General features: G+C 71.6%; 47 protein-coding genes and 1 tRNA gene. 28 read left to right on the top strand and 20 right to left on the bottom strand.

Annotated features, from left to right (window positions below):
• The first annotated feature begins 202 nt into the window (after window positions 1–202).
• From J2W20_RS17670 to J2W20_RS17660, 3 genes are all read left to right on the top strand, one after another.
• Window positions 203–781 (top strand): VanZ family protein, encoded by a 579-nt coding sequence (locus J2W20_RS17670; protein ID WP_307008252.1) that lies wholly within the window; start codon window positions 203–205, stop codon window positions 779–781.
• Window positions 782–950: 169 nt separating this feature from the next.
• Entirely contained in the window at window positions 951–1,565 is a 615-nt protein-coding gene (locus tag J2W20_RS17665; protein WP_307008251.1) for a hypothetical protein, read from the top strand.
• Between the two features lie 110 nt (window positions 1,566–1,675).
• The gene (locus J2W20_RS17660; protein ID WP_307008250.1) at window positions 1,676–2,146 is read left to right on the top strand and encodes an NUDIX domain-containing protein; all 471 of its coding nucleotides are present in this window, start codon (window positions 1,676–1,678) and stop codon (window positions 2,144–2,146) included.
• Between the two features lie 31 nt (window positions 2,147–2,177).
• Here the strand turns inward: J2W20_RS17660 and J2W20_RS17655 are convergent, their stop codons facing one another.
• A complete protein-coding gene (locus tag J2W20_RS17655; RefSeq protein ID WP_307008248.1) occupies window positions 2,178–2,975 on the bottom strand; it encodes an alpha/beta fold hydrolase in 798 nt (265 codons plus the stop codon).
• Window positions 2,976–3,132: 157 nt separating this feature from the next.
• Entirely contained in the window at window positions 3,133–3,888 is a 756-nt protein-coding gene (locus J2W20_RS17650; protein WP_307008246.1) for a LysR family substrate-binding domain-containing protein, read from the bottom strand.
• Window positions 3,889–3,946: 58 nt separating this feature from the next.
• Between J2W20_RS17650 and J2W20_RS17645 the strand changes: the two genes are divergently transcribed.
• On the top strand, window positions 3,947–4,366 hold the full coding sequence (locus J2W20_RS17645; protein WP_307008257.1) for a DUF5997 family protein: 420 nt from the start codon (window positions 3,947–3,949) through the stop codon (window positions 4,364–4,366).
• Between the two features lie 51 nt (window positions 4,367–4,417).
• On the opposite strand, the gene J2W20_RS17640 is transcribed toward J2W20_RS17645, so the two are convergent.
• Window positions 4,418–4,669, bottom strand: a complete 252-nt coding sequence (locus J2W20_RS17640) for a hypothetical protein (protein ID WP_307008244.1) — start codon at window positions 4,667–4,669, stop codon at window positions 4,418–4,420.
• Window positions 4,670–4,752: 83 nt separating this feature from the next.
• Window positions 4,753–5,127, bottom strand: coding sequence for a VOC family protein (locus J2W20_RS17635; RefSeq protein ID WP_307008242.1), 375 nt, complete (start codon window positions 5,125–5,127; stop codon window positions 4,753–4,755).
• Between the two features lie 131 nt (window positions 5,128–5,258).
• Between J2W20_RS17635 and J2W20_RS17630 the strand changes: the two genes are divergently transcribed.
• Window positions 5,259–6,353: an alanine racemase gene (locus J2W20_RS17630; protein ID WP_307008240.1), complete on the top strand. Its 1,095-nt coding sequence runs from the start codon at window positions 5,259–5,261 to the stop codon at window positions 6,351–6,353.
• A gap of 201 nt (window positions 6,354–6,554) precedes the next feature.
• On the top strand, window positions 6,555–6,800 hold the full coding sequence (locus J2W20_RS17625) for a hypothetical protein (RefSeq protein ID WP_307008238.1): 246 nt from the start codon (window positions 6,555–6,557) through the stop codon (window positions 6,798–6,800).
• Between the two features lie 43 nt (window positions 6,801–6,843).
• On the opposite strand, the gene J2W20_RS17620 is transcribed toward J2W20_RS17625, so the two are convergent.
• The gene (locus J2W20_RS17620) at window positions 6,844–7,599 is read right to left on the bottom strand and encodes a MerR family transcriptional regulator (protein ID WP_307008236.1); all 756 of its coding nucleotides are present in this window, start codon (window positions 7,597–7,599) and stop codon (window positions 6,844–6,846) included.
• A 201-nt stretch (window positions 7,600–7,800) separates the two neighbouring features.
• Complete coding sequence (locus J2W20_RS17615; protein WP_307008234.1) at window positions 7,801–8,361, bottom strand: TetR/AcrR family transcriptional regulator; 561 nt, start codon at window positions 8,359–8,361, stop codon at window positions 7,801–7,803.
• Between the two features lie 79 nt (window positions 8,362–8,440).
• Here J2W20_RS17615 and J2W20_RS17610 point away from each other — a divergent pair, with 79 nt between their 5' ends.
• Window positions 8,441–9,994 (top strand): MFS transporter, encoded by a 1,554-nt coding sequence (locus J2W20_RS17610; protein ID WP_307008232.1) that lies wholly within the window; start codon window positions 8,441–8,443, stop codon window positions 9,992–9,994.
• Window positions 9,995–10,103: 109 nt separating this feature from the next.
• A complete protein-coding gene (locus J2W20_RS17605; protein WP_307008230.1) occupies window positions 10,104–10,640 on the top strand; it encodes a YbhB/YbcL family Raf kinase inhibitor-like protein in 537 nt (178 codons plus the stop codon).
• Between the two features lie 84 nt (window positions 10,641–10,724).
• On the opposite strand, the gene J2W20_RS17600 is transcribed toward J2W20_RS17605, so the two are convergent.
• Both J2W20_RS17600 and J2W20_RS17595 read right to left on the bottom strand, forming a co-directional pair.
• Window positions 10,725–11,105: a fluoride efflux transporter FluC gene (locus J2W20_RS17600; RefSeq protein ID WP_307008228.1), complete on the bottom strand. Its 381-nt coding sequence runs from the start codon at window positions 11,103–11,105 to the stop codon at window positions 10,725–10,727.
• On the bottom strand, window positions 11,102–11,905 hold the full coding sequence (locus J2W20_RS17595) for a fluoride efflux transporter FluC (RefSeq protein ID WP_307008226.1): 804 nt from the start codon (window positions 11,903–11,905) through the stop codon (window positions 11,102–11,104). Before J2W20_RS17595 ends, J2W20_RS17600 begins: the two co-directional genes overlap by 4 nt.
• A 79-nt stretch (window positions 11,906–11,984) precedes the next feature.
• Here J2W20_RS17595 and J2W20_RS17590 point away from each other — a divergent pair, with 79 nt between their 5' ends.
• Window positions 11,985–13,487: a lipase maturation factor family protein gene (locus tag J2W20_RS17590; RefSeq protein WP_307008255.1), complete on the top strand. Its 1,503-nt coding sequence runs from the start codon at window positions 11,985–11,987 to the stop codon at window positions 13,485–13,487.
• 88 nt (window positions 13,488–13,575) lie between these two features.
• Here J2W20_RS17590 and J2W20_RS17585 read toward each other — a convergent pair.
• Window positions 13,576–13,658: transfer RNA gene (locus tag J2W20_RS17585), tRNA-Leu, on the bottom strand.
• Window positions 13,659–13,950: 292 nt separating this feature from the next.
• Here J2W20_RS17585 and J2W20_RS17580 point away from each other — a divergent pair.
• The 7 genes from J2W20_RS17580 to pknB are packed head-to-tail and all read left to right on the top strand — an operon-like array spanning window position 13,951 to window position 23,453.
• Complete coding sequence (locus J2W20_RS17580; RefSeq protein WP_307008224.1) at window positions 13,951–14,673, top strand: FhaA domain-containing protein; 723 nt, start codon at window positions 13,951–13,953, stop codon at window positions 14,671–14,673.
• Complete coding sequence (locus J2W20_RS17575) at window positions 14,670–15,143, top strand: FHA domain-containing protein FhaB/FipA (RefSeq protein WP_307008223.1); 474 nt, start codon at window positions 14,670–14,672, stop codon at window positions 15,141–15,143. Before J2W20_RS17580 ends, J2W20_RS17575 begins: the two co-directional genes overlap by 4 nt.
• A gap of 2 nt (window positions 15,144–15,145) precedes the next feature.
• On the top strand, window positions 15,146–16,843 hold the full coding sequence (locus J2W20_RS17570; protein WP_307008222.1) for a protein phosphatase 2C domain-containing protein: 1,698 nt from the start codon (window positions 15,146–15,148) through the stop codon (window positions 16,841–16,843).
• The gene (locus J2W20_RS17565; protein WP_307008221.1) at window positions 16,840–18,252 is read left to right on the top strand and encodes an FtsW/RodA/SpoVE family cell cycle protein; all 1,413 of its coding nucleotides are present in this window, start codon (window positions 16,840–16,842) and stop codon (window positions 18,250–18,252) included. Before J2W20_RS17570 ends, J2W20_RS17565 begins: the two co-directional genes overlap by 4 nt.
• Entirely contained in the window at window positions 18,249–19,724 is a 1,476-nt protein-coding gene (locus J2W20_RS17560) for a peptidoglycan D,D-transpeptidase FtsI family protein (RefSeq protein ID WP_307008219.1), read from the top strand. The genes J2W20_RS17565 and J2W20_RS17560 overlap by 4 nt, the downstream gene beginning before the upstream one ends.
• Window positions 19,721–21,409 (top strand): serine/threonine-protein kinase, encoded by a 1,689-nt coding sequence (locus tag J2W20_RS17555; RefSeq protein ID WP_307008218.1) that lies wholly within the window; start codon window positions 19,721–19,723, stop codon window positions 21,407–21,409. Before J2W20_RS17560 ends, J2W20_RS17555 begins: the two co-directional genes overlap by 4 nt.
• 49 nt (window positions 21,410–21,458) lie before the next feature.
• Window positions 21,459–23,453 (top strand): Stk1 family PASTA domain-containing Ser/Thr kinase, encoded by a 1,995-nt coding sequence (pknB, locus tag J2W20_RS17550; RefSeq protein WP_307008216.1) that lies wholly within the window; start codon window positions 21,459–21,461, stop codon window positions 23,451–23,453.
• Window positions 23,454–23,494: 41 nt separating this feature from the next.
• Here the strand turns inward: pknB and J2W20_RS17545 are convergent, their stop codons facing one another.
• Entirely contained in the window at window positions 23,495–24,136 is a 642-nt protein-coding gene (locus tag J2W20_RS17545) for an aminodeoxychorismate/anthranilate synthase component II (RefSeq protein ID WP_066494422.1), read from the bottom strand.
• Between the two features lie 165 nt (window positions 24,137–24,301).
• Between J2W20_RS17545 and J2W20_RS17540 the strand changes: the two genes are divergently transcribed.
• Entirely contained in the window at window positions 24,302–24,649 is a 348-nt protein-coding gene (locus tag J2W20_RS17540) for a cell division protein CrgA (RefSeq protein WP_373458047.1), read from the top strand.
• On the opposite strand, the gene J2W20_RS17535 is transcribed toward J2W20_RS17540, so the two are convergent.
• Genes J2W20_RS17535 through J2W20_RS17525 form a run of 3 tightly spaced genes read right to left on the bottom strand, consistent with a single transcriptional unit; the run spans window position 24,624 to window position 27,267 of the window.
• Window positions 24,624–25,760, bottom strand: coding sequence for a glycosyltransferase (locus tag J2W20_RS17535; protein WP_307008214.1), 1,137 nt, complete (start codon window positions 25,758–25,760; stop codon window positions 24,624–24,626). The two genes, J2W20_RS17540 and J2W20_RS17535, sit on opposite strands and share 26 nt — an antisense overlap.
• Window position 25,761: 1 nt before the next feature.
• Window positions 25,762–26,166 carry a 6-pyruvoyl trahydropterin synthase family protein gene (locus tag J2W20_RS17530; protein ID WP_307008212.1) on the bottom strand — a complete coding sequence of 135 codons (405 nt, stop codon included), beginning with the start codon at window positions 26,164–26,166 and terminating at the stop codon, window positions 25,762–25,764.
• 54 nt (window positions 26,167–26,220) lie between these two features.
• Window positions 26,221–27,267, bottom strand: coding sequence for a zinc-dependent alcohol dehydrogenase (locus tag J2W20_RS17525; RefSeq protein WP_307008211.1), 1,047 nt, complete (start codon window positions 27,265–27,267; stop codon window positions 26,221–26,223).
• A 78-nt stretch (window positions 27,268–27,345) separates the two neighbouring features.
• Between J2W20_RS17525 and J2W20_RS17520 the strand changes: the two genes are divergently transcribed.
• From J2W20_RS17520 to J2W20_RS17485, 8 genes are all read left to right on the top strand, one after another.
• On the top strand, window positions 27,346–28,062 hold the full coding sequence (locus J2W20_RS17520) for a hypothetical protein (protein ID WP_307008209.1): 717 nt from the start codon (window positions 27,346–27,348) through the stop codon (window positions 28,060–28,062).
• Window positions 28,062–28,691, top strand: a complete 630-nt coding sequence (locus J2W20_RS17515; protein WP_307008207.1) for a phosphoribosylanthranilate isomerase — start codon at window positions 28,062–28,064, stop codon at window positions 28,689–28,691. The genes J2W20_RS17520 and J2W20_RS17515 overlap by 1 nt, the downstream gene beginning before the upstream one ends.
• A 211-nt stretch (window positions 28,692–28,902) precedes the next feature.
• Window positions 28,903–29,712 carry an IclR family transcriptional regulator gene (locus J2W20_RS17510; protein ID WP_307008206.1) on the top strand — a complete coding sequence of 270 codons (810 nt, stop codon included), beginning with the start codon at window positions 28,903–28,905 and terminating at the stop codon, window positions 29,710–29,712.
• A 652-nt stretch (window positions 29,713–30,364) separates the two neighbouring features.
• A complete protein-coding gene (locus tag J2W20_RS17505; RefSeq protein ID WP_307008205.1) occupies window positions 30,365–31,669 on the top strand; it encodes an aromatic ring-hydroxylating oxygenase subunit alpha in 1,305 nt (434 codons plus the stop codon).
• The gene (locus J2W20_RS17500; RefSeq protein ID WP_307008202.1) at window positions 31,666–33,072 is read left to right on the top strand and encodes a ferredoxin reductase; all 1,407 of its coding nucleotides are present in this window, start codon (window positions 31,666–31,668) and stop codon (window positions 33,070–33,072) included. Before J2W20_RS17505 ends, J2W20_RS17500 begins: the two co-directional genes overlap by 4 nt.
• A gap of 135 nt (window positions 33,073–33,207) precedes the next feature.
• A complete protein-coding gene (purU, locus tag J2W20_RS17495; protein ID WP_307008200.1) occupies window positions 33,208–34,113 on the top strand; it encodes a formyltetrahydrofolate deformylase in 906 nt (301 codons plus the stop codon).
• A 49-nt stretch (window positions 34,114–34,162) separates the two neighbouring features.
• On the top strand, window positions 34,163–36,655 hold the full coding sequence (locus tag J2W20_RS17490) for a GcvT family protein (RefSeq protein WP_307008198.1): 2,493 nt from the start codon (window positions 34,163–34,165) through the stop codon (window positions 36,653–36,655).
• A gap of 757 nt (window positions 36,656–37,412) precedes the next feature.
• Complete coding sequence (locus tag J2W20_RS17485) at window positions 37,413–38,870, top strand: MFS transporter (protein WP_307008197.1); 1,458 nt, start codon at window positions 37,413–37,415, stop codon at window positions 38,868–38,870.
• Between the two features lie 179 nt (window positions 38,871–39,049).
• On the opposite strand, the gene J2W20_RS17480 is transcribed toward J2W20_RS17485, so the two are convergent.
• From J2W20_RS17480 to J2W20_RS17455, 6 genes are all read right to left on the bottom strand, one after another.
• Window positions 39,050–39,175, bottom strand: a complete 126-nt coding sequence (locus J2W20_RS17480) for a hypothetical protein (protein ID WP_307008196.1) — start codon at window positions 39,173–39,175, stop codon at window positions 39,050–39,052.
• A gap of 108 nt (window positions 39,176–39,283) precedes the next feature.
• The gene (locus J2W20_RS17475) at window positions 39,284–39,745 is read right to left on the bottom strand and encodes a DUF4383 domain-containing protein (protein ID WP_307008194.1); all 462 of its coding nucleotides are present in this window, start codon (window positions 39,743–39,745) and stop codon (window positions 39,284–39,286) included.
• A gap of 132 nt (window positions 39,746–39,877) precedes the next feature.
• Entirely contained in the window at window positions 39,878–40,753 is an 876-nt protein-coding gene (locus tag J2W20_RS17470; protein ID WP_307008193.1) for an anti-sigma factor, read from the bottom strand.
• Window positions 40,746–41,348: an ECF RNA polymerase sigma factor SigK gene (sigK, locus tag J2W20_RS17465; RefSeq protein WP_373458046.1), complete on the bottom strand. Its 603-nt coding sequence runs from the start codon at window positions 41,346–41,348 to the stop codon at window positions 40,746–40,748. Before sigK ends, J2W20_RS17470 begins: the two co-directional genes overlap by 8 nt.
• A 128-nt stretch (window positions 41,349–41,476) precedes the next feature.
• Entirely contained in the window at window positions 41,477–42,187 is a 711-nt protein-coding gene (locus J2W20_RS17460) for a fasciclin domain-containing protein (RefSeq protein ID WP_307008192.1), read from the bottom strand.
• Between the two features lie 102 nt (window positions 42,188–42,289).
• Entirely contained in the window at window positions 42,290–43,015 is a 726-nt protein-coding gene (locus J2W20_RS17455; protein ID WP_307008191.1) for a DUF72 domain-containing protein, read from the bottom strand.
• Window positions 43,016–43,067: 52 nt separating this feature from the next.
• Here J2W20_RS17455 and J2W20_RS17450 point away from each other — a divergent pair, with 52 nt between their 5' ends.
• From J2W20_RS17450 to J2W20_RS17440, 3 genes are all read left to right on the top strand, one after another.
• Entirely contained in the window at window positions 43,068–43,754 is a 687-nt protein-coding gene (locus tag J2W20_RS17450) for an HAD family hydrolase (protein ID WP_307008189.1), read from the top strand.
• A 56-nt stretch (window positions 43,755–43,810) separates the two neighbouring features.
• Window positions 43,811–44,749: a 5'-3' exonuclease gene (locus tag J2W20_RS17445; protein WP_307008188.1), complete on the top strand. Its 939-nt coding sequence runs from the start codon at window positions 43,811–43,813 to the stop codon at window positions 44,747–44,749.
• 107 nt (window positions 44,750–44,856) lie between these two features.
• Window positions 44,857–45,939: a YeiH family protein gene (locus tag J2W20_RS17440; protein WP_307008187.1), complete on the top strand. Its 1,083-nt coding sequence runs from the start codon at window positions 44,857–44,859 to the stop codon at window positions 45,937–45,939.
• A 5-nt stretch (window positions 45,940–45,944) separates the two neighbouring features.
• On the opposite strand, the gene J2W20_RS17435 is transcribed toward J2W20_RS17440, so the two are convergent.
• Complete coding sequence (locus tag J2W20_RS17435; protein ID WP_307008186.1) at window positions 45,945–46,670, bottom strand: aspartate/glutamate racemase family protein; 726 nt, start codon at window positions 46,668–46,670, stop codon at window positions 45,945–45,947.
• Window positions 46,671–46,838 lie beyond the last annotated feature (168 nt).

Here is a 46,838-nt window from a genome sequence, read left to right as displayed (position 1 = left end):
GGGCGGCTGGGGGGGGGGGGGGCGGGGCCCCCCCCCCCCCCCGGGGGTGGGGGGGGGGGGGGGGGGGGGGGGGGGGGGGGGGGGGGGGGGGGGGGCGCCCCCCCCCCCCCCTGCTGCCGTCATGACCTCGTGCCGTTTCGGCGGTGGCCGAGCCCCATCTCTCACAGGAGCACGACAGGTTCCCTCGGTATCGTCCCGCTGGATGGACGTGCGACCGCAACCCGCTTCAGCTGGGGAGGATGACCCGAGGTGGCGATCCGCCACGCAACGGGCGAAGGCGGAGACCGGGATCATCTTCGCCGTCTTCGCTCTCTACACGGCCTTCCTCTTGAGGCTGCTTCTCTTCTCCCGCGCACCAGGTTCGGAGCGATCGCTCAATCTCATTCCGTTCGCGAGTATCGCGGAAATCGTGTCCAGCCACTCTTCAGGAACCGGAAGAGTGGCGTTCGCCAACATCGCCGGGAACATCCTGATCTTCATCCCGCTCGGGTTCTACGTATCGTGGCTCCGACAGCGGGCGGCGGCATGGACGACGATGCTCACGGTCGCCGTGGCCAGCGCCGCTGTGGAGGTCATCCAGGGTGTTCTTGCAGTGGGGGCCTCGGACATCGACGACGTGATCCTGAACTCGGTCGGAGGAATGCTGGGAGTCGTCGCGTTCAGGCTGCTTTCCGCGACCGTTCGGGGGCAATCTCTGGTACGGACCGCGATGGCTGTCGTGTCGGTGGTGACGCTGCCGGTCTGGTGCTACTTCTTCTTCGTCCTCCGACTCCACCTGTGAGCACCACCTGCGGTCCTCGCGCCTGGCGAGGCAGCCCGCAACCACGTCCTCGACATGAACTTTTCTGAAATAGTCATGCGCAGTAGTGACATGAACAGGTTCCGTCACGAATCATAGACGTGCCATCTCACATGCACCCGGGGAACGCCACCCGAACAGGAGAGACTTCATGTCCAGATTCACTATCCTCGCCTCACACAAGCTGGTGGTCGCAGCCGTGGCCGCCGGGGCTATCAGCCTCGGCGGCGCCGCAGCAGCCGCCATCGCCGCCCCCGGCGTCCAGCCGGCGGCCGACCAGCCCACCGCGACGTCGACGGCACAGCCGACGGAGACCGACTCACCGGAGCCGAGCGAGACCGCCGAGCCCACCGAGAGCGCCGAGCCGACCCAGACCGCCGAGCCCACCGAGACCGAGACCCCTGAGCCCAGCGAGTCCGCTGAGCCGACGAAGACCGACGCTCCGGAGCCGAGCGAGACGGCCGAGCCCAGCGAGACGGCCGAGCCCACCCAGCCCGCTGCCGCGTCCAGCGAAGACGGGAGCGGCCCCGCGGAGCACGCTTCGGAGGTGGGCAAGCAGGCCTACATCGCGGCCCACTCGCGGCCCGCATCCCCGGCTCCGCGCTGGGTGTCCCAGTGGGTGCACCAGTACGTGCCCGGCTCGTCGCAGCACGAGTCGGAGCAGGACCAGCAGGGCCAGGACGAGCAGGGCTCCGGCAGCCACAGCACGTCCCAGCAGGGCCAGCAGGGTTCGGGCGAGCACAGCACGTCCCACCGCGGCCACTGAGCCCCGCTGAGGGCCGCAGCACCGCGCGCCGCCGGGGGCCGAGGACTTCCTCGGCCCCCGGCGGCGTCTCGTAGGTTGGGCATCTCGTAGGCTGGGCCCATGGAGCTGCCATGCCGATGAAGAGCGCCGGCATCCTGCTGTACCGCCGCCCCGCCGGGTATCCGGACGGGCTCGAGGTCTGGATCGCGCACATGGGCGGCCCGTTCTGGGCCCGCAAGGACGAGCACGGCTGGTCCCTGCCCAAGGGACTCTGCGAGGGGGGCGAGGATCCGCTGGCCGCGGCGCGGCGCGAGTTCGCCGAGGAAATGGGCAGCCCGCCGCCGGCCGCGGACTATGTGCACCTGGGCGAGTTCCGGCAGCCTTCCGGCAAGGTGATCACGGCGTTCGCGGCCGAGGCGGAGTTCGAGCCCGCCGAGGTGGTCAGCAACACGTTCGCCCTCGAGTGGCCCAAGGGCTCGGGCCGGGTCCAGGAGTACCCCGAGGTGGACCGGGCCGAGTGGGTCAGCGAGCGCACCGCCCGGCTCAAGCTCGTCAAGGGCCAGATCCCCATCCTCGACGCGCTCCTGGCGCGCCTGGGCTGAGTCCGCCACGGCGGGCTCCCGCGCGTCCCTCTCAGGGCACGTCGAGGAACCTGAGGACGTCACCGGCGAAGCTGGGCACGAGCGGGACCCCGACGTGGCCGCGGCCGTAGTACATGATCAGGCGCCCCCGGGGCAGCCCGCGGGCCGTCTCGCGGAACACGGCGGCGCCGTACGGGGCGTCCTCGTCGCCGCCGAGCACGAGGGTCGGCACGTCGATGGCGGCGAGCCGCGAGGTGAGGTCGAAGCGGTCCTCGGCACGCAGCACTGCCATGACGTCAGCGGTCGAGCCGCGGTACATGAGTGGGCCCATGACCCACCCGGCCCAGCTCTCGAGGCTGCGGGCGGCGGGGCGGAGCCCCCCGAGCCGGACCATCTCCACGCCGGCGCCGCGGAGGTCGCCGGCCTCGAGCCGGTGCAGGAGCGCCCGCTGCCCCGCCTTGCCCACCGGCCCGAGCCGGCAGCCGCCGGCCACGAGGACGAGGCGGCGGACAAGCTCGGGCCTGTCGTGCGCGAGCTGGAGCGCCACGGCCGCCCCGGTGGAGATACCGAGGACGTCCACCGGCGCGCCCAGCCGCGGCAGCCGTTCCGCGTAGTCCGCGGCGATGTCCGCCATGGTGGTCTCCGGGCCGAGGCCCGAGCGCCGGTTGACCCACCAGACCTCGCGGTGCCGGGCGAGGGGCCCCAGCGGCTGGGACTCGGCGAGGAAGGCCGGCCCCCGCGGCACCTCGTGCCGAGGGGTCAGCCCCGGGATCACCAGGAGCGGTGGCCCGGATCCGAGCCTGAAGGACGGCAGCCCCTCGAACGGGTTGGCGCGGTCGGCCTGCTCCATGGCGGCCACCCCTACAGCCCCCCGGCACGGAGGGCCCCGCGCGGGGCACCCACCGTGCCCACCGCGCAGGCCGGGCCGTGGCCGGTCGCCGCCGCAGAGCGTTCCATCCTGCTCAGGCTAGCCGTGCCCGCACCGTGCCGGGAGGGCCCTCGCCCCGTCAGCGGCCCCGGCGCTTCCCCGCGCCCGGCCGCCCGCCCGCCGACGGCCCGCGCTTGCCCCCGGGGCGCCCGCGTCCGCCGGCACGGGCGGCCTTCGCCGTTCGGCTCGCCTCGTTCCGGGCCTTGGCCTCCTTGGACTGGGACGCGGCCCGGTCCTCGCGGCGCTTCTTGGCGGCCTCGGCCTGGTCCCGCTGCACCGACGCCTGCCGCGAGCTGTTCGCGCCCCGTCCCCGGACCACCCCGATGAACTCCTGGATGTGCTCGGACTCGTCCTCGCGCCGCCACGCCACCCCCACCCCGTAGGGGTCCACTCCGGTCACCGGGCGGTAGCGCAGCTCCTTGCGGTTGAAGTGCCGCACCACGGACATGGGCATGATCGCGAGGCCCGCCCCGCCCTCGACGAGGTCGAGGCGTTCGGAGGGGCCGCCGTCGTACTCGAAGAGCTCGCCCTCCACCTCGGCGAGGGGGATCTCCTCGAAGGCCGCGATCTCGTGGCCCTTCGGCGCCACCACCACCGGCAGCTCCTCGTAGAGCGGGATCACGTGGAGCTGCTCGCGGTCCCGGTCCACCGGGAGCCTGACGAAGGCCACGTCCGCCCGCCCGTCCCGGAGCACGGCGAGCTGGTCGGCGTCGTCGACCATCTGCGAGGCGAGCGGGACGTCCGGGAAGCGCTCCTCCCATCGGTGGAACCACTTGCCCGGCGCGACGCCCGCGACGAAGGCAACCTTCAGGGGCTGGGCACTCTCCGACTGCATGCGTCAACGGTAGCCTTGATCCATGAGCTCGAACCCCCAGGGCAGCGCGTCCCAGTCCATGAAGCCTGCCACCGCCGCCAAGAAGCTCGGGATCTTCCTGCCCGCCGCGCCCGCGGAGTTCCAGGAGGGCACCGTCTCCCGCGAAGAGTTCGACCAGCTGCGCGAGAACCCGCCCGCGTGGCTCACCGAGCTGCGCGAGCACGGCCCGCACCCGCGACCGATCGTGGCGCAGAAGCTCAACGTGACCATCTCGGGCCTCGCGCGCGGCGGCATCACCGAGCCGCTCACGACCGCTGAGATCACCGAGCTGCTCAACAATCGGCCGCAGTGGCTCCAGGAGGAGCGGGCCAACATGGCCGCGGTCCGCGAGGAGGCGCGCCGCGTCAAGGCCGCGGCCGAGGAGAAGGCCGCGCGGGCGGCGTCCGGCGCCCACGGCGCGGCGGCGGAGCGCTCGCTGCGCGGCGGACGCCACGGCTGAGGCGCGCGCGGCCTGGGCCCTGCCCCTGCTGGTGACCACGCCGGCGCCCTCCTAGGCCTGCCGGCCGTCGCGGCGTGCCGTCGGGGCGCTGCCGGCTGCGGCCCGGCCGACCACCGCCTCGCCGGCCGAGGCCTGGCCGCCCACCGCGGAGACGTGCCGGACCCCGGCGGCGATGCCCGCGGCCTGGGCCTCCTGGGCCGGGAGCGCGCCCAAGCCGAACACGGCCACGCCCAGGGCGGCGAGGACCGCGGAGGCGAGGCGCGCGCGGCGGCGGGGACGGAGCCGGCTGTGCGAGGATTCCATACCCTCCAGCCTCGCCCGCCGCGCTGTGAGGCCGCCAGCGCCAAGCTGTGCTGGGGATGTGCGGACCCGGTCCTGCGGCCGGGTCAGTCCTGGTGGAGCTGGATCCAGTTGCCGTGCCGGTCGTCGAACACGGCGGAGATGCCCGAGGGGTCCTCTGCCGGCTCCCCGCGGAACTCGAGGCCGGCGTCGCGGAGCCGCTCGTAGTCTGCCACGACGTCCGGCGAGCCGAGGACGATCGCGGGCAGCCCGGCGTCGTGCACGCCCCGGCGGTACGCCTCGGCGACCGGGTTGTCGCTCGGCTCCAGCAGCAGGCCCACGCCTCCCGAGTCCGGGGTGGTGACGATGAACAGGTTCGCCTCCGGCATCGCGAGCAGGGACTGGAAGCCGAGGACCGTGGTGTAGAAGTCGAAGGCCGAGGCGGGGTCGGTCACGTGGATGGAGCACATCTTGATCCGCATGGGCACAGCCTAGGCACGCCCCGCGACGCCGGCCTAGGGCTCGGCCAGCGCGCACGACGCCGGGCGGCCGCCGCGCGCCGCCGGCCCGCCTAAGCTGGGGCTTCCACCCGTCCCCGAGCCCAGGAGCACCCGTGAGCCCTGTTCCCCCCGAGATCGACACCCCCGAGATCATGGTGGATGCCGACGTCCTGCGCCGCAACGTCGAGCGGATGGCCGCGGGCGTCGCGGCGAAGGGCCTCGCGCTGCGCCCGCATGCCAAGACCCACAAGATCCCCCAGATCGCCGCGCTGCAGCTCGCCGCGGGGGCCGCGGGGCTCACCGTGGCCACCATCGGCGAGGCCGAGGTGTTCGCCGAGCACGGCGCGGCGGACCTGTTCATCGCGTACCCGCTGTGGGTGACGGAGCGGAGTGGGCAGCGGCTCGAGCGGCTCGCGCGCCGGGCGAGGATCGCGGTGGGCACGGACTCGGCCGAGGCAGCCCGGGCCATGGGCGCCCACCTCGCCGGGGCAGACGTCGAGGTCCTCGTCGAGATCGACAGCGGCCACCACCGCAGCGGGGTCGCCCCCGAGCAGGCCGTCCAGGTGGCGCGTGCCGCGGCGGACTCCGGGCTTCGCGTGGCCGGCGTCTTCACGTTCCCCGGCCACTCGTATGCCCCCGGCATGCCCGCCGAGGCGGCCGAGGAGGAGCGTCGTGCCCTCGCCGAGGCCGCGCGTCTGCTCACCGACGCGGGATTCGAGGTCACCCGGGTGAGCGGCGGGTCCACCCCGAGCGCCCTCCTCACCGAGGCGGGGCCCACCACCGAGGTCCGTCCCGGCGTGTACGTGTTCGGCGACGCCCAGCAGCTCGAGCTGGGCCGCTGCGCACCCGAGGACGTGGCCCTCACGGTCGCCGCGACGGTCGTGAGCCGCCACGACGGCTCGGGCGGCGTTCCGCGCCGGGTGGTGCTCGACGCCGGCAGCAAGGTCCTGGGCGGGGACCGCCCCGGCTGGGCCACGGGGTTCGGTCGGCTCGCGGACGTCGCCGACGCGCGGATCACCGGCCTCTCCGAGCACCACGCCACGGTGGTCTTCCCCGACGGCGCCGAGCTGCCCGCGCTCGGCGAGCGCCTGCGGGTGATCCCGAACCACGTCTGCGTGGCGGTGAACCTCGTCGACGAGGTCGCCGTGGTCAGCGGCGGGGAGGTCGTGGGCCGGTGGCGGGTCGCCGCGCGGGGGCGGAACAGCTAGCCGGAGCCGCGTCCAGCGGGCGGGCAGGCGAGCGGGCGACGGCGGGTGCGCGGCCGGCGTCGCCCGGCGGCCTCGCGGCGTGCCCAAAGACCTCTTGCGGAGGGCATGACAAGGAGAGTAAAATTTTGTCAATTTCGACGCCTTGCTCAGCCCGGACGACTCCGCCCGGGGCCGCGGGCGGCGGACCCGGCAGGGGGACACATGCACCACAACCCATCGAGGGCCCCGCATCGGGACGCCCTGACCATCGCGGCCCTGCACTGCCCGGCCTGCGACACCCTGGCGGACCACGCCATCGCCCCCTCGGCCGGCGGCGCCCACCCCTTCGGTGCGGCCCTGCGCCACCGGACCTTCACCCTCTTCTGCCTGGCCTGTGGCCGGATCGAGGAGCTCACGCGCGAGCAGGCCCGGGCGGCGCGCTCCTTCGCGGCCGGCCGCAGCGCCTGAGCCGCCGGCGGCTCCGGCCACCGCCTGAGCCGCCGGCCTTCGGCTACAGCTCCCGCCCCGCGTAGGCCCGCAGGGCGTCGCGGACGAAGGCCGCCCCCTCCGGGCCGCCGTAGTTCTCGGCGAAGCGCGGATCGGCCACGTACATCTCGGCCAGGCCGAGCACGTACTCCTTCGCCGGGCCGTCGGGGTAGCCGGGCGTGCCCGGAATGCCGGCCAGCCACCGCACGTGGCGGCCTGCCAGCGCCTGGGCGGCCTCGCCTCCCGGCGCGTCGCCGGAGGCGGCTGCCTGCTGCCAGTCCGCGTTCAGCTGGGCCACGCGCCCCCGCCACTCGTCCTGGCCCGCGGCGCCGAGCCCGCGCCACCAGGCGTCCGAGTCCGCGTAGGCCTTCGTGCCCCAGCGGGCCTCGACTTCGTCCTTGTACTGCGTGTGGTCGAACCCGTCGAGCATGTCCTCGGCCATCAGTGGCCCTCCTGTCTCCAATGCGGTGATGGTCTGCTCCACCGCCCGCGCCTGGCGCGCGAGCCGGTCCTGCTCCGCACCGATCCACGCGAGGTGGCGGCGCAGGGCGGGGGCCGCGTCGCCGTCGTGCGCGAGGGCAACCGCGATGTCCCCGAGCCCGAGGCCGAGCTGGCGGAGCAGGAGGATGCGCTGGAGCCGGACGAGGGCGTCGCGGTCGTAGTAGCGGTAGCCGTTCGGGCCCACCCGGCTCGGCTCGAGCAGGCCGATGCTGCCGTAGTGCCGCAGCGTGCGGCTCGTGGTCCCGGCGAGCCGGGCGACCTCCTGGATGCCCCAGTCCATGCGCGTCCTCCCTTCGTGGTTCCACGGTAGGAGTTGACGTTGCGTCAAGGTCAAGGGGCCGGTGCTGGAAGGGGTTGGGGGCTGCTGGGTGCTGGGGTAACCGCCGGGCGATTCCGACCGGCTTTCCCGCGGCGCGCCGGCCCAGCAGCGGCGTGTCGGCCCAGCAGCGGCGTGTCGGGCCGGATACGCGGCGGCCGGGCCCTAAAGCCGGTCGGACTCCGACGCCGCCCCGCGGAGGCGGTCCACCACTGCCAGGAGCCCGTCGAGGCTGGTCCCGAACGCCGCCTCGGGCCAGCCCCCGGCGAGCGTGGAGTAGTGGTAGAGCCCCTCCCCGACAAGCATGATCGCCGCGGAGGCGTCCGGGTCCGGCACCTCGCGCCGGATGATCTCGAGCCACGCGGCGTCGAGCTCCTCGAGCGCCGCCAGCGCCCCGGCGTGCCCCGCCTGGGCCAGCCGCACGGTGGCGACGAAGAGCAGGTCCAGGTCGGAGCCCGTGCTCACCGAGGTGCGCACGAAGTACCGCGACGGCCCCTCGGCGGCCGAGGCCATCTGCTCGCGGTCCTCGGCGGCGGCCTCGGACAGCCGCCCGAGCAGGCCCTCGGCGAGCGCGTCCTTGCTCCGGAAGTGGTACAGCAGCCCACCCTTGGAGACGCCGGCCGCCGCGGCGACGGCGTCCATGGTCGCCGCCCGCTCGCCGTCGGAGACGAGGAGGTCGCGGTAGGCGTCGAGGATCGCCGCGCGGGCCTTGGGGGGTCTGGGCATACGGAACACTGTACGTGGGATTGCTACCATACCGTCCAGACGGTATGGTTATCGTGTCCCCCAGACCAGGAGCCCCCCGATGAACCAGGCTGTCCAGGCCCAGGCATCACCCCGCCTCGCCGCCCTCACCCCCGCGCGCCGCTGGCTCGCCCTCGCCGCGCTCATGTTCCCCGTACTGCTCATCGCCGTCGACAACACGGTGCTCAGCTTCGCCGTCCCCGCGATCTCGCTCGCGCTCGCGCCGACCGGGACCGAGATGCTCTGGATCGTCGACGTCTACTCCCTCGTCCTCGCGGGCCTGCTCGTGCCCATGGGCTCGATCGGGGACAGGATCGGCCGGCGCCGGATCCTCCTGGCCGGGGCCACCGGCTTCGCCGCCGTCTCGGCCGCCGCCGCCTTCGCCGCCACGCCGGGCCAGCTCATCGCGGCGCGGGCGCTCATCGGCGTGTTCGGCTCGATGATCATGCCCGCGACGCTCTCCCTGATCCGCAACATCTTCGACGACGCCCGCGAGCGCCGGCTCGCCGTGGCCATCTGGGCCTCGGTCTTCTCCGGCGGCGCGGCCCTCGGCCCCCTCGTGGGCGGGGCGCTGCTCGAGCACTTCGCCTGGGGCGCCGTCTTCCTCCTCGCCGTGCCCATGCTCGTCCCTGCCCTGGCCCTCGCCCCGGTCCTCGTGCCCGACTCCCGCGACCCCTCACCGTCGCCCGTCGACCCGGTGGGCATCGCGCTCGTGATGGGCGCCGCCGTCGCCCTCGTGGGCGGCATCAAGGAGCTCGCGCACGACGCCGGACCGGCCCCCGCCGCGGCGGTCCTCCTCGGGCTCGGGCTGGGTGCAGCCTTCGTGCGGCGCCAGCTCGCCCGCGCCGCGAGCGGCAAGGGCCCCATGCTCGACGTCCGCCTCTTCGCCCGCCCGGCGTTCAGCGCGGGCCTCGCGGCCAACCTGCTGAGCATCTTCTCGCTCGTCGGGTTCATGTTCTTCCTCTCCCAGCACCTCCAGCTCGTGGCCGGGAAGGAGCCCTTCCTGGCCGGGCTGCTCATGCTCCCGGGCATGGCCCTCTCCGTGGTCGCGGGGCTGGCGGCGGTGCGGCTCGCCGCCCGGTTCTCGGTCAGGTCGGTCATGGCGGCCGGGCTGCTGGTGAACGGCCTCGGGTACGCAGTGGTGCTCGGCTTCGGGCGCGACGGCTCGCTTGCGGCGCTGCTGACGGGCTTCGCGGTGACGGGCGCGGGGGTCGGCCTGGCCGAGACGCTCTCCAACGACCTCATCCTCAGCGCGGTCCCGCCCGCCAAGGCCGGGGCGGCGTCGGCCATCTCCGAGACCGCGTACGAGCTCGGGGCCGTCCTGGGCACGGCGGTCCTCGGGAGCATCCTCGGCGCGGCGTACCGGGCCGGGGTGCAGGTGCCGGCCGGGCTGCCCGCCGAGGAGGCTGCCCGGGCGCACGAGACGCTTGGCGGCGCAGTGGAGGCGGCCGGGCTCCTGCACGCCGACGCGGCAGCAGCGCTCCTGGCCTCGGCGCACCGCGCCTTCGACTCCGGGGTGGCGTACACGGCCGCGATCGGCGCCGTGCTCATGGCGGGGGCCGCCGTCGTCGTCCTGGCGGTCCTCCGGGCGCCGCAGCCGCGGCGGAAGGGCTGAGCCGGGCCCACCCGCGCGCCGTGCACCCTGCTCATCTCGGCACTCCGCGCCCTAGGATCGAAAGCGCGTGGGCGCACACGCCCCGCTCCCCGCGAGAGAGGAGCTGCACATGAGTGGCAACGATCCCTTTGACCGCATCCCGGAGACGGCGAGCTTCACCGTCACGAGCACGACCGTCGCGGACGGCCAGCCGTGGCCGCCCCGGCAGTACTCCGGCGCGTTCGGCGTGCCGGGCGGCGAGGACGTCTCGCCCCAGCTGTCCTGGTCCGGCGCGCCCGAGGGCACCAAGAGCTACGCGGTCACGGTCTACGATCCGGACGCGCCGACCCAGTCGGGCTTCTGGCACTGGGCCGTGGCGAACATCCCTGCCTCGGTGACCGAGCTGGCCGAGGGCGCCGGGACCGCCACCGGCGAGGACATGCCGGACGGCGCGATCCAGCTCAAGAACGACGGCGGCACGGCCCAGTTCGTCGGCGCCGCGCCGCCGGCGGGGCACGGGACGCACCGCTACTTCATCACGGTCCACGCGCTCGACGTCGAGGACATCGGCGTCAACGGGGACTCGTCGCCGGCCTTCCTGGGCTTCAACATCTTCTTCCACACGCTCGGGCGGGCGGGCCTGGTCGTCACGGGGAAGATCGACTAGTCGCCCAGGAGCCGGCTGCGGTGCGGTGGCGGCCGCGTCTGCCCGGGGCCACCCGGCGGCCGCGGCCGCGCGGCGTCCGAGGCGTCAGCCGGCGAGCGCCGCGGCCGCCGCCAGCCCCAGCAGCGCGGCGGCCAGACACAGCGCCATCGTGCCCACCCCGTTGACGACGGCGGCGGCCCACCGGCCGCTGAGGGCGAGGCTCACGCTCTGGTAGCTCGCGGTGGAGAAGGTCGTGTATCCGCCGAGGAAGCCGGTGCCGAGGACGGCCTGCAGGGCCGGGTCGGCCCCGGCGAGCACCGCGCCCGTGACCAGGCCCAGTGCGAGGGACCCGGTGACGTTGATGCCGATCGTCGCGAAGGGCAGCGGGCCCTTGATGCGGCGGCTCACGGCGGTGTCGAGCACGTAGCGGGCCACCGCGCCCAGGCCGCCGGCCACCCCCAGCAGCAGGGCCACGAGAGGGCTCATCGGGGCTCCCCCGGGCTGTCCTGAGCGGAGTCCGCGACCCCATCACCGGATTCGCCCCCTGTTTCGGTCATTGCCCCGCGCTGGAGACCGGGGTCCGGACCGAGAGCGGGGGTCTTTTCACCGCCGGCGTCGCCCGCAGCACCCGCCCCCTCCCCCGCCCCTCTGGGAGTCACATTCTGGGGGTCACGTGAGGTGCCCCCCAGAACGTGACCCTCAGATGAGGGGTGGGCGGGGTGGGGACGGCCGCCGTGGGGGTGCGCCGCGACGTGCGCCTCAGCGGCCAGCCCGCGCCGGTCCTCGCGGTGCAGCCACGCGGCCCCGCCGACCCCGAGGAGGGTCGCCGCCGCGCCGCCGAGCAGGCTCAGCGCGAGGTACCACGCGCCGTCGGCCGCGCGGCCGGCCGTGAGGAGGCGGGAGGCGTCCACGGCGAGGGTCGAATAGGTGGTGAAGGCCCCGAGGAAGCCCGTGCCCACGGTGAGGCGGACGAGGCGCCGGGCGCCCCTGTCCGGGCCGCGCCGCGCGAGCGACTCGAGGAGCGCCCCGAGGGCCAGCGCCCCCACGAGGTTTATGGCCAGGGTCCCGAGGGGCCAGCCGCCCGGGGCCTGGATCGCGACGCCGAGCGCCCACCGGGACAGCGCGCCGAGCACACCGCCGACGAACACGAGGGCGAGCACCCCCGGGGAGAACGGGTGCGCGAGCCGGGCCGGGGCGGGCAGGCGCGACGGCGCGTGCGCAGCGAGCGGCGCGGGGCCGGCGTCGCTCGCGGGGCCCGGGACGGGGAGGCGGGGGTCAGAAGTCACGGCGGGTAGAGCCTACCGCCCCTCCCTGTGCCCGCGGGGCCGGGCGTAGCGTGGAGGCGTGGACGCGGCATCCGGGGTCATGGCGTGGTTCGCGGCCACCGATTCCGAGGTGGCCCGCTGGGTGCTGCAGCGCGGCATCGCGGCCCTGTTCTTCGTCGCGTTCCTCTCGAGCCTCAACCAGTTCCCCGCGCTCGTGGGCGAGCGGGGCCTCCTGCCGGTCCCGCAGTACCTCGAGGGCTTCCACCGCCTGCGCCGCCCGAGCCTGTTCCGGTACCGGTACTCGGACCGGCTGTTCCGCTGGGCGGCCGCCGTGGGGCTCGTGGTCTCGGCGCTGCTCGTGCTGGGCGTCCCGCAGGCGGGGCCGTGGTGGGTTCCGCTCGCTGCGTTCCTGGTGCTGTGGGGGCTGTACATGTCGATCGTGAACGTGGGGCAGACGTTCTACGGGTTCGGCTGGGAGATGCTCCTGCTCGAGGCGGGGTTCACGGTCGCGTTCCTCGGCTCCGACCAGGTCCCGCCGCCGCGCCCCATCCTCCTCCTCGTGGTCTGGCTCGTGTTCCGGCTCGAGTTCGGGGCGGGCATGATCAAGATCCGTGGAGGCCCGGAGTGGCGCGACCTCACCGCGCTGTACTACCACCACGAGACCCAGCCGATGCCCGGGCCGCTGAGCCGGCAGTTCCACCTCCTGCCGAAGTGGATGCACCGTTCCGAGGTGCTCGGGAACCATGCCGCGCAGCTCGTGGTGCCGTTCTTCCTGTTCTTCCCGCAACCCGTGGGCACCGCCGCCGCGGCGGTGGTGGTCGTGACGCAGCTGTGGCTCGTGCTCTCGGGGAACTTCGCGTGGCTGAACTGGTCCGCGATCGTCCTGGCGTTCGCCGCCGTGGGCGACGGGGCGGTGCACTGGCTGCTCCCGGCAGTCCCCGAGCGGCTCTCCTCTGCCGCCTGGAACGTCACCGCGGGCGCCGGGCGCACGACGGCGTGGCCCGCCTCCGGCGACTGGGTCGCCTGGGTGTGGGTCGCCGTCGTGCTCGCCGCGTCCCTGCTGCTGCTCGGGCTCTCGTGGTGGCCGGCGAAGAACCTCGTCTCGAGCCGCCAGCTCATGAACGCCGCGTTCAACCGCTGGCAGCTCGTCAATGCGTACGGCGCGTTCGGGTCGGTGACGAGGAACCGGGTGGAGATCGTGGTGGAGGGCACGCTGGACACGGTGCCCGCGGAGGACGCCGAGTGGCGCGAGTACAGGTTCCGCGGTAAGCCCGGCGAGCCCGAGCGCATCCCGCGGCAGTGGGCGCCGTACCATCTGCGGCTCGACTGGCTCATGTGGTTCCTGCCGCTGCGCACCGTGCACGAGGACTGGTTCTACGCCTTCCTCGTCAGGCTCCTCGCAGCGGACCCGGCCACGCTCCGGCTCCTGCGCGAGGACCCCTTCAACGGCGAGCGGCCGCGCTGGGTGCGGGCACGGTCGGCCCTGTACGAGTTCTCGACGCACGCCGAGTTCCGCGAGACCCACGAGCGCTGGGTCATCACGCCGCTGCGGGTGCTCATCCGCCCGCTCACCTTGCGCGAGGGCGAGGAGGCCGGGCACTGATCCGCCCGCTCCCCTTGGAGGCCTCCGTCAGCGGGCAGTAGGAGCAACGAGGAAGGCCCCGGTCATCGACCGGGGCCTTCCTCTAGTGTGCGCGAGGCGGGATTTGAACCCGCACGCCCTTTCGGACACTGGCACCTGAAGCCAGCGCGTCTGCCGTTCCGCCACTCGCGCGCAGCACTTCCGCCGTCCGGGCGTCACCCCCGACCCTGCGAAAGCAGCGAGAACCAGCATAGCCGAGCGGTCCGCGGATTGCGAAATTGCCCGCGGGGGCCGCCGGCATGGGCGAGGATAGGGGACGGCGCGCCGGGCGAAGCGCCGTTACGCGGTCGGTACACCGCGGTTCAGACGGCACCCAGAGGCGCCCAGTAGTATCGGGTGAGGACTGTGCACGCAGCGTGCGCAGCTCCGTGAAGCTGTGGCACTGCGCCCGCACCCGCGGGCCCTGGACCTGGAAGGAGGGGCCATGGGACTGCTCGACAGGCTCGAGCGCGGCATTGAGAAGGCCGTCCACGGCGTCTTCTCGACGGGCTCGAAGGGCCAGGTGCAGCCGGTGGAGATCGCCAGCAGGCTGCGCCGCGAGATGGACCGCCAGGCCTTCTCGATCGACCAGGGGCGCACGCTCGCTCCCAACGTCTTCGAGGCGCACCTCTCGGACGCGGACTTCGAGCGGGCGCGCGGCTGGGGCCAGCCGCTCGCGGAGGAGCTGTGCGACGTGGCCGTCAGGCACGCCCGCTCCCAGGGCTACACGCTGCAGGGCCCGGTCCGCTTCACGTTCCGGCACGACGCCGCGCTCAAGCCCGGCCAGTTCGAGGTCGACTCACGCACCGAGCGGAACGACTCCCGGCCGAACCTCCCCGCCGCCCCGACCCGCCAGCCCGTGCGGCTCTCGCCCGTGCTCGAGATCGACGGGCAGCGGTACTCGGTCAACGCGGACTCGGTGGTGCTGGGCCGCTCGAACGAGGCGGACATCGTCGTCGACGACACGGGGGTGTCCCGCCGGCACCTCGAGATCCGCACCGACGGCGGCACGGCCTACGCGGTGGACCTCGGCTCGACCAACGGCAGCTACATCAACGGCCACCGCATCGAGGGCAGCGCCGTTCTCCACGACGGGACCACCATCACCATGGGACGCACCAAGATCGTCTTCCGCATGCTTCCGGCACCCCGGGGAGGGACCGCGTGAACGAGCTGACGCTCACCGCCCTGCGGCTCGGGTTCCTCCTGCTGCTGTGGCTGCTCGTCTTCAGCGTCGTGGGCGCCATGCGCCGTGACCTCGCCGTCGGCCGGCGAAACAAGACCGGCGCGCCGACGGCCCGCCAGGTGCGGCGGAACCCCGAGCTCGCCGAGCCGCCCGCGCGCCAGCAGGCCCACCGCCTCGTCGTGGTCGAGGGGCCCCTGGCCGGGACGAGCCTTCCGCTCGAGGGCAGCCCCGTGCTGCTCGGGCGCGCCCAGGAGGCCACGCTCGTCCTCGAGGACGACTACGCCTCCGGCCGCCACGCGCGCCTGTTCCCGCAGGGCAGCCGCTGGTTCATCGAGGACCTCGGGTCCACGAACGGCACCTACCTCGCCGACCACCAGCTCACCCGCGCCCAGCCCGTCGAGCTGAACGTGCCGATCCGCATCGGCAAGACTGTGATCGAGCTGAGGCCCTGACCTTGCCAGAGGCCCCGCTGATCCTGCGCTACGCGGCCCGCTCCGACGTGGGCCGGCTGCGCTCCAAGAACGACGACTCCGCCTACGCGGGTCGTCATCTCATGGTGGTCGCCGACGGCATGGGCGGGCACGCGGGCGGCGACGTGGCCAGTGCCTCGACGGTCCTGGACCTCATCCACCTCGACCACGGCGGGTACGAGGCGGGCGAGGCCGCGACCCAGCTCGCGGACGAGATCCAGACCGCGAACTCGCTCCTGTCCGAGCTCGTCAGCGCCAACCCGCTCCTGGCCGGGATGGGGACCACCGTGACGGCGCTCCTGCTGTCCGAGGGGACGTTCGCGTTCGCCCATATCGGCGACTCGCGCGCCTACCGGCTGCGCGGGAACGACATCGAGCAGGTCTCCACCGACCACACCTTCGTCCAGCGCCTCATCAACGAGGGCCGCCTCCGGCCCGAGGAGGCGGAGACGCATCCGCACAAGAACGTGCTCATGCGGGTCCTCGGCGACGTGGACGCGAGCCCCGAGCTGGACCTCGCCACGTTCCCCGCGGTCGAGGGCGAGCGATGGCTCCTGTGCTCCGACGGGCTCAACTACGTCCCCCTGCCGCTCGTGCACCGCACCCTGCGGGAGATCGAGGACCCAGCCGAGTGCGCCGACCGCCTCGTCGAGCTCACGCTCGCCGCGGGCGCGCCGGACAACGTGACCGTCATCGTCGCCGACGTCGTCGCCGGCGAGGACGACGGCGAGGCCGCCCCTCCCGCGCAGGCACCGGCCGCGGCGACCCTCACCGCAGCAGCCGCGGCCCGCACCCCGGTGACCTCGGCCGCCGCCGCGAACCCGCCCCGGGCCAAGGCCAGCGAGCAGCCCGCCGCCGAGGAGGCACCCGCCACGGAGCCGGCCCCGGCTGCGTCCTCCGAGGCCGCCGCCGCAGAGGCCGGGGCGGCACCCGCCCCCGAGGGCGGCGGCGAGGAGGCCGGCCGCGAGGAGCCGGAGACGGACCCCAACCTCGGCGCCCACCTCTCCGCCGAGGTCCTGCGCCGGGAACTCGACTCCCGCCCGCACGAGCTCGTGGGCGCCGCCGCGTCGGCGGCCGAGACGGGCTCGCTGCCCTCGGTCGCGAGCCGCACGGCCGCGCGCCGCGCCGCCGCGATCCTGACCCACCGCAGCCCCGAGCCCGAGGAGGACGCGGACGAGCCCACACCGCCGGCCCGCCCGGTACGGCGGTGGTTCCGGATCGGCCTCGGCGTGGTCGCCGCGCTGGCCCTCATCCTCGGCGTCTGGTTCGGGTACGCGTGGACGCAGACCCGCTACTACGTCGGCGCGTACGACAACCGCGTGGCCATCTACAACGGCGTCTCGCAGCAGCTGGGCCCGATCTCCCTCTCGCACGTCCACTCGGCCACGAACATCCCGCTCGACTCGCTGAGCCCGTACACGCAGCAGCGGCTCCTTTCCGGGGTGCCCGCGGACGGCCTCGAGGCGGCCGAGGATATCGTGCATGCGATCCAGGCCGATCCGAGGGGCTGCCTGCCCGGCTCGGGCGCCACCGCGAGCGCGGCGCCGTCCAGCACCGCGGCGCACGGCGCGTCGCCGTCGGCCAGCGCGAAGCCCTCGGCGTCCGCCTCCGCCGCACCCAGCGGCAGCCCGAGTGCGAGCCCGACCACCACCCCCGACCCCTGCCTGGGAGGCACCCGATGAGCGGCGTCGAGACCGTGGAGAAGCCGCGGCGCAACGTGGAGCTGCTGCTCCTGCTCCTGGCCTTCGCCGTGTCCATCGGCGCGAACACCATGAAGGGCCTGCAGGACGGCACCGCCTTCGGCAGCGACTTCTGGCTCCAGGAGGCCCTCCTGGCCGGACCGGCCCTGGCGATCCATGCGGTGCTGCGCTTCCGCGCGAAGTATGCCGATCCGCTCATCCTTCCGATCGTGGTGACCCTCAACGGGCTCGGCCTCGCGATGATCCACCGGCTCGACACCCCGCAGACCGACTACGGCAATACGCAGGCGCGCTGGACGGTGGTGGGCATGGTCCTGGCCATCGCCGTCGTGTGGTTCCTGCGTGACCACCGCATCCTGCGCCGGTTCACCTACATCTCCCTGATCGTCAGCGCGGTCCTGCTGCTGCTGCCCCTCGTCCCCGGCATCACCGCCGGCGAGATCAACGGCGCCCAGGTGTGGATCCGGGTGGCCGGCTCCACGTTCCAGCCCGGCGAGGTCGCGAAGATCACCATCGCCGTGTTCTTCGCCGGCTACCTCTCCACGAACCGGGACCTCATCCTGCTCGCGGGGCGCCGGATCGGGAAGCTCCAGCTGCCGCGCTTCAAGGACCTCGGCCCGATGGTGGTGGCCTGGCTCGCCGCGATCGGCATCCTGATCTTCCAGCACGACCTCGGCATGTCGATCCTGTTCTTCGGCATCTTCATCTCGACGATCTACATCGCCACGAGCCGCGTGAGCTGGGCGATCCTGGGCGTGCTGCTCATGTTCGCCGGCGCGATGGCCGCGAGCCTCGCGCTGCCGCACATCCGCCTGCGCATCGACGGATGGCTCAACGCGTTCTCGCCGGACGTCTACGGGCGCACCTCGGGCAGCAGCTACCAGATCGTCCAGGGCCTCTTCGGCATGGCCAACGGCGGCCTGCTCGGCACCGGCCTCGGCCAGGGGCGCCCGGACCTCGTGCCGTTCTCCCACTCGGACATGATCGTGGCCTCGTTCGGCGAGGAGCTGGGCCTCGTGGGCCTGTTCGCGATCGTCCTGCTGTACGCCATGCTCGTCACGAGGGGCTTCCGCGCCGCCCTCGGCGCCCGCGACTCCTTCGGCAAGCTCCTCGCCTCGGCGCTCTCGGCCGCAGTCGGGCTGCAGGTCTTCGTGATCATCGGCGGCGTCACCCGGCTCATCCCGCTGACGGGCCTGACGACGCCGTTCCTCGCCGCGGGCGGCTCGTCGCTGCTCGCGAACTGGATCATCGTGGCCCTGCTCCTCGTGATCTCGAACGCGGCCCGCAGGCCGGTGGCCCAGGGACCGCTGATGGCCGACGGCGGCCCGCGGCACACCGAGCCGGCCCAGCCCGGAGACACCATGACGACGCAGGCGGTGAGCACCCGATGAACCAGGCGATCAGGAATGCGTGGATAGCGATCGCGGTCATGTTCGCCCTCATCCTCGGTGCCATCAGCTACGTGCAGGTGATCGGGGCGGACGACCTCAACAAGAACTCCTGGAACAACCGGGCGATCCTGCAGACGTTCTGCCAGGAACGCGGGCCGATCCTCGTGGCGGGCAAGCCGATCGCACAGTCCGTGGCCAGCGGCAACGACACCTGCAAGTTCCAGCGCACCTTCCCGGGCAAGGACCTCTACGCGGGCATCACGGGCTTCTACTCGAACGTGTACGGCTCCTCGGGCCTCGAGAACACGATGAACTCGACCCTCACGGGCCGCTCCGACGAGCTGCTCATGGACCGGATCCGGCAGCTCTTCCTCGGCGAGCAGCCGCAGGGCGCCTCGGTCGAGCTCACGATCGACCCGGCCATCCAGAAGCTCGCCTACGACCTCATCCCCGACGGCCAGCGCGGCTCGATCGTGGTGACGAACCCGAAGACCGGGGCGATCATCGCCATGGTCTCCAAGCCCAGCTACGACCCAAACCTCATCGCCACGCAGGACCAGGCGGCGGCGTCGGCGGCCATGCAGAAGATCCAGTCCCAGCAGGGCATCAACCTCAACCAGGGCGTCAGCGGCCCCACCGGCGCGCTGCTGGCCCCGGGCTCGGTGTTCAAGCTCGTGGACACGGCAGCGGCGCTGGCCTCGGGGAAGTACAACAAGGACTCGGTCCTGCCCAACCCGGCCCAGATGACGCTGCCGGGGACCAACACCCAGCTGCCCAACTACGCCGGAGGCAACTGCTACACGCGGGACAAGGCGGACTTCGCCTTCGCGCTCGAGCAGTCCTGCAACACGCCGTTCGCGTCGATCGCCCTCGACCTGGGCCAGGACGCGATCGGCAAGCAGGCGGCGGCGTTCGGCTACGGGCAAGACGCCGGGGACCAGCTGCATCTCGACTACTCCCCCGGGGTCTGGCCGCAGAAGCTCAACCAGGCGCAGCTCGCCCAGTCCGCGATCGGCCAGTTCGATGTGAAGGCCTCCCCGCTGCAGATCGCCCTCGTGACGAGCGCGATCGCGAACGGCGGCGTCCAGATGAAGCCCTCGCTCGTCAAGAGCATCACGGGCTCGGACCTCCGGGTCGTCTCGGAGCCCAAGCCCGAGGTGCTGCGCACGTCCACGACGCCGGACATCGCCCGCCAGATCACCGAGTGGATGACCGACGTGGTCTCGCAGGGCATCGCCGGCGCGGCCGCGGTCCCCGGTGTCAAGGTGGCCGGCAAGACCGGCACGGCTGAGCTCGGTGTGACCGACAGCAAGGGCCAGATGCTGAACAACTCCTGGTTCACCGGCTTCGCCCCGGCAGACAACCCCCAGGTTCAGGTGACCGTGGTGATGGAAGGTGTGGACATCTACCAGGGCGCCGCGCTGACCAGTCCGACAGCGAGAAAGATCTTTGAGGCGGTGTTGAATAAGTGAGACCGACGTCAGGCATCACCTTGGGCGGCAGGTACCAGCTGCAGAGCCGGATCGCCATCGGCGGCATGGGCGAGGTGTGGCGTGCCCGGGACGAGGTGCTCGGACGCGTCGTCGCGATCAAGATCCTCAAGGAGGAGTACGCGGGCGACCCGAGCTTCCTCGAGCGGTTCCGTGCCGAGGCCCGCCACACCGCGCTGCTGAACCACAGCGGGATCGCCAATGTCTTCGACTACGGCGAGGCCGAGGGCTCCGCATACCTCGTCATGGAACTCGTCCCGGGCGAGCCGCTCAGCGCCATCCTCGAGCGCGAGCGCGTCCTGTCCCCCGACCGGACCCTGAACATCATCGCGCAGACTGCCCGCGCCCTCGCCGTCGCGCACGGGCAGGGCCTCGTGCACCGGGACGTCAAGCCCGGGAACCTGCTCATCACCCCGGACCACCGGGTCAAGGTCACGGACTTCGGCATCGCCCGCCTCGCCGACCAGGTCCCGCTGACGCAGACCGGGCAGGTCATGGGCACGGCGCAGTACCTCGCGCCCGAGCAGGCCACCGGCCAGCAGGCCACCGGCTCGAGCGACATCTACTCGCTCGGCGTGATCGGCTACGAGTGCCTCACCGGCCACCGCCCGTTCTCGGGCGAGAGCCAGATCGCGATCGCGCTCGCCCAGGTCAACGACGCCCCGCCGCCGCTGCCCGAGCACCTCCCGGCGCCCGTCCGCGCCCTGCTGATGTCGATGCTGTCCAAGGATCCGCGCAACCGGCCCGCGAACGCGATCAAGCTCGCGGAGGCGGCCGAGGCCATCCGCCGCGGCGACATCCGGGCCGCGCAGGCCGCCGTGCCGGGCATGCTGCTCCAGGACGACTCGACGGAGGCGATGAACGCCGTCTCGACCGGGAAGCTGCAGCGCCAGACGGCCCCGACCGCCGTGGTCGGGGGCGCCGGCCTGGCCGCCGGGGCCGCTGCCGCCGCCGCAGCGGCGGGTGCCTCGGCCTCGCGCGGCGCGCCCGCGACGTCGGCCCTGCCCCTCATGGGCGAGGGCGGCCGCGGCGCGGATGCCGGCGTCTCCGCGAGCGAGGACGCCCACCAGCCGCTCTACGCCCCGGACGACGACGAGCAGCCCGAGCCGCCCGCCGCCCGCAAGCAGCGCAAGCGCAGCCCGCTCACCTGGCCGCTCGTGGCCCTGCTGCTCCTGCTCCTGTTCGTGGTGATCGGCGTATGGCTCTCGAACGCGGGGCTGTTCAGCCCGTCGCCGCTGCCCTCGGGCGCACCGAGCAGCTCAAGCGCCGCCCCGAGCACGACCTCGGCCCCGCCCACGAGCGAGCCGCCGAGCTCGACGGCGCCGCCGGCGCCCGCCACGGTCACGATCGTCCCGTCGAACTACATCGGGCAGAACTACACTCAGGTGAAGTCACAGCTCGAGGAGCTCGGCATGAACGTGGCACTCAACGCCGTCCAGTCGCAGACTGGAACGATGGGCCAGGTCACCGACGTCACGCCCGCGGGGCAGGTCACGGTCGGCTCGACCGTCACCGTCACCTACCTCTCCGTCCAGCCGCCGGTCACGGTTCCGCCCGCGCCGCCGAAGTCCTCTGCGCCGCCCAAGAGCAGCCCGGCGCAGTCGCAGCCGCCGTCGCAGACCTCGGGCGCCCTGCCGTCCACGCTGCCGATCACCCCGAGCAGCTGACCCTGTGACCCATTCCGCCCACCCGCCCCTGGAACGAGAGGACGAGCCCATGCCCGCTCCCGTCGTCCTCTCGGGCAGATACGAGCTCGGCGAGCTGATCGGCCGGGGCGGGATGGCGGACGTCTACGAGGGCCTCGACCTGCGGCTGGGGCGCCGGGTCGCGGTGAAGATGCTGCGCCCGGACATGGCCCGTGACGGCCAGTTCCGGGCCCGCTTCGAACGGGAGGCGCGCGCCGTCGCCGGGCTCAACCACCCCTCGATCGTGGGCGTGTACGACACCGGCGAGCACAACCCGGACCCACTCTCGCCGCATAGCGTCGCGGTGCCGTACATCGTCATGGAGTACGTCGAGGGCCGTACCCTGCGCGATGTGATCCGCGAGGGCACCCCGAGTGTCGACGACTCCATCGATGCCCTGCTCGGCGTGCTCTCCGCGCTCGAGTACAGCCACCGGCACGGCATCATCCACCGGGACATCAAGCCCGCGAACGTCATGGCCTGCAACGAGCCCGGGACCGTGAAGGTCATGGACTTCGGGATCGCGAGGGCCACCGCGGACACCTCCGCGACGGTCACCCAGACCCAGGCCGTGGTGGGCACCGCGCAGTACCTCTCCCCCGAGCAGGCGCAGGGCAAGGTCGTGGACGCCCGCAGCGACCTCTACTCCGCCGGCTGCCTGCTCTACGAGCTCCTGACCGGCCGGCCGCCCTTCGTGGGCGAGTCCGCCGTGTCCGTGGCCTACCAGCACGTCCAGTCCGTGCCCCGGCCCGCCGCCGACTTCAACCCGGACGTCTCTCCGGCCCTGCAGAGCGTGCTGGACCGTGCCCTCGAGAAGGACCCCGACGACCGCTTCCAGAGCGCCGCCGCCTTCCAGCGCGCGCTCCGGGGCGCGCGCGCAGGAGTCGTGGTACCGGCCCGTCCCGGCCGGGGCGCCGCTGGAGCCGCGGCCGCGGCGGGGGCCGCCGCCGCTGCCGCCGCTGCCGTCAGGCCGGCGGACGACGCCGGGATCCCGACCGCCGCCGTCGGCCTCGTCGGCGCGGAGGGCGGCCAGGACGGCGCGGCCCGAGAGGGCCGCGGCACCGAGGGGCCGGGGGACGAGTCCTCGACCCACCTCGGGGACACGGGCGAATTCCCGGCGTTCGCCCCCGCCGCAGCCGACCTCATCGAGTTCGACGACGCCCGCGACGAGGAGCGCGCCCGCCGCGGGCGCGGCCGGCGGCGCGCGTGGATCGTGGTGCTGCTGGTCATGGCGCTGCTCGTGGCGACCGGCGGCGGCCTGCTCCTGTACCAGTACATGAACCAGCCCTCGGCGGTGCAGATGATCACTGTGCCGTCCGTGACCAACATGTCCGAGACCGAGGCCGCGCTCAAGCTCCAGTCTCTGGGCCTGCAGCCGAACATCTCCCACCCCAAGGACCCCAAGGTGCCCAAGGGCACGGCGATCCGCACGGTGCCCGACGCGGGCACCCAGCTCGCGAAGGGCGCCTCGATCTCGCTCGAGATCTCGGACGGGCCGGCCAACGCGACGATCCCCACCTCGATCATCGGCGCCACCGAATCGGGCGCCCGCTCGACGCTCCAGGCGCTGGGGCTCCAGATCAAGCCGCGCTCGATCCTCGCGAACGACCCGAAGGCCCCATACGGCACCGTCATCGCCACCAACCCGGGGGCCGGCCAGACCGTGGGCCTGGGCACCGAGGTGGAGCTGACCGTCTCCACGGGCAAGGTCAGCGTGCCGAACCTGCGCGGCATGGCCGTCGCCGACGCCCAGAAGGCCCTCGCGGACCGCGGCCTCAAGGCCGCCGTGCAGGAGCAGGAGAACGCGAACGCCGCGCCGGGGACGGTCACGTACCAGGACCCGGCCGCGGACGGCAGCGTGGACCAGGGCGGAACGGTCACCCTGATCGTGGCGAAGGCCCCGCCGCCACCCCCGGCGCCGAGCCCGACGCCGTCGCCCAGCGACACCCCGAGCCCAACGCCGACGGACACGAACCCGGGCAACAGCGGCAACCCGCCCGGCCATCGGGGCGGCGGGAACGGCTGAGCCCCGGCTCGGCTCAGCCGGGCGGCGTCATCCGGGCGCCGTCAGCCGGCGGTGATGAGGGGGCTCAGGTGCGAGGCCTTCTCGGCGGCCCCGGCCAGGCCGAGGGACTCGAGCCACGTGCCGAGCATCTGGTAGCCGCCCTCGGTGAGCACACTCTCGGGGTGGAACTGCACGCCGCACAGCGGTGCCGTCCGGTGCGCGAGGCCCATGACCACGCCGGAGTGCGTGTGGGCGGTGACCTCGAGGACCTCCGGGATCGTGTCCGCGACCGCGGCGAGGGAGTGGTAGCGGGTCGCGGTGAACGGCGAGGGGAGGCCGGCGAACACGCTCCTGCCCTCGTGCTCGACGAGGGAGGTCTTCCCGTGCATGAGCTCCGGCGCGTGCGTCACCGTGCCCCCGTAGGCCTCCGCGAGGGCCTGGTGGCCCAGGCACACCCCGAGCATCGGCTTGCTGTTCTCCCCGCACCACCTGATCAGCTCGATGCACACCCCGGCCTCGGCAGGGTTGCCGGGCCCGGGCGAGACGAGGACGCCGTCGCGGGCCGCGGCGAGCTCGATCGCCTCGGCGAGGGAGACGTCGTCGTTCCTCACCACGGTCGTCTCGGCACCGAGCTGCTGGAGGTAGCCGACGAGCGTGTAGACGAACGAATCGTAGTTGTCGATGACGAGGATGCGGGTGGTCATGCGTGAAGAAGCCGTTCCGTCCGGGCCGGCGCGGGAACGGCGGCCCCCTGCGGCTAGACTGGAGCCTCAGAAGCGCACGGCCCGCACCCGCGGTGCAGCGTGTTGGTGCTTAGCAGAATATCAAGCGGGCCCCGCTGCGTGGCGGGCGGGCCCCGAGGAGGACGAGTGCCCGAGTCGACGGACAAGCCCCAGCAGGACCCGGCTGCGGCCGCGCCGAAGAAGGCAGCAGAGCCCAAGGCCGCTGACCGCCGGTCGGCCGACCGCAAGGCGGCAGAGCGCAGGGCCGCGAAGAAGGCCAAGCGACAGCGCCGCGCCCAGCGCGGGACCGGCCCCACGCCGCAGTGGTACAAGTACGTCATGTTCGGCCTTATGGTGCTGGGCCTGCTCTGGATCATCACGTTCTATGTGACCCAAGGCCTGTTCCCCTTCCCCGAGCTCGGCAACTGGAACATCCTCGCCGGCTTCGGCCTCGCGATCGTGGGGTTCCTCATGACCCTGCGCTGGCGGGGCTGAGCGCGCGGAGCACCGCGCGCCCCGTCGATTCCCACCCGGGCAGCAGCGGCCTCGCCGCGAGCGCGGCGGCCCGCCACCGTGCCTGCACCGAGGCGCCGTCGAGCCATCCCGCGAGCTCGCGGGTGAGGGGGTCGGCGTCGGCGTCGGCGTCCCCCGGCGGCGCCACCGCGGCCCCGGCCGTTCCCAGGCCCCCCTCGAGGGAGAGCCCGAGCGCCTCGACCGCCCCGGTGCCCGCGGCGACGATGGCGGGGACGCCGCGCGCGAGCGACTCCACCACGGCGAGCCCGTAGGTCTCGGGGTGCGATGCGAGCACCGTGAGGTCCGTGCCGGACCACTCGGCCTCGAGCGCGTCGCCGCGCAGCTCTCCGGGGACCAGCACCCGCTCGGCGATGCCGAGGTCCGCCGCTGCGTCCCGCACCGCGCGCGCGTAGGCCGGGTCGGCGGCGTCGTACCCGGCGAGCGTCAGCGTCCAGGGCCGGTCCCGGAGCGCGGCGAGCGAGCGCACGAGCCGCAGCTGTCCCTTCCCGGGCAGCAGCGCGGCGAGGCACAGCACGTGCGGCGCCCCGCCGCCGGCGAGGCTGCCCGCCGCCGGCGGAGCGCCCACGACGCCGGGCCTCACCACCCGGGGCACCATCCCGTAGCGTTCGGCGAGGCGCCGGCCGGAGAAGTCGCTGGGGACCATCGCCACGTCCGCCGCGGCGAGCGCGCGCCGTTCCAGGTCGGCGAGCCGCTCGGCCTCCTCGCGGGACAGCCCCGCGGCGTCCGCGAGGAGCAGGTGCACGAGGATGCCCAGGCTGCCGCCGCGGTCCCGCACGGCGGCCGCGGCCGGCGCGACCTCGTCCGGGGCGCCCAGCGCGAGGAGCCCGTCGACCAGCACATGGGCCCCTCCGCTGCCGGGAACGAGCGCGGCGGCGAGCCGGTGTCGGTCCTCGGCGGAGCCCACTGGCCACGCTCCCGGCACGGCGACGACCTCGAGGTCGACGTCGAGCGCGGACAGCGCCTCGGCGAGGCGCGTGTTGTAGACGGTGCCGCCCGAGGTGTAGCCCAGGCCGTCGGGCACCACGAGGCGGATCCGGACCGGGGAAGGCGCCGGGACGCCGGGGCCTCCCATCTCAGCGGTCCGAGCCCGTGGCTCCGGCCAGTGCGAGGGTGTACGAGGCCCAGGCGTCCGGGGTCTCACGCAGGGTGACCTCGATCTCCGCGAGGTGCCCGAGACGGCGCAGATGCTCCGCGGAGCCCACGGCGATGTGCTGGGCGAGGACCTCCGTGGTGGTGAGGCGGCCGGCGAAGTCGGGGTGCTCGTCGAGGTTGCGGTAGCGCAGCCCGTCGAGGACCGCCGAGAGGAGCCCGGAGGCCTCGCCGATGTCCATCACGGTCGAGTTCGCGTCGAGCGCCCCGGCGCGCACGGTCAGCTCGACCACGAAGGTGGCGCCGTGCAGCCCCTGCGCGGGCCCGAAGGCGGGGCGCGGGAGGCTATGGGCGATCATCACATGGTCGCGGACGGTGAGGCTGAACATGGTTCTCCTTCGGTCACGGGCTGGGTTTCGGCTGGTCTCGGCCATGGGTCGGCGTCACGGGGCGCCGGGGTAGCGGATCACGTGGCACAGCCCGGGCCAGGCGCCGGCCACGTCGCCGCCCCGGGCGAGCCGGTCCATCGTGGCGGGCAGGTCGGCGAAGTCGGAGGCCTCTCCGAGGAACGCGTCGAACGCCGGGTCCTCGAGGAGGCGCAGCGCGAGGGCGAGGCGCTCCGCCGTCGTGCGCCGGACGCGGCGGGGCTGGGCGACCTGGCCCACCTGGCTCGCGCGCAGCGAGAGGCGGCGGGCGTGGAAGTCCGCGCCGAGCGGGACCTGCACGCTGCGGTCGCCGTACCAGGACAGCTCGATCACCTCGCCGTCATCGCCCACGATCTCGAGGCAGCGGGCGAGCCCCTCCGGCGTCGCGGAGGCGTGGAAGACGATGTCGCAGTCCTCGGCGGCATCCTGGGGTGCGACGAGCCGGACCCCGAGCGCGTCCATGAGCCCTTCCCGGGCAGGATCGGGATCCACGGCCTCGAGCCGGTCGAGCGGGAAGCGCCGCAGGAGGGCGGCCGCGGAGGAGCCGATGAGCCCGCATCCGACCACCGCGATCCGGTCGCCAATGCGCGGGCCAGCCTCCCAGAGGGCGTTGACCGCCGTCTCCACGGCTCCGGCGAGGAGCGCGCGCCGCGGCGGCACGCCCTCGGGCACCGGCGTCAGGTCTGCGACCGGAACCACGTAGCGGTCCTGGTGCGGGTACAGGCAGAAGACGGTGCGGCCCTCGAGCTCGGCCGGGCCGCGCTCGACGACGCCCACCGAGAGGTAGCCGTATTTCACGGGGGCCGGGAAGCTGCCCTCCTGATGGGGGGCCTCCATGAGGTCCGCGACCCGTTCCGGCACCTTGCACGCGTGGACGAGGTTCTCGGTGCCGCGCGAATGCCCCGAGTACAAGGTGCGGACCATGGCCTGCCCCTCGCCCGGGTCCGGAACGGGCTCGGGCCGCAGTTCTCCGCGGCGAGGGCCGGTGGTCCAGTAGGCGGTGGCGGTCGCCGTTCCGGCGCCGGACATGGCCGGGCCCGGATCGGTCCTGTGCGGATCTCCCATGCCCCGACACTACCCATCCGCGCTCCCCGTGAGACAGAGCCCCGGCCCGCGCCGGACGGCCCCGCCTAGACTGGAAGGATGACCACGGCGGTAGACCAGCAGACGAACGCGTACTTCGACGACACCTACCTCACCGAGGCGACGGCGACCGTGATCGCCGCGGGGACGGGCGAGGACGGCGCGTGGGCGGCCGTGTCCCCCAACATCTTCCACCCCAAGGGCGGCGGCCAGCCCTCGGACGAGGGCACGCTCGACGGCGCGGCGGTCGTCCCGGCGCGCGACGACGCGGGACTCGTGGTCCTCACGGGTGTGCCCTCCGCGCCCGAGGTGGGGGCCGCCGTCGTCTGCCGCATCGATGCGGGACTGCGCCGCCGGCACGCCGCGCTGCACACGGCCGGCCACCTCCTCGGCCATCTCGGTGAGGCGCGCGGCTGGCAGCATTCGGGGCATTCGCACTTCCCCGGACAGGCGAGGCTGGACTTCGATCCCGCGGGCCACGAGGACGAGCTCGCGACCCCAGAGCTGCGGGAGGCCGTGCGCGCCGAGTTCCAGGCGCAGATGGACGCCGTGCTCGCCCGCGGCGGGGCTGTCACTGCGTCGGTGGACGCCACCGGGCACCGCACGGTGGCCATCGAGGGCGTCAACGCGGAGCCGTGCGGCGGCACGCACGTGCGGTCGCTGTCCGACCTGGCAGGGGTGCGGATCCTCGAGGTGAAGGTCAAGCGCGGGGCCATCAAGGTCCGCTACGAGGCCGAGCACGCCGAGGGCGCCCCGGCGGCCGGGGGCGCAGCCTGATGCTCTGGGTGAAGATCTGCGGGCTGTCCACGCCCGAGGCCGTCGAGGCTGCGGTCGAGTCCGGGGCCGACGCGGTGGGGTTCGTCCTCGCGCCTGGGAGCCCCCGGACGGTCGGGGCCGGGCTGGCCGCCGGGCTCGTGGCCGCCGCCCGGGACGCCGCCGCCCGTGTGGGGCGCGAGGTCGAGACCGTGGCGGTGGTCCGGGACCAGACGCTCGAGGAGGTCGCGGCGCTCGCCCGGGAGGCCGGCGTCGACACCGTCCAGCTCCACGGGGACGAGCCCGATGCGACCGCCGATGCCCTCCGCGAGGCCGGCTTCCGCGTGATCCGTGCCCTCTCCGCCGGCGAGTACACACGGCGCACCGCCGCAGGCTGGTCCTCCCCGGACCGGCTCCTGCTCGACGCCGCCGTCCCGGGATCCGGCGAGCGGTTCTCCGAGGACGAGCTGGGCGCCGCCCCCGCCGGGTTCTGGGCCCTGGCCGGCGGCCTGTCCCCGCACAACGTGGGCGAGGCGGTCGCCGCGCTGCGGCCCGGCGGCGTGGACGTCTCGAGCGGGGTGGAGTCCTCGCGCGGCGTGAAGGACTTGGGCCTCATCCGCGCCTTCATCCAGGCCGCCCGCACCGTCCTCTAGCGCCGGACCTCCTGCGGACGCGTCCGCCGGAAACCTCCGGGACTGGCCGGCCGAGGGCCACAATGAGGACCGGGATTCAGAGGCCCGTATTGAACTGGGTTTACAGTTCGGGGCCGCAGTAATGCGGTAGCGAGTGCTCCGGCCGCCTCTACGGCCTGGTCATATGCGCACTGTCACCGCCATCACGATTTCCCGCATAGGATCGTCAAGTATGGCTCCTAAAAATGAACCGGAATCAGATACCGACGTTGAGGGCGGCCAGTCGGGCGGCGTGCAGTCCGTGGAGCGTGCGCTGACTGTCCTGGAGATCCTGGCGCGGGAAGGGCACGCGGGCGTCAGTGAGATCGCCGAGGAGATGGGCATCCACAAGTCCACCGTCTCTCGGCTGATGGGGTCGCTGGTAAGCCGTGGGATGGTCCACCAGAACAGCGACCGCGGCAAGTACGAGCTCGGGTTTGGGATCCTCCGCCTCGCCAGCTCCATTCCGGGGCGGCTGAGTCTGGTCCACGAGGCACGGCCTGTGCTGGAGAGCCTCGCCGAAGAGTTCAAGGAAACGGTCAACCTCGCCGTCCTGAGGTCCAACTATGCCGTCAATGTGGACCAAGCCATGGGCCCCTCCACCCTGGCAACCTATGACTGGGTGGGAAGCCTGACGCCGCTGCACGCCACCTCCAGCGGGAAGGTGCTCCTGGCTGCCTTGGGTGCGGATGAACGGGACCGCATCCTGAAAGAGACCGGACTGAAAGCCCGCACGGCCAAGACCATCACCAGCCGGAAAGAACTCGATGAGCAGCTGCTCGAGGTGGGCGCCAAAGGCTACGCGGTAGTGCGGGAGGAGTTCGAGATCGGCCTGAATGCAGTGGCGGTGCCCGTCTACAACCACCAGGGCGAAGTTACGGGCGCCATCAGCATTTCGGGGCCCGCGTTCCGGTTCGACCCCGAGAAGATCCCCGGCCTGCTGGAAACGCTCACGGAAGCCGGACTGAAGGTCAGCGCCAACATGGGCTACACGCGGCGCTAGGACCGTCGATTGCCCCAGAGCCACAACGACTCGGGCCCACCGGTTCCTTAGGTTCGATGGTCAGCGCGCGCGTCCTTGTCCTAGGTCTTGGAGGCCATGCCCCGCTGGGAGCGCTGGACGCGTCGAAGTCCTGCATGCTGACCCGGGGGAACAGCGGCAAGGACGCCGAGACATCCTTGCCGCATTTCAGCCACACGACCAGAATTCGGCACCGTTGCCCACGAAGTACTGCGCCGCACGGCCATCGGCGAACTCCGCCAGGACCTCGGTCAGCTGCGCGCATCGTCGTGGCGTTGCTGGCATGCACCGTCCGGGTCCTCGCCTGCCGTTCAGCCGGCAGCCACGGCATACCCCTCCCGGCCGATCCCGGCCGTCGCCTCGTGCCTGCGGAGTCTCAGAATGCGTCCGTCATACCTTGACAGCGACGGTGGGCTACGTCACGCTGTTGCACATGCTGATTGTTGTTGCGTAGGACGCACGTTCGTCGAAGGGCCAGATATGGATTCTCTCCAAGCATCGCCCGCGGGACCCCTTCTCGCGCCTCGCCGTTCCTCCTGAACGCGCAACTCCATTCCCAGACGACGCCGGCTGCCTCCAGCCACGCCGTAGCCGCCCAAAAGCCACATGTACCCAGCCCTCCCGGGAGGAATCAATGACTGCTCCAGTGAACGCGCCTCTCAATTCACGCGGAAAACTCGCTTCGACCTTGCCCGAAGAGAAGCTGGCGGAAATCGCTGCGCTGTTTGAGTTCCGGCGCAAGGGATATTCACTCGATGCCCCCTTCTACACCGACCCGACGCTCTTCAAGATCGACATGGAGGCAATTTTCGGCCAGCACTGGATCTTTGCCGGTAGCGTCGCCGAACTGCCGGAGCCGGGCGACTACATCACGGTCGACTATGGACCCTACTCCCTGATTGTCCTGCGCAATGACGGCGGCGACGTCAACGTCCTGCACAACGTCTGCCGCCACCGGGGTGCCCGAGTCCTGACCGAGGCTGCGGGTTCCACCGGAAACCTCGTCTGCGGCTATCACTCATGGACGTACTCCCCCGAGGGCAACCTGATCCACGCCTCCGCTCCCGGTGAAGCGAAGTTCGACAAGAACTGCTTCGCGCTCAAGCGTGCCCACAGCCGCGAGGTTGCCGGACTCATCTTCGTCTGCATTGCCGACGAGCCGCCCGCAGACTTCGACGAGACCTCGAAGATCTTCGAGCCCTACCTCGCACCCCACGACCTGTCCAAGACGAAGATCGCCTACCAGCAGAACATCATCGAAGAGGGCAACTGGAAGCTCGTCATGGAGAACAACCGTGAGTGCTACCACTGCGACGGACACCCGGAACTCGCATGCTCGCTCTTCCCCACCTGGGGCCTGACCGAGGGCCTGATCCCGGCCCACCTCGAGGAAGTGTGGGACCGCAACAAGGAGGCCCAGTCATCCCTCGAGGAGCGGTGCCGCCGCTACGGCCTGCCGTACGAGGTAATCGAGGAGCTTGACACCCGTATCGCCGGAATCCGCATCTCACGCGAATCCCTGGACGGCGAAGGCGAGTCGTTCTCGGCCGATGGGCGCCGGCTCTCCAAGAAGCTGCTCGGTGACCTCCCGGACTTCCGCCTGGGCCGCTGCTCCATGCACCTTCAGCCCAACAGCTGGTTCCATTTCCTCGGCGACCACGTGATCACGTTCGGCGTCTTCCCCATCAACGAACACCAGTCGCTGGTCCGCACCACGTGGCTGGTGGCCGACGACGCCGAGGAGGGCGTGGACTACGACCTCGACAAGCTCACCTACACCTGGAAGCAGACCAACCTGCAGGACAAGGCGTTCGTGGAGCTGTGCCAGCAGGGTGCTACCAGCCCCGCGTACGAGCCCGGCCCCTACATGAAGAGCGAATACCAGGTAGAGGCATTCATCAACTGGTACGTCCAGCGTGTGCAGGAGCACCTGGCATGACGGACGTCCTCTCTGAGACACACATCCAGGAGCCACAGCGCATCCGCGGCCTCGAGATGCCGTGGAACAGGGTGATGGGCAGCATCGAAGGACCTGCCAGCGCTGCGCGGGCCCTGGGCCCGTGGCATCCGCAGGAGTTCATGGCCGAATGCGTGGAGACCGTTCCCGAGGCGGGCGGCATCATGACCTTCGTGTTCCGCCGCCGCGACGGTGCGCCCCTGGCATTCCGTGCGGGCCAGTACGTAAACGTCGCGTTTCCCGTCAACGGCCAGGACCAGGAGCCGGTAGACCGCAGCTACTCGCTGTCCAGTTCGCCCACCCAGCCGTGGACCTTCAGCATCAGCGTGAAACGCGACAATACCGGACTTGTTTCACCGTGGGTGCATGAGAACGTCAGGCCCGGCACCGTCCTGGACATGCTCGGCCCGGTCGGGGCGTTCCATCTGCCGGACGCCGATCGGCGGGCACGGTATCTGTTCCTGGCCGCCGGCGCGGGCATCACCCCGATCATGTCCATGGTGCGGACCATCCACTCCCTGCCGGGTCATGCCGATGTCGTGGTGCTCTACCACGGCGCGGAAGCCGGCGGCTTTGCCTTCCACCAGGAGCTGGCCTACATCGCGTCCGTGGACTCGCGCGTCAAGGTCTTCTACTCCCTGGGCGACCGCAGCAGACCCGACGGGTGGGAAGGGCTCAGCGGAAGGCTGACGGCCGCCATGATCGATCAGGTTGCTCCGGACGCAAACGGCCGCCAAGTCTATGCCTGCGGTCCCGAGGGTTACCTGAACAGCGCCACCGAACTCCTCAAGAAGGTGGGCGTCGACGACACCTCCATCTACATGGAGTTCTTCTCGGGTGATCGCCAGACCATCCTCGAGTACCAGGCTGAGCTCGCCCTCGCGGCGGACATCGCAGAGGAGATTGCGGAGGAGATCGCCACTTCCGCTGAGGACTACTACGAAAGCCAGCCCAGCCCGTTCGGGCTCTATGAGCCCGGTTACGACGAGGATGGAACCCTGCCGGCCACGGGGCTGCCGCTCGAGACTGCCAACTCGGACGAGCGAACCCCCGAAGGCAGTTCGGACGCGGAGCCCGAGGCGGGAACCCCCGATGCCTCGAGCTTCGACACGGTCGGAACGGGAAGCCTCACCCTGTCCTTCATGCGCACCGGCATCAAGGTGCGGATCGATCCCGACCAGCACATCCTCGAGGTGGCGCAGCGGGCCGGCGTCAGGATCGGCGCCAACTGCAAGGAGGGCATGTGCGGCTCCTGCAAGGTCGTCAAGCTTTCCGGGGAGGTCGAGATGAACCACCAGGGCGGGATCCGCAAACGGGAGATCGACGCAGGCAAATTCCTCCCCTGCTGTTCCACAGCGCGCACCGACATGGTCATCGACGCCTAGACGCTCCCCTGGAGCGGCGCCTCCGTCCCACACGCAGAAGGCCCTGACGCAGGCCTTGCCTGCCGACGAGTGCAGCTCGCCATCTGTCTAATATATCAGTTTTCCATTTTGAATATATCTGCAAGGAGGAGGGACATGCCCCTCATGGATACAGCACCTGCCACGGCTGTCCGGCCGGAGCTCAAGGACGATCACGCCAAGAAGTTCGTGCTGACCCTGTCGTGCCGGGAGCAGGCCGGAATCGTGCAGGCAGTGACCACATTCCTTTTCGAGCGCGGCTTCAACATCGACGAGCACCAGCAGTTCGACGACAGCCTGCGGGAGACGCTGCACCTGCGCACCGCCTTCTCCGGATCCCCCAGCTACACGCCCGCCATGCTCGAAGAGGAGTTCGGCGGCATCGCGGAGCGGTTCGACATGAAGTTCAGCTTCCACGACCAGACCCAGCAGCGTGTCCTGGTCATGGTCTCCAAGTTCGGCCACTGCCTCAACGACCTCATCTTCCGCTGGCGCGGCGGCAGCCTGGGCGGTGAGCTGGTCCTGGTCGTTTCCAACCACGAGACCCACCGTGCCATGGCCGAGGCTGCGGGCCTGCCCTTCATCCACATCCCGGTCACCCCGGACACCAAGGCTGACGCCGAACGCCGCCTTCTGGAGCTCGTGGATGAATACGACGTCGATCTGGTTGTCCTTGCCCGATACATGCAGGTGCTCTCAAACGATCTCTGCCGTTCGCTGGAAGGCCGTGCGATCAACATCCACCACTCCTTCCTCCCCGGATTCAAGGGTGCCAAGCCCTACCACCAGGCCCACGCACGCGGCGTGAAGCTCATCGGTGCCACCGCGCACTACGTCACCGCGGACCTGGACGAGGGCCCGATCATCGAGCAGGAAGTAATCCGGGTAGACCACAGCTACGGCCCCTCCGCCCTGTCCACCGTCGGGCAGGACGCCGAGGCACTCGCCCTGTCCCGCGCCGTCCGCTGGCACTGCCAGCACCGCGTCCTGTTGGACGAGACCAGCACCGTGGTGTTCCGGTAGCCGGCACCGCCGGCACCGCCATCAATTCGTAGAGCAGCAGGAGAACCTTATGGAATCGACGCCACGCATTGTCATCATCGGAGCCGGCATCGTCGGCACCAACCTCGCGGACGAACTTGTCACGAAGGGGTGGAACAACATCACGGTCCTCGACCAAGGCCCCCTCAACATGCCGGGCGGTTCCACGTCCCACGCCCCAGGCCTGGTCTTCCAGACCAACCCTTCCAAGTCCATGGCACTGTTCGCCAAGTACACCGTGGAGAAGCTCCTGTCCCTCACCGAGGACGGCGTCAGCTGCTTCAACCAGGTGGGCGGGTTGGAAGTCGCCACCACCGAAACGCGCCTCGCAGACCTGAAGCGCAAGCTTGGCTACGCGTCCTCATGGGGCATTGAGGGCTCCATCCTCTCCCCCGCTGAATGCAAGGAGCTCTACCCCCTTATCAATGAGGACGAGATCCTCGGCGGACTCCACGTTCCCAGCGACGGCCTGGCCAGCGCCGCCCGCGCGGTCCAACTGCTGATCAAGCGCACCGAGGCGGCCGGCGTGAGGTACATCGGCAACACCGAAGTGACTGGCATCGAGCAGTCCGGCCGCCGCGTCACCGGTGTCCGGACGCCCGACGGCGTGATCCCGGCTGACATCGTCGTCTCCTGCGCCGGCTTCTGGGGCGCAAAGGTCGGCGAGCTGATCGGCATGTCCGTGCCGCTGCTGCCCCTGGCCCACCAGTACGTCAAGACCACCCCGGTTCCGGCACAGCAGGGCAAGAACGAGCTGCCCAACGGCGCGCGGCTGCCCATCCTCCGCCACCAGGACCAAGACCTCTACTACCGCGAACATGGTGACCGCTACGGCATCGGCTCCTACGCCCACAAGCCCATGCCCGTGGACCTGGACGAGCTCGGCAGCTTCAAGCCGACCGACATCAGCGAACACAACATGCCATCCCGCCTGGACTTCACCCTCGAGGACTTCCTCCCGGCCTGGGAAGCCACCAAGCAGATCCTGCCCGCCCTGCGCGAGAGCGAGATCGAGGACGGCTTCAACGGCATCTTCTCCTTCACCCCCGACGGCGGCTCGCTGGTGGGCGAGTCCAAGGAACTGGACGGCTTCTTCGTGGCTGAGGCGGTCTGGGTCACCCACTCCGCCGGTATCGCCCGGGCAGTGGCCGAACTACTGGTGGACGGCAAGTCGTCCATCGACCTGGGCGACTGCGACATCCACCGCTTCGAGGAAGTGCAGCTGACCCCCGAGTACGTCAGCGAAACCTCGCAGCAGAACTTCGTGGAAATCTACGACGTCCTGCACCCGCTGCAGCCCAAGCTTTCCCCGCGCAACCTGCGTGTCAGCCCCTTCCACGCCCGCCACCAGCAGCTGGGCGGCTTCTTCCTCGAAGGCGGCGGCTGGGAGCGGCCCTACTGGTTCGAGGCCAATGCCGAACTGCTCAAGGAACTGCCCGCAGACTGGCAGCCGCCGGCTCGCGATTCCTGGTCCGGCATGTTCAGCTCCCCCATTGCCGCGGCCGAGGCGTGGAAGACGCGTACTGCCGTCGCCATGTACGACATGACTCCGCTCAAGCGCCTGGAGATCTCCGGACCCGGCGCACTGAAGCTGCTGCAGGAACTCACGACCGGGGACCTGGACAAGAAGCCCGGAGCCGTCACCTACACGCTCCTGCTGGACGACCAGGGCGGCGTCCGAAGCGACATCACCGTGGCCCGTCTGGATGAGCAGACCTTCCAGCTCGGCGCCAACGGCAACATCGACACCGCCTACTTCGAGCGGGCAGCCCGCCACCAGACCGAAAGCGGCAGCGCCGGGGACTGGGTCCAGGTGCGCGATACCACCGGCGGCACCTGCTGCATCGGCCTCTGGGGTCCGCTCGCCCGGGAGGTGGTCGGCGCGGTCAGCAGCGACGACTTCTCCAACGACGGCCTGAAGTACTTCCGGTCCAAGAGGGTTGTCATCGGCGGCGTCCCGGTCACAGCCATGCGCCTGTCCTACGTCGGTGAACTGGGCTGGGAGCTGTACACCAGCGCCGACAACGGCCAGCGTCTCTGGGATGCGCTGTGGAAGGCCGGCCAGCCCTTCGGCATCATCGCTGCAGGCCGCGCAGCTTTCAGCTCGCTCCGCCTGGAGAAGGGCTACCGTTCCTGGGGCTCCGACATGACTACTGAGCACGACCCCTTCGAGGCTGGTCTCGGTTTCGCAGTGAAGATGGCCAAGGCCAACTTCGTGGGCAAAGCAGCCTTGGAGGGCCGCACCGAGGAGAACTCCGCGCGGCGCCTGCGCTGCCTCACTGTCGACGACGGCCGCAGCCTCGTGCTGGGCAAGGAACCGGTCTTCTACAAGGACCAGGCGGTGGGTTACGTCACCAGCGCCGCCTACGGCTACTCCGTCCGCAAGCCCATCGCCTACTCCTACCTGCCCGCCGAAGTTTCAGTCGGCGATTCGGTGGAGATCGAGTACTTCGGCCGTCGCATCCTGGCCACCGTGGCCCAGGATCCCCTGTACGACCCCACCATGTCCCGGCTGCGAGGCTGAGCATGAGGGAACGGCGCGCGAACGGGGCGGTGCCGTCCGGCGCCGGGTCGGTCGGCACCGGGACCATCCGCAAGCTGCCATAGCGACCTGCCGCTGCAGGCCGGCGGTGCAGGAGCCGATGTTCTAGGACTCAGCGTTCGCAGCGGGCGTCCCGTCTTCCGTGAAAGGTGCTTCGATGGGCCTAAGACCTGGGGAGGCATTGCTCATCGAAGCACCGCTTTCGGAAGACGGGACCCTCCCATCGGCATGGTGCCGGGACGACGGGCAGGCGTTCGATCTCGTCGATGCCGAGCTTCACCTGACGTGGGCCTTCGGCATACCCCGGAGCGAGAAGCAAGGACGCTTACATACTCTGTCTTCCACAGGCCATGCCCTTGACATTGGGTGTGAGCTAGCGCACCATCTGTTGCACAGAGCGAACGTTGTTGATCATGGCGGAACGAAGCTGGCCCGGAGGTGCCCACCCCCCCTCCCGGGACTCCGCCCGATCAAAGGGGAGCCCCGTCTCGCGCATGGACCGCAGAGCGTTGTCAGCGTCCATGCGGCAGCTCCAATCACTAAAGGAAACTGTCTATGACTATCAAAGGTGGCAGCACCGTCGATCAAAGCAGTGCGGAGCACCGGAACGTGGGGACGACGCCGACGTCATCTCCCGGGTCGTGCCCGGCCATATCGGCTGGCAGCGAGCCAGTCGGCCTCGTCCGCCGGTCGCTCAGGGCTGCTGCGGCTGTCCCTGCGTCCAGGAAACGGCGCTCGGGTGCCGGCAGCGCTTTGCGCTGAAGCCAGAAGGGAACGAATCTCAGTGATCAATTCGAGCAGGACGGCGGCCTCCGCCGACGCCTCCATTTCAAAAGAGACCAGCTCCACGTTCAAACGCCGCTTCATGGTGCGGCTTGTCGCTGTGTTCATCGGCGGGATGTTCCTCGACGGTTACATCCTCGGAATCATCGGCCCCGTCACCGGACCCATGCGGTCAGATCTCCAGCTCGACTCGCTGTCCCTGGGGATGATCGCTGCAGGCCCGCTGGCAGGTATCTTCATCGGCGCGCCGCTGGCTGGCTGGGCCACTGACAAGTTCGGGCGCAAGCCCATGTTCCTCGTGGACATGGGCCTGTTCCTCGTCGCCTCAGCGGCCCAGTTCTTTGTAGCCTCCGGAGACGGCGCCGTGGTCCAGCTGGCCGTCATCCGGTTCTTGATGGGCGTCGCGATCGGCGGCGAGTACTCTATCGGTGGACCCCTGCTGTCAGAGTTCTCCCCTCCAAAGCTCCGCGGGCGCTTACTCGGGCTGACTCTGATCGCCTGGTACGTCGGCTTCATGATGGCATTCATCATCGGCACCCTCCTGCACGACGCCGGAACCCCCTGGCGCCTCGTCATCGGCACGAGCACGATCCTCGCCCTGGTCCTGTTCCTCGCCCGCTTCGGCCTCCCCGAATCGCCGAGCTGGCTCATCACGAAGGGACGGCGCGAGGAAGCGCTCACGATCGCACGCAGATACGTCGAATCGCCCCAGATGCACCACAGCATCACCGAAGAGATCGATCTGAGGAGGATCCAGGAGGCCCAGGCCGCGCAGGGCAGGACAAAGATCGAGAGCGCCTCCGTCGGAATGCTGTTCTCGAGGCAGCACTGGCGCGCCACCCTCTTCACCTCAGGTTTCTGGTTCTGCGCGGTCACTCCGTACTTCGCGATCGCGACCTTCGCCGACGACGTGCTCACCCATTTCGGCTTCGGCGGCGGCTGGGCCGGTGGAGTCGGCCTGTCCGCACTTGCGACCGCGGGCGTTGTCACCACTGTGCTTCTGATTGACAAGCTCGGCCGCCGAATCCTCACCGTACCCGGGCAGTGGCTCTGCGCAGGCATCCTGCTGATCATCGGAGTGTGGGGGAACGCACCGGCGATCCTCGTGCTTGTCCTGTTCCTCGCCTTCTCCTACTTCAATGCCGGCTACACCACGCTGACCCAGGTCTATCCGGCCGAGGTATTCCCCGGCCACCTGCGCGGGATCGGCATGGGCTTCGCCGCGGCCTTCAGCCGCATCGGAGCCGCCCTCGGCACCTTCGCCCTGCCATGGGCGATCAGCAACATCGGCATGGGCCCCAGCATGGTCGCCGCCGCCGCCGTTGCACTACTCGGCGCAGTCCTCTCGCAGTGGCTCGCGCCTGAAACGAAGGGGCGCACCCTCGCAGAGATCTCCGCAAACTTCTCCCACTGACGCCGGGACTGCACGGTCACTTCGAGTCAGAGCTGAAGCGTCGGGCCCCGAGTCACCGAGCCCGACATACAGGAGGCCTTCGCCGCTACAGCGGCGGAGGCCTCTTCTATGCGTCCAGCATGCGTGAGCCGGATGCTGGCTCGGTCGTGTCTCTCCCTTTCGCAGGAGGTGCCCGGTACTCACAAGGCGGTCTCGTCGTCGTAGGCATCGACGGCCGTGATCTCGAAGGCCGTTGTGTGGGCCCGCCCGACCACGTGGCCGGTGAGCAGGGGCCGCCCCAGGGCGGGTCCCGTCCTGAAGGTCACCCCGAGGAGGCCAGAGTCAGGACAATGACCTTCAGGAGGTGACCTTCAGAGGGAGGGCGGGCGGGCGGCCGGGGTGGCCGCGACTCACCACGGCGTGGCGGCCCCGCGTCAGCGCCGGACGGCCGACGCCTGGCGGGACGGAGCGAGCGTGCGTCCGAGGATCAGGCCGATCACGAGCATGCCGACGCCGAGCAGGAGGTGCAGCCCGTTGTCCGCGGCGTTCAGCGGGACGAAGTTGCCCGCGGACTCCCCGCCGAACACGAGGCCGTAGACGAACAGCACGAGGTAGATCGCGCCGCCCCAGACGAGGAAGCCCTTCGAGCCGCCCGCCGAGCGGCCCAGCGCGAGGCCCGCGATGCCGAAGAGCAGGTGGACCACGTTGTGCAGCACCGAGACCTGGAACAGGCCGAGCAGGTACGCCTCAGAATGGTGGCCCGCGAAGGCGAGGCCGGAGCCGGAAGTGATGCCGGGGATGAAGCCGAGCACCCCGACGAGGAGGAAGACGGCGCCGACGACGGTCGCGGCGACCTGGACTGCGGTACGGCGGTTCGAGACGACTGAGGTGGACATGATGTCTCCTTGTGAAGGTCCCCGGCGTGCCGTCTGACGCGCCGGTGCGGTGTTCCCGCACCTATAGTTCGGAGGGCCCGCACAGACGGATTGGACCAATCTGCGCGGGCCCTCCAGAAGGGGTGGCCTGGGCTAGGAGAACTGCTGGACGACGATCGGCGCGGTGGTGGGCTGCTTCGACCCGCCCGCTGGCTCGACCGTCACGCCGAGCACCGTGGCGGAGCCGATCCCGCCTGCCAGCTCGTTCCACGTGGTCCCGGTGCCCTGCACGAGGCCTGCCGGCTTCATGCTGCCGGACGAGTCCCCAAGCCACAGCTCGTAGACGTGCCCCTGCGACGGCTGAGGCAGGCCCAGCGTCACCACGCCGGCCACCGCGTCCTGGCGCGAGTGGGCGAGGACGAGGGTCCCGCCGCCGGGCACCCTGACCTCCTGGACCTTGGCATCCGGGGCGGCGAGGATCCGGCCCATCACCGCGCCTGGGGCATCGGCTGCGAGCGCGAGCTGCCGGAGGGCGTCGTCGCGCTGCTGCTGGGCATGGATGGCCCATGCGCCGCTCACGCCGGCGACCACGAGGAGCGCGGCCGCCGCGGCGGCAAGCCACCGGGTGGAGACGGGCAGCCGCGACGCACGACGACGGTGCTCACCGAGGTCGGCCACCGTCGCCCCGGCGGGGGGCGCCGGGCTGTAGGGATGTGACCCCTCAACGCTGGGATGTGACCCCTCAACGCTGGGACGTGACCCCTCAACGGCGGCGGCGGGGCGGGGCTCCTCGACGGCGTCGAACTGCGGCGTGACCGCGATCTGGGCCATGAGCCGGGCCTTGAGGTCCGGCGGGGGCGCGACCGGGGTCGTGCCGGCGGCGAGCAGGGCCGCGGTCTCGGCAAGCTCGCGCGCCTCCTCCGCGGTCTCGTCGCCGAAGCCAAGGGTGTGCTCGAAGCGGCGGCGCTCCTCGTCGTCGAGCGCGTTGAGGGCGTAGGCACCGGTCAGCAGGTGCAGCTGATCATCCATGGCTCACTCCCAACACGTCTCTCAGGCGGATCATGCCGTCGCGGATTCTGGTCTTCACGGTGCCCAGGGGAAGCCCCAGGGCGGTGGCGACTTCCCCGTAGGTGTAGCCGCCGTAGTAGGCGAGTCGGATCGCCTGCTTCTGCACCTCGGTCAGGGACTCGAGGGCCCGGTTGACCCGGTCACTCTCGAGCGCCACCTCGACGCGGTGCTCGACGTCGTCGTAGCTCTCCTGGAACTCCTTGATGCCCTGGCGCAGGTCGCGGTCCGCGGCGGCCTGCGCAGCGCGGACGCGGTCCACAGCGCGGCGGTGCGCCATGACGGTGATCCAGGCCCGGGCGCGGCCGCGGTCGGCGTCGAACCTCTTGGCCTGCTGCCAGACCTCGAGGAAGACCTCCTGGGTGACCTCTTCGGCCTGCGCCGGGTCGCGGACCACGCGCAGCACGAGGCCGTGGACGAGCGGGGCGAGCGCGTCGTAGAGCTGGCCGAAGGCCGCCTGGTCGCCGCGCGCCACGCGGTCCATGAGCTCGTCGAGGTCCGGGGCGGGCGTCCCGCCGTGGTGGTCCGGCATGTAGACCACTGTCTCACGAAGAGCCATCGCCCACCCCCACCTCCCTGGGTTCTCGCCTGCGCGCCGACGGCGGGCCGGGCGACCATCTTGCCCGGCCCGCCGTCGGTGGCTGATCTGGCGTCCTGCTGTTTCCTGCCTGCTGCTACCCTGGCCGGCTACTTCGCCGGGGGCATCAGCACGGAGTCGACGAGGTACACCGTGGCGTTCGCCGTGTGCACACCGCCGCAGACCACGGTGGCGCCGTTGACCTTGAGGCTGTTGCCCGAGCCGGTGACCGTGACGTCCTGGCCCTCGACCGTCTTGTGGGTGCCGGCGATCGAGTCGGGCTCGATCTGGCCCGGGACCACGTGGTAGGTGAGGATCTTCTTGAGCGTCGCGTCATCGGTCTTGAGCGAGTTGATCGTGGCCGGGTCGATCTTCGCGAACGCGCTGTCCACCGGGGCGAACACCGTGAACTGGCCCGAGTCGAGCGTGTCGACGAGGTTGACCTTGGGGTTGAGCTTGCCCGAGACCGCCGAGGTGAGGGTGGTCAGGAGCGGGTTGTTGGATGCGGCGACGGCGACCGGGTCTGCGCTCATCCCCTGGACCGACCCCGGTCCGGAGGGGTTGGCCTTCGCGTAGCCGGCGCAGCCGGCGCCCACGAGGTTCGCGGCCGGGTCGGCGCTCATGCTGCCGGAGGCCATCGGGCTGCTCATCCCGCTGCTCGCGCTCGGCGTCGTCATGCCTGCCGCGGCGCTGGACGGGGCGGACGACGACGAGCCGCCGGCCGCCGTCGTCGACCCGCCGCAGGCGGAGAGGCTGAGCGCGGAGACTGCGGCGAGCGCGGCGAGGCCCACAACGGCGGGGGTGCGATGGGTGGTCTTCATGGCTTCACTCCTGTTCGAGGTTGGCATGCCGTCGAAGGTGGCGTGCACCTCTAGTTCGGAGCGGGTGCGGAGGCGGATTGGACCGATGGCTGCGGGCAGGGTTCAGCCCAGCAGCGAGCGCAGCGTGAAGGCGTTGCGCACGGCGTTCCCGCCGCCGTCGTTGTTGAAGTACGCGAACACCTCGTGGCCTGCGGCGTCCCATTCCCGGATCCGCGCGGCCCACCAGGCGAGGTCCGCGTCCGAGTAGGAGCCCGCGTAGAGGTGCTCGTGGTCGGGGCCGTGCAGGCGCACGTAGACGTGCTGGGCCGTCGCCTCGAGGATGCACGGCAGCCCCGCGCCGCTCATGACGCAGTACGCGGCCCCGTGCCGGCGGAGGATCTCGAAGACGCCCGGGTCGTGCCAGCCCGGGTGGCGGAACTCGACCGCCGTGCGCAGCCAGGGCGGGAGGGTGCCGAGGAACCAGTCCAGCCGCGCGTCGTCCCGCGCGTGGTGCGGCGAGAGCTGGACGAGGAGGACGGCCCGGCGCGGCCCCAGCTCGTGCCAGGACCCGGCGATGCGCCCAGCCCAGGTCTCGGGGGCGTAGAGGCGCTTCGCGTGCGTCAGCCCGCGCGGGGCCTTCACCGAGAGGAGGAAGCCTTCGGGGAGCCGACGGCGCCAGCTGGCGAACGCCGTCGCGCGCGGCCAGCGGTAGAAGCTCGCGTTGAGCTCCACCGTGGAGAACGCTCCCGAGTAGATGCCGAGGCGGTCCCACGGGCGGGTGCCCGGCGGATAGAGGACGTGCTCCCAGTGGTCGTAGCTCCAGCCCGAGGTGCCGATGTGCCAGCCCATGGCCTCGAGCCTAGCGAGATTGGCGGAGGGCCGCCGAGGGTAGGGAGGGGCCATGGCTACCTCGCTTCGCGGCGTCCTCTTCGATGTGGACGGCACCCTCGTGGACTCGACCTACTTCCATACCCTCGCCTGGTGGCACGGGTTCCGCCGCTTCGGGCACGACGTGCGGATGAACGAGATCCACCGCCTCGTGGGGATGGGCGGCCAGAAGATCGTGGAGCGCCTGCTCGGGCCGGACCGGGACGCGTCCCAGGACAGCGAGATCATGGACACCCATGCGGCGGTCTTCTCCACGTTCTGGCCCCACCTGCGGCCGTTCGACGGTGCCCGCGAACTGCTGGGCCGCTGCAAGGAGGGCGGCCTGTCCGTGGTCCTGGCGTCCTCGGCCCGTGAGCAGGACCTCTCTGTGCTGCGCTCGGTGGTGGACGCCGAGGGGGCCGTGGACGCGGCGACCAGCTCGGCCGATGCCGACGAGCCCAAGCCCGCGCCGGACATCCTCGAGGCCGCGCTCAGGGCCGTGGGCCTGGAGGCGTCCGAGGTCGTGTTCGTGGGCGACGCCGTCTGGGACGTGCAGGCCTCTGCTGCGCTGGGCATCCCGACGATCGGGCTCTCGTGCGGCGGCTACAGCGCCGCCGAGCTCGAGGAGGCGGGCGCGGCCGAGGTCTTCGCCTCGCCGCGCGAGCTCCTGGAGGGGTTCGGGAGCAGCCTGATCGGGCGGGGGCTCTCCGCGGCGGGGTAGGCCGGATCCCCGGGCCCTCCGTGGGCCGCCCCTGTCGAGCCGTGTCAGGATGGGCTATGACCGAGCGCCTGATGCTCCTCGACACAGCGTCGCTGTACTTCCGCGCCTTCCACGGGGTGCCCGAGACGATCCGGCGCGAGGACGGGACACCGGTCAATGCCGTCCGCGGCCTGCTGGACATGATCGCCAGGCTCACCGCGGAGTTCGGCGCCACCCACCTCGTCGCCTGCTGGGACGACGACTGGCGCCCGCGCTGGCGCGTGGACCTCATCCCCTCGTACAAGGCCCACCGGGTCGAGCGGCACGTCGCGGACGGCCCCGACGTCGAGACCGTCCCCGCCGGCCTCGTGGCGCAGGTCCCGCTGATCCGCCACGTGCTGGGCCTCGCTGGCATCGCCGTGGTCGGCGCCGCGGAGCACGAGGCGGACGACGTGATCGGAACCTACGCGGCGAGCGCCGCGCTGCCCGTGGATGTGGTGACCGGCGACCGCGACCTCTTCCAGGTGGTCGACGACGCCCGCAGCGTCCGGGTCGTCTACACCGCCCGCGGCATGAAGAACCTCGAGACCGTCACCGACGCCGTCGTTGTGGGCAAGTACCGCGTGCTGCCCGAGCAGTACGCCGACTACGCCGTGCTCCGCGGCGATGCCTCGGACGGGCTGCCCGGTGTGGCCGGGATCGGCGAGAAGTCCGCCGCGACCCTGCTGGGCCGGTTCGGCACGCTCGAGGGCCTCCTCGAGGCTGCCCAGGACCCCGACAGCGGGCTCCCGGCCCCGATGCGGGCCAAGCTCGCCGCGGCCGCCGACTACCTCGAGGTGGCCCCCGCGGTGGTGAACGTGGTCCGCGACCTCGAGCTCCCCGCGCTGGACGCCGCCGGGGCGCGGCTCAGAGCGGTCGACGGCGACCCCCGCCTCGAGCTCGAAGGGCTCGCCTCGGCGTGGAACCTCGGCGGCTCGGTCAAGCGCCTGCTCGCGGCGCTCGACCGGCACCGGTAAGAAGGCTGCAGAACAGCGGGGACACCGCCGGTCATATCACCAGCGCATGGGTCCCATATCCGAAAGCGGGCTACCGGTCTCGCCCCGCGCGCGGGAGAGTCGATGGAATGAAGCCGACGCACGCACTCCCTGACGACAATACGGCCACCGCTGCCTCCGGCGGCAGTGCGGCGTCGCGGCGCGTCACACTCCTGCGGACCCTCCCGGGACTCGGCGTCGCGGTCGCGGTCGCGGCCGTCGCGAGCGTGCTGGGCCAGCTCGTCCCGGTCATCGGGGGCCCGGTCTTCGGCATCCTCCTGGGGCTGCTCGCGGCGGCGGCCATCCGGCCCCTGCGCGGCCAGAAGTGGACGGCCGGATACCGCTCGGCCAGCACCCTCGTCCTGCAGAGCTCGATCGTGGTGCTCGGCACGGGGCTGTCCCTCCAGCAGGTGGCCCAGGTGGGGGCGGGCTCGCTGCCGGTGATGCTGGGCACGCTCGCCGTCGCGCTCGGGGGCGCGGCGCTCCTGGGCCGCGCGCTCCGGCTCGATGCGGACACCCGGACCCTCATCGGCGTGGGCACGGGGATCTGCGGGGCCTCCGCGATCGCCGCGACGACGGCCGTGATCAGGCCGAAGCAGGCGGACGTCGCCTATGCGATCGGCACCATCTTCACCTTCAACATCGCGGCCGTCCTCCTCTTCCCGGCGGTCGGCCACCTCCTCGGCCTCAGCCCGCACTCGTTCGGCCTGTGGAGCGGGACGGCGGTGAACGACACGTCCTCGGTGGTGGCCGCCGCCGCGAGCTACGGGGGCGGCGCGGAGTCCTACGCGGTCGTGGTCAAGCTGACCCGCTCGCTCATGATCATCCCCATCGTCATGGTCCTCGCGGCCCTGCGTGCCCGGAGGGAGCGCGCGGACGGGTCGGGCAGCGGTGCGCGCATCCCGTGGCGGCGCATGGTCCCGCCGTTCCTCGTGGGCTTCGTCCTCGCCGCAGGCCTGGACACCCTCGGCGTCATCCCCGCGGCCTGGCATCCCGTCCTCTCGGGACTCGCAGCCTTCCTCATCACGGTGGCCCTCGCGGGGATCGGCCTCAGCCTCCGCTTCGCCGAGATGCGCAAGGCGGGCCCGCGCCCGCTCCTGCTCGGGGGGATGCTGTGGGCCGCGGTGGCGCTGACGAGCCTCGGCCTGCAGGCGGCGACGGGGACCATCTGAGGCCCTCAGCGGGCCGAGACCGGCCAGCCCGTCACGGCCTTGGGCCGGGGCGGCGCGTAGGTGCGCACCTTGGAGGTGGTCAGCCCGAGCCGGACCAGGCCCTCCGCGACCGCCACCGCGGCCGCGACGCCGTCGACCACCGGCACTCCGCAGCGTTCGCGGATCTGGGCGTCGAGGCCGCTCATGCCGCCGCAGCCGAGCACGATCACCTCGGCCCTGTCGTCGTGGACCGCGGCCTCGGCCTGGGCGACGATCTCCTTGACCGCGCGCTCGGGGTCCTCCTCGAGCTCGAGCACGCCGAGGCCCGAGGCGCGGACCGAGGCGCAGCGGGCGTCGAGCCCCGCGAGCTTGAGCCGGTCCTCGATCAGGGGCACGGCCCGGTCGAGGGTGGTGACCACGGAGTACTTGTGGCCGAGGTACATCGCCGTCGCGGCGGCCGCCTCGGTGATGTCCACGACCGGCACGTCGAGGAGCTCCTGGAGGCCCTCGCGGCCGTGCTCGCCGTACCCGGCCTGGATTACTGCGTCGAACTCGCCCTCGTAGCGCGTCACGGCGTCCATGACGGCGACCGCGGCGAGGTGGGACTCGAAGTTGCCCTCGCACGAGTCGGCCCCGAAGCGGGGCGTGATGCCCACGATCTCGCTGCCGGGTGAGGCGGCGGCGCGGGCTGCCGCGGTGATCGAGTCGGTCATGGACTGGGTCGTGTTGACGTTGGCGACGAGGATGCGCATCGGGGGTCCTTGGGGTGGTGCTGGCTGGGGAGGCGAGGCACGACGGCGGTGGGGCGGGGGGGGGGGGCGGCCCCCCCCCCCCCCGGGGGGGGGGGCGGCCCGGGGGGGGCGGCGAAGAGGCCGCGGGGGGCGGGGCTGGCCGACCCCGCCACCTCCACCAAGGCCGGC

This window comes from Sinomonas atrocyanea (genome assembly GCF_030812675.1).
GTDB classification, from domain to species: domain Bacteria; phylum Actinomycetota; class Actinomycetes; order Actinomycetales; family Micrococcaceae; genus Sinomonas; species Sinomonas atrocyanea_B.
Note: the sequence above shows the minus strand (reverse complement) of the source record. Positions and strands in the feature narration are given on the sequence as shown.

Coding starts and splice junctions, on each gene's coding strand:
- J2W20_RS17670 (WP_307008252.1), top strand. CDS start 203: ATGGACGTGCGACCGCAACCCGCTTCAGCTGGGGAGGATGACCCGAGG.
- J2W20_RS17665 (WP_307008251.1), top strand. CDS start 951: ATGTCCAGATTCACTATCCTCGCCTCACACAAGCTGGTGGTCGCAGCC.
- J2W20_RS17660 (WP_307008250.1), top strand. CDS start 1,676: ATGCCGATGAAGAGCGCCGGCATCCTGCTGTACCGCCGCCCCGCCGGG.
- J2W20_RS17655 (WP_307008248.1), bottom strand. CDS start 2,975: ATGGAGCAGGCCGACCGCGCCAACCCGTTCGAGGGGCTGCCGTCCTTC.
- J2W20_RS17650 (WP_307008246.1), bottom strand. CDS start 3,888: ATGCAGTCGGAGAGTGCCCAGCCCCTGAAGGTTGCCTTCGTCGCGGGC.
- J2W20_RS17645 (WP_307008257.1), top strand. CDS start 3,947: ATGAAGCCTGCCACCGCCGCCAAGAAGCTCGGGATCTTCCTGCCCGCC.
- J2W20_RS17640 (WP_307008244.1), bottom strand. CDS start 4,669: ATGGAATCCTCGCACAGCCGGCTCCGTCCCCGCCGCCGCGCGCGCCTC.
- J2W20_RS17635 (WP_307008242.1), bottom strand. CDS start 5,127: ATGCGGATCAAGATGTGCTCCATCCACGTGACCGACCCCGCCTCGGCC.
- J2W20_RS17625 (WP_307008238.1), top strand. CDS start 6,555: ATGCACCACAACCCATCGAGGGCCCCGCATCGGGACGCCCTGACCATC.
- J2W20_RS17620 (WP_307008236.1), bottom strand. CDS start 7,599: ATGGACTGGGGCATCCAGGAGGTCGCCCGGCTCGCCGGGACCACGAGC.
- J2W20_RS17615 (WP_307008234.1), bottom strand. CDS start 8,361: ATGCCCAGACCCCCCAAGGCCCGCGCGGCGATCCTCGACGCCTACCGC.
- J2W20_RS17610 (WP_307008232.1), top strand. CDS start 8,441: ATGAACCAGGCTGTCCAGGCCCAGGCATCACCCCGCCTCGCCGCCCTC.
- J2W20_RS17605 (WP_307008230.1), top strand. CDS start 10,104: ATGAGTGGCAACGATCCCTTTGACCGCATCCCGGAGACGGCGAGCTTC.
- J2W20_RS17600 (WP_307008228.1), bottom strand. CDS start 11,105: ATGAGCCCTCTCGTGGCCCTGCTGCTGGGGGTGGCCGGCGGCCTGGGC.
- J2W20_RS17590 (WP_307008255.1), top strand. CDS start 11,985: ATGGCGTGGTTCGCGGCCACCGATTCCGAGGTGGCCCGCTGGGTGCTG.
- J2W20_RS17580 (WP_307008224.1), top strand. CDS start 13,951: ATGGGACTGCTCGACAGGCTCGAGCGCGGCATTGAGAAGGCCGTCCAC.
- J2W20_RS17565 (WP_307008221.1), top strand. CDS start 16,840: ATGAGCGGCGTCGAGACCGTGGAGAAGCCGCGGCGCAACGTGGAGCTG.
- J2W20_RS17560 (WP_307008219.1), top strand. CDS start 18,249: ATGAACCAGGCGATCAGGAATGCGTGGATAGCGATCGCGGTCATGTTC.
- pknB (WP_307008216.1), top strand. CDS start 21,459: ATGCCCGCTCCCGTCGTCCTCTCGGGCAGATACGAGCTCGGCGAGCTG.
- J2W20_RS17545 (WP_066494422.1), bottom strand. CDS start 24,136: ATGACCACCCGCATCCTCGTCATCGACAACTACGATTCGTTCGTCTAC.
- J2W20_RS17535 (WP_307008214.1), bottom strand. CDS start 25,760: ATGGGAGGCCCCGGCGTCCCGGCGCCTTCCCCGGTCCGGATCCGCCTC.
- J2W20_RS17530 (WP_307008212.1), bottom strand. CDS start 26,166: ATGTTCAGCCTCACCGTCCGCGACCATGTGATGATCGCCCATAGCCTC.
- J2W20_RS17525 (WP_307008211.1), bottom strand. CDS start 27,267: ATGGGAGATCCGCACAGGACCGATCCGGGCCCGGCCATGTCCGGCGCC.
- J2W20_RS17520 (WP_307008209.1), top strand. CDS start 27,346: ATGACCACGGCGGTAGACCAGCAGACGAACGCGTACTTCGACGACACC.
- J2W20_RS17515 (WP_307008207.1), top strand. CDS start 28,062: ATGCTCTGGGTGAAGATCTGCGGGCTGTCCACGCCCGAGGCCGTCGAG.
- J2W20_RS17510 (WP_307008206.1), top strand. CDS start 28,903: ATGGCTCCTAAAAATGAACCGGAATCAGATACCGACGTTGAGGGCGGC.
- J2W20_RS17505 (WP_307008205.1), top strand. CDS start 30,365: ATGACTGCTCCAGTGAACGCGCCTCTCAATTCACGCGGAAAACTCGCT.
- J2W20_RS17500 (WP_307008202.1), top strand. CDS start 31,666: ATGACGGACGTCCTCTCTGAGACACACATCCAGGAGCCACAGCGCATC.
- purU (WP_307008200.1), top strand. CDS start 33,208: ATGCCCCTCATGGATACAGCACCTGCCACGGCTGTCCGGCCGGAGCTC.
- J2W20_RS17490 (WP_307008198.1), top strand. CDS start 34,163: ATGGAATCGACGCCACGCATTGTCATCATCGGAGCCGGCATCGTCGGC.
- J2W20_RS17475 (WP_307008194.1), bottom strand. CDS start 39,745: ATGTCCACCTCAGTCGTCTCGAACCGCCGTACCGCAGTCCAGGTCGCC.
- J2W20_RS17470 (WP_307008193.1), bottom strand. CDS start 40,753: ATGGATGATCAGCTGCACCTGCTGACCGGTGCCTACGCCCTCAACGCG.
- sigK (WP_373458046.1), bottom strand. CDS start 41,348: ATGGCTCTTCGTGAGACAGTGGTCTACATGCCGGACCACCACGGCGGG.
- J2W20_RS17460 (WP_307008192.1), bottom strand. CDS start 42,187: ATGAAGACCACCCATCGCACCCCCGCCGTTGTGGGCCTCGCCGCGCTC.
- J2W20_RS17455 (WP_307008191.1), bottom strand. CDS start 43,015: ATGGGCTGGCACATCGGCACCTCGGGCTGGAGCTACGACCACTGGGAG.
- J2W20_RS17450 (WP_307008189.1), top strand. CDS start 43,068: ATGGCTACCTCGCTTCGCGGCGTCCTCTTCGATGTGGACGGCACCCTC.
- J2W20_RS17445 (WP_307008188.1), top strand. CDS start 43,811: ATGACCGAGCGCCTGATGCTCCTCGACACAGCGTCGCTGTACTTCCGC.
- J2W20_RS17440 (WP_307008187.1), top strand. CDS start 44,857: ATGAAGCCGACGCACGCACTCCCTGACGACAATACGGCCACCGCTGCC.
- J2W20_RS17435 (WP_307008186.1), bottom strand. CDS start 46,670: ATGCGCATCCTCGTCGCCAACGTCAACACGACCCAGTCCATGACCGAC.